Source organism: Pseudomonas sp. GW821-FHT09A09 (genome assembly GCF_059418405.1).
The window spans coordinates 1-55,546 of the sequence record NZ_JBWKPU010000014.1; the positions used below are offsets into that span (position 1 = coordinate 1).

At 61.1% G+C, this 55,546-nt stretch carries 53 protein-coding genes and 1 other RNA gene (1 of these 54 cut by a window edge); 23 read left to right on the forward strand and 31 right to left on the reverse strand.

The features are described 5' to 3' along the window. Nucleotides 1-58: 58 nt before the first annotated feature. On the reverse strand, nt 59-1,357 hold the full coding sequence (gene argA, locus AC07OV_RS14270) for an amino-acid N-acetyltransferase (RefSeq protein ID WP_176996847.1): 1,299 nt from the start codon (nt 1,355-1,357) through the stop codon (nt 59-61). A gap of 135 nt (nt 1,358-1,492) precedes the next feature. Beyond that, nucleotides 1,493-2,641 carry an acetylornithine deacetylase gene (gene argE, locus AC07OV_RS14275; protein ID WP_494996276.1) on the reverse strand — a complete coding sequence of 383 codons (1,149 nt, stop codon included), beginning with the start codon at nt 2,639-2,641 and terminating at the stop codon, nt 1,493-1,495. A 158-nt stretch (nt 2,642-2,799) separates the two neighbouring features. Here argE and AC07OV_RS14280 point away from each other — a divergent pair, with 158 nt between their 5' ends. Beyond that, the gene (locus AC07OV_RS14280) at nt 2,800-4,167 is read left to right on the forward strand and encodes a CYTH domain-containing protein (RefSeq protein WP_176996849.1); all 1,368 of its coding nucleotides are present in this window, start codon (nt 2,800-2,802) and stop codon (nt 4,165-4,167) included. Between the two features lie 84 nt (nt 4,168-4,251). Here AC07OV_RS14280 and AC07OV_RS14285 read toward each other — a convergent pair whose 3' ends face one another. Beyond that, entirely contained in the window at nt 4,252-4,722 is a 471-nt protein-coding gene (locus tag AC07OV_RS14285) for an Lrp/AsnC family transcriptional regulator (RefSeq protein ID WP_007928270.1), read from the reverse strand. Nucleotides 4,723-4,849: 127 nt separating this feature from the next. On the opposite strand from AC07OV_RS14285, the gene AC07OV_RS14290 reads away from it, so the two are divergent. The 6 genes from AC07OV_RS14290 (at nt 4,850) to AC07OV_RS14315 (ending at nt 10,095) form a co-directional block, all read left to right on the forward strand. Next, nucleotides 4,850-5,188, forward strand: a complete 339-nt coding sequence (locus AC07OV_RS14290; protein WP_495092442.1) for an ACT-like domain-containing protein — start codon at nt 4,850-4,852, stop codon at nt 5,186-5,188. An 84-nt stretch (nt 5,189-5,272) separates the two neighbouring features. Then, entirely contained in the window at nt 5,273-6,958 is a 1,686-nt protein-coding gene (locus AC07OV_RS14295) for a GspE/PulE family protein (protein WP_495092443.1), read from the forward strand. 77 nt (nt 6,959-7,035) lie between these two features. After that, on the forward strand, nt 7,036-7,956 hold the full coding sequence (locus tag AC07OV_RS14300; protein ID WP_176996852.1) for an SPFH domain-containing protein: 921 nt from the start codon (nt 7,036-7,038) through the stop codon (nt 7,954-7,956). Nucleotides 7,957-7,960: 4 nt separating this feature from the next. Continuing rightward, complete coding sequence (locus AC07OV_RS14305; protein WP_176996853.1) at nt 7,961-8,407, forward strand: NfeD family protein; 447 nt, start codon at nt 7,961-7,963, stop codon at nt 8,405-8,407. A gap of 69 nt (nt 8,408-8,476) precedes the next feature. Then, the gene (locus AC07OV_RS14310; protein WP_021492636.1) at nt 8,477-8,791 is read left to right on the forward strand and encodes a DUF2388 domain-containing protein; all 315 of its coding nucleotides are present in this window, start codon (nt 8,477-8,479) and stop codon (nt 8,789-8,791) included. Between the two features lie 164 nt (nt 8,792-8,955). Then, the gene (locus tag AC07OV_RS14315) at nt 8,956-10,095 is read left to right on the forward strand and encodes a DegT/DnrJ/EryC1/StrS family aminotransferase (RefSeq protein WP_178919961.1); all 1,140 of its coding nucleotides are present in this window, start codon (nt 8,956-8,958) and stop codon (nt 10,093-10,095) included. A 100-nt stretch (nt 10,096-10,195) separates the two neighbouring features. Here AC07OV_RS14315 and gcvH read toward each other — a convergent pair whose 3' ends face one another. The 9 genes from gcvH to AC07OV_RS14360 form a co-directional block, all read right to left on the reverse strand. Then, on the reverse strand, nt 10,196-10,579 hold the full coding sequence (gene gcvH, locus AC07OV_RS14320; protein WP_176996855.1) for a glycine cleavage system protein GcvH: 384 nt from the start codon (nt 10,577-10,579) through the stop codon (nt 10,196-10,198). Nucleotides 10,580-10,632: 53 nt separating this feature from the next. Continuing rightward, a complete protein-coding gene (gcvT, locus tag AC07OV_RS14325) occupies nt 10,633-11,715 on the reverse strand; it encodes a glycine cleavage system aminomethyltransferase GcvT (protein WP_495092444.1) in 1,083 nt (360 codons plus the stop codon). Between the two features lie 156 nt (nt 11,716-11,871). After that, nucleotides 11,872-13,488: an ABC transporter permease gene (locus AC07OV_RS14330; RefSeq protein WP_176996857.1), complete on the reverse strand. Its 1,617-nt coding sequence runs from the start codon at nt 13,486-13,488 to the stop codon at nt 11,872-11,874. Between the two features lie 194 nt (nt 13,489-13,682). Then, a complete protein-coding gene (locus AC07OV_RS14335) occupies nt 13,683-14,687 on the reverse strand; it encodes an extracellular solute-binding protein (RefSeq protein WP_176996858.1) in 1,005 nt (334 codons plus the stop codon). A gap of 161 nt (nt 14,688-14,848) precedes the next feature. Continuing rightward, the gene (locus tag AC07OV_RS14340) at nt 14,849-16,066 is read right to left on the reverse strand and encodes a 2-octaprenyl-3-methyl-6-methoxy-1,4-benzoquinol hydroxylase (RefSeq protein WP_494996318.1); all 1,218 of its coding nucleotides are present in this window, start codon (nt 16,064-16,066) and stop codon (nt 14,849-14,851) included. A 9-nt stretch (nt 16,067-16,075) separates the two neighbouring features. After that, on the reverse strand, nt 16,076-16,561 hold the full coding sequence (locus tag AC07OV_RS14345; RefSeq protein WP_494996280.1) for a DUF4442 domain-containing protein: 486 nt from the start codon (nt 16,559-16,561) through the stop codon (nt 16,076-16,078). Next, nucleotides 16,554-17,741 carry a 2-octaprenyl-6-methoxyphenyl hydroxylase gene (gene ubiH, locus AC07OV_RS14350; RefSeq protein ID WP_495092445.1) on the reverse strand — a complete coding sequence of 396 codons (1,188 nt, stop codon included), beginning with the start codon at nt 17,739-17,741 and terminating at the stop codon, nt 16,554-16,556. Before ubiH ends, AC07OV_RS14345 begins: the two co-directional genes overlap by 8 nt. Next, nucleotides 17,738-19,060: a Xaa-Pro aminopeptidase gene (gene pepP, locus AC07OV_RS14355; protein ID WP_176996861.1), complete on the reverse strand. Its 1,323-nt coding sequence runs from the start codon at nt 19,058-19,060 to the stop codon at nt 17,738-17,740. The genes ubiH and pepP overlap by 4 nt, the downstream gene beginning before the upstream one ends. A 20-nt stretch (nt 19,061-19,080) precedes the next feature. Further along, nucleotides 19,081-19,638, reverse strand: coding sequence for a YecA/YgfB family protein (locus AC07OV_RS14360; RefSeq protein WP_176996862.1), 558 nt, complete (start codon nt 19,636-19,638; stop codon nt 19,081-19,083). 138 nt (nt 19,639-19,776) lie between these two features. On the opposite strand from AC07OV_RS14360, the gene AC07OV_RS14365 reads away from it, so the two are divergent. The 4 genes from AC07OV_RS14365 (at nt 19,777) to AC07OV_RS14380 (ending at nt 21,197) form a co-directional block, all read left to right on the forward strand. Next, on the forward strand, nt 19,777-19,986 hold the full coding sequence (locus AC07OV_RS14365; protein ID WP_003177365.1) for a TIGR02449 family protein: 210 nt from the start codon (nt 19,777-19,779) through the stop codon (nt 19,984-19,986). Next, on the forward strand, nt 19,983-20,300 hold the full coding sequence (locus AC07OV_RS14370) for a cell division protein ZapA (RefSeq protein WP_003176812.1): 318 nt from the start codon (nt 19,983-19,985) through the stop codon (nt 20,298-20,300). The genes AC07OV_RS14365 and AC07OV_RS14370 overlap by 4 nt, the downstream gene beginning before the upstream one ends. A 30-nt stretch (nt 20,301-20,330) precedes the next feature. Continuing rightward, nucleotides 20,331-20,509: non-coding RNA, 6S RNA (gene ssrS, locus AC07OV_RS14375), on the forward strand. 58 nt (nt 20,510-20,567) lie between these two features. Next, complete coding sequence (locus tag AC07OV_RS14380; RefSeq protein ID WP_495092491.1) at nt 20,568-21,197, forward strand: 5-formyltetrahydrofolate cyclo-ligase; 630 nt, start codon at nt 20,568-20,570, stop codon at nt 21,195-21,197. 7 nt (nt 21,198-21,204) lie between these two features. Here the strand turns inward: AC07OV_RS14380 and AC07OV_RS14385 are convergent, their stop codons facing one another. Then, nucleotides 21,205-21,354 carry a hypothetical protein gene (locus tag AC07OV_RS14385; RefSeq protein WP_176996863.1) on the reverse strand — a complete coding sequence of 50 codons (150 nt, stop codon included), beginning with the start codon at nt 21,352-21,354 and terminating at the stop codon, nt 21,205-21,207. Nucleotides 21,355-21,549: 195 nt separating this feature from the next. Here AC07OV_RS14385 and AC07OV_RS14390 point away from each other — a divergent pair, with 195 nt between their 5' ends. Next, entirely contained in the window at nt 21,550-21,999 is a 450-nt protein-coding gene (locus AC07OV_RS14390) for an EVE domain-containing protein (protein ID WP_495092446.1), read from the forward strand. Nucleotides 22,000-22,003: 4 nt separating this feature from the next. Here the strand turns inward: AC07OV_RS14390 and AC07OV_RS14395 are convergent, their stop codons facing one another. Next, nucleotides 22,004-22,411 carry a flagellar basal body-associated protein FliL gene (locus AC07OV_RS14395; RefSeq protein WP_176996865.1) on the reverse strand — a complete coding sequence of 136 codons (408 nt, stop codon included), beginning with the start codon at nt 22,409-22,411 and terminating at the stop codon, nt 22,004-22,006. Nucleotides 22,412-22,561: 150 nt separating this feature from the next. On the opposite strand from AC07OV_RS14395, the gene AC07OV_RS14400 reads away from it, so the two are divergent. Both AC07OV_RS14400 and glpT read left to right on the forward strand, forming a co-directional pair. After that, nucleotides 22,562-23,539, forward strand: coding sequence for an NADPH:quinone oxidoreductase family protein (locus tag AC07OV_RS14400; RefSeq protein ID WP_259172349.1), 978 nt, complete (start codon nt 22,562-22,564; stop codon nt 23,537-23,539). Nucleotides 23,540-23,831: 292 nt separating this feature from the next. After that, a complete protein-coding gene (glpT, locus tag AC07OV_RS14405; RefSeq protein WP_176996867.1) occupies nt 23,832-25,181 on the forward strand; it encodes a glycerol-3-phosphate transporter in 1,350 nt (449 codons plus the stop codon). Here glpT and AC07OV_RS14410 read toward each other — a convergent pair. Both AC07OV_RS14410 and AC07OV_RS14415 read right to left on the reverse strand, forming a co-directional pair. Next, nucleotides 25,167-25,823 (reverse strand): gamma-glutamylcyclotransferase, encoded by a 657-nt coding sequence (locus AC07OV_RS14410; protein WP_176996868.1) that lies wholly within the window; start codon nt 25,821-25,823, stop codon nt 25,167-25,169. The two genes, glpT and AC07OV_RS14410, sit on opposite strands and share 15 nt — an antisense overlap. Nucleotides 25,824-25,849: 26 nt before the next feature. Beyond that, nucleotides 25,850-28,237, reverse strand: a complete 2,388-nt coding sequence (locus AC07OV_RS14415) for a TonB-dependent receptor plug domain-containing protein (RefSeq protein WP_495092447.1) — start codon at nt 28,235-28,237, stop codon at nt 25,850-25,852. Between the two features lie 328 nt (nt 28,238-28,565). Here AC07OV_RS14415 and AC07OV_RS14420 point away from each other — a divergent pair, with 328 nt between their 5' ends. After that, nucleotides 28,566-29,048, forward strand: a complete 483-nt coding sequence (locus AC07OV_RS14420; protein WP_176996870.1) for a sn-glycerol-3-phosphate transporter — start codon at nt 28,566-28,568, stop codon at nt 29,046-29,048. Between the two features lie 120 nt (nt 29,049-29,168). Here the strand turns inward: AC07OV_RS14420 and AC07OV_RS14425 are convergent, their stop codons facing one another. The 6 genes from AC07OV_RS14425 to AC07OV_RS14450 all read right to left on the reverse strand — a co-directional run bounded on the left by AC07OV_RS14425 (nt 29,169) and on the right by AC07OV_RS14450 (nt 36,441). Continuing rightward, nucleotides 29,169-30,137: a CDP-6-deoxy-delta-3,4-glucoseen reductase gene (locus AC07OV_RS14425; RefSeq protein WP_495092448.1), complete on the reverse strand. Its 969-nt coding sequence runs from the start codon at nt 30,135-30,137 to the stop codon at nt 29,169-29,171. After that, complete coding sequence (ubiD, locus tag AC07OV_RS14430; protein ID WP_016973080.1) at nt 30,137-31,603, reverse strand: 4-hydroxy-3-polyprenylbenzoate decarboxylase; 1,467 nt, start codon at nt 31,601-31,603, stop codon at nt 30,137-30,139. The genes AC07OV_RS14425 and ubiD overlap by 1 nt, the downstream gene beginning before the upstream one ends. Before the next feature lie 59 nt (nt 31,604-31,662). Further along, entirely contained in the window at nt 31,663-33,645 is a 1,983-nt protein-coding gene (locus AC07OV_RS14435) for an acyltransferase family protein (protein ID WP_495092449.1), read from the reverse strand. Nucleotides 33,646-33,800: 155 nt separating this feature from the next. Continuing rightward, nucleotides 33,801-35,060: a transcription termination factor Rho gene (gene rho / locus AC07OV_RS14440; protein ID WP_016973082.1), complete on the reverse strand. Its 1,260-nt coding sequence runs from the start codon at nt 35,058-35,060 to the stop codon at nt 33,801-33,803. 234 nt (nt 35,061-35,294) lie between these two features. Continuing rightward, complete coding sequence (gene trxA, locus AC07OV_RS14445; RefSeq protein WP_429474742.1) at nt 35,295-35,624, reverse strand: thioredoxin TrxA; 330 nt, start codon at nt 35,622-35,624, stop codon at nt 35,295-35,297. Between the two features lie 121 nt (nt 35,625-35,745). Continuing rightward, nucleotides 35,746-36,441, reverse strand: a complete 696-nt coding sequence (locus tag AC07OV_RS14450) for a FadR/GntR family transcriptional regulator (protein WP_494996286.1) — start codon at nt 36,439-36,441, stop codon at nt 35,746-35,748. 254 nt (nt 36,442-36,695) lie between these two features. Between AC07OV_RS14450 and AC07OV_RS14455 the strand changes: the two genes are divergently transcribed. From AC07OV_RS14455 to AC07OV_RS14470, 4 genes are read left to right on the forward strand one after another with little or no spacing between them, the layout of a single operon-like run. Next, nucleotides 36,696-37,481, forward strand: a complete 786-nt coding sequence (locus AC07OV_RS14455; protein WP_495092450.1) for a transporter substrate-binding domain-containing protein — start codon at nt 36,696-36,698, stop codon at nt 37,479-37,481. Between the two features lie 17 nt (nt 37,482-37,498). Then, the gene (locus AC07OV_RS14460) at nt 37,499-38,167 is read left to right on the forward strand and encodes an amino acid ABC transporter permease (RefSeq protein WP_176996876.1); all 669 of its coding nucleotides are present in this window, start codon (nt 37,499-37,501) and stop codon (nt 38,165-38,167) included. After that, nucleotides 38,164-38,814, forward strand: coding sequence for an amino acid ABC transporter permease (locus tag AC07OV_RS14465; RefSeq protein WP_176996877.1), 651 nt, complete (start codon nt 38,164-38,166; stop codon nt 38,812-38,814). Before AC07OV_RS14460 ends, AC07OV_RS14465 begins: the two co-directional genes overlap by 4 nt. Continuing rightward, nucleotides 38,801-39,538, forward strand: a complete 738-nt coding sequence (locus tag AC07OV_RS14470; RefSeq protein ID WP_495092451.1) for an amino acid ABC transporter ATP-binding protein — start codon at nt 38,801-38,803, stop codon at nt 39,536-39,538. Before AC07OV_RS14465 ends, AC07OV_RS14470 begins: the two co-directional genes overlap by 14 nt. Here AC07OV_RS14470 and AC07OV_RS14475 read toward each other — a convergent pair. The 4 genes from AC07OV_RS14475 to AC07OV_RS14490 form a co-directional block, all read right to left on the reverse strand. Beyond that, nucleotides 39,510-40,034 (reverse strand): DUF1120 domain-containing protein, encoded by a 525-nt coding sequence (locus AC07OV_RS14475; protein WP_495092452.1) that lies wholly within the window; start codon nt 40,032-40,034, stop codon nt 39,510-39,512. The genes AC07OV_RS14470 and AC07OV_RS14475 overlap by 29 nt on opposite strands. Then, nucleotides 40,024-42,531: a fimbria/pilus outer membrane usher protein gene (locus tag AC07OV_RS14480; RefSeq protein WP_495092453.1), complete on the reverse strand. Its 2,508-nt coding sequence runs from the start codon at nt 42,529-42,531 to the stop codon at nt 40,024-40,026. Before AC07OV_RS14480 ends, AC07OV_RS14475 begins: the two co-directional genes overlap by 11 nt. A 7-nt stretch (nt 42,532-42,538) precedes the next feature. After that, on the reverse strand, nt 42,539-43,207 hold the full coding sequence (locus AC07OV_RS14485; RefSeq protein WP_495092492.1) for a fimbria/pilus chaperone family protein: 669 nt from the start codon (nt 43,205-43,207) through the stop codon (nt 42,539-42,541). A 149-nt stretch (nt 43,208-43,356) separates the two neighbouring features. Further along, nucleotides 43,357-44,004 carry a DUF1120 domain-containing protein gene (locus tag AC07OV_RS14490; RefSeq protein ID WP_494996290.1) on the reverse strand — a complete coding sequence of 216 codons (648 nt, stop codon included), beginning with the start codon at nt 44,002-44,004 and terminating at the stop codon, nt 43,357-43,359. A gap of 447 nt (nt 44,005-44,451) precedes the next feature. Here AC07OV_RS14490 and ppx point away from each other — a divergent pair, with 447 nt between their 5' ends. Continuing rightward, complete coding sequence (gene ppx, locus AC07OV_RS14495; protein WP_176996882.1) at nt 44,452-45,954, forward strand: exopolyphosphatase; 1,503 nt, start codon at nt 44,452-44,454, stop codon at nt 45,952-45,954. A gap of 167 nt (nt 45,955-46,121) precedes the next feature. Here the strand turns inward: ppx and ppk1 are convergent, their stop codons facing one another. Continuing rightward, complete coding sequence (gene ppk1, locus AC07OV_RS14500; protein WP_176996883.1) at nt 46,122-48,344, reverse strand: polyphosphate kinase 1; 2,223 nt, start codon at nt 48,342-48,344, stop codon at nt 46,122-46,124. Nucleotides 48,345-48,362: 18 nt separating this feature from the next. Next, nucleotides 48,363-49,376 carry a porphobilinogen synthase gene (hemB, locus tag AC07OV_RS14505; RefSeq protein ID WP_494996291.1) on the reverse strand — a complete coding sequence of 338 codons (1,014 nt, stop codon included), beginning with the start codon at nt 49,374-49,376 and terminating at the stop codon, nt 48,363-48,365. Between the two features lie 208 nt (nt 49,377-49,584). Between hemB and AC07OV_RS14510 the strand changes: the two genes are divergently transcribed. Next, entirely contained in the window at nt 49,585-50,220 is a 636-nt protein-coding gene (locus tag AC07OV_RS14510; RefSeq protein ID WP_176996908.1) for a DedA family protein, read from the forward strand. On the opposite strand, the gene AC07OV_RS14515 is transcribed toward AC07OV_RS14510, so the two are convergent. Continuing rightward, on the reverse strand, nt 50,201-51,436 hold the full coding sequence (locus AC07OV_RS14515; protein WP_495092454.1) for a sterol desaturase family protein: 1,236 nt from the start codon (nt 51,434-51,436) through the stop codon (nt 50,201-50,203). The genes AC07OV_RS14510 and AC07OV_RS14515 overlap by 20 nt on opposite strands. 116 nt (nt 51,437-51,552) lie before the next feature. Here AC07OV_RS14515 and elbB point away from each other — a divergent pair, with 116 nt between their 5' ends. Continuing rightward, entirely contained in the window at nt 51,553-52,218 is a 666-nt protein-coding gene (gene elbB / locus AC07OV_RS14520; protein WP_494996293.1) for an isoprenoid biosynthesis glyoxalase ElbB, read from the forward strand. Nucleotides 52,219-52,325: 107 nt separating this feature from the next. Here the strand turns inward: elbB and AC07OV_RS14525 are convergent, their stop codons facing one another. Beyond that, nucleotides 52,326-52,781 carry a YaiI/YqxD family protein gene (locus tag AC07OV_RS14525; RefSeq protein ID WP_494996294.1) on the reverse strand — a complete coding sequence of 152 codons (456 nt, stop codon included), beginning with the start codon at nt 52,779-52,781 and terminating at the stop codon, nt 52,326-52,328. Nucleotides 52,782-52,922: 141 nt separating this feature from the next. After that, entirely contained in the window at nt 52,923-54,818 is a 1,896-nt protein-coding gene (locus AC07OV_RS14530) for an FTR1 family protein (RefSeq protein WP_495092455.1), read from the reverse strand. Between the two features lie 268 nt (nt 54,819-55,086). Here AC07OV_RS14530 and AC07OV_RS14535 point away from each other — a divergent pair, with 268 nt between their 5' ends. Further along, nucleotides 55,087-55,546, forward strand: partial view of a COG3014 family protein gene (locus tag AC07OV_RS14535; protein WP_494996296.1) — the start only. Its footprint extends 938 nt past the window's final position; 460 of the gene's 1,398 nt are visible here — the first part of the coding sequence; its start codon is at nt 55,087-55,089; its stop codon lies off the right edge, out of view.

Here is a 55,546-nt window from a genome sequence, read left to right on the forward strand (position 1 = left end):
GGCGATGGCACTTTCAAGGGCGCCATCGCCGGCAAGCCGGCTCCTACACAATTGTGGGTTACAAAGCCTTTTCGAAAATCTTCGAGTTACGCTGGTAGTTGTACAGCGACGCCCGCGCCGACGGCAGGCGGTCCACGCTGCTCGGCTCAAAACCACGCTCACGGAACCAGTGGGCGGTACGAGTGGTGAGAACGAACAAGGTTTTCAAACCCTGCGCCCGCGCCCGGGTCTCGATGCGCTCCAGCAACACATCACCCCGCGCACCATGACGGTACTCCGGGTTGACCGCCAGGCACGCCAGCTCGCCCGCGTCCGAATCCGCGATCTGATACAGCGCCGCACAGGCGATGATCATGCCTTCGCGCTCCACCACGCTGAATTGTTCGATCTCACGCTCCAGCACTTCCCGCGAGCGACGCACCAGGATGCCCTGCTCTTCCAGCGGGCTGATCAGATCGAGCAAACCACCGACATCTTCAATCGCCGCTTCGCGTACCTGCTCGAATTGTTCCTGGGCCACCAGCGTACCGCCGCCGTCCCGGGTAAACAGCTCGGTGAGCAAAGCACCGTCTTCGGCGTAGCTCACGATGTGGCTGCGCCCTACCCCGCCCCGGCACGCCTCGGCTGCCGCGTCCAACAGTTCGGCTTGATAGTTGCTGCCCAGGCGCTGCAGGTGCGCCGGCACTTGTTGCGGGCGCAACTCGCGCACCAGACGACCATGTTCATCAATCAGGCCTAAATCGGCGCCGAACAGCAGCAGTTTGTCGGCGCCCAGGTCGATGGCGGCGCGCGTGGCGACGTCTTCGCAGGCCAGGTTGAAAATCTCACCGGTAGGCGAATAACCCAGAGGCGACAACAGCACGATGGAGCGTTCATCCAGCAGGCGATTGATGCCCTTGCGGTCGACCCGACGCACTTCGCCGGTGTGGTGGTAGTCCACCCCTTCAAGCACGCCGATCGGCCGCGCCGTCACCAGGTTGCCGCTGGCCACCCGCAGGCGCGAGCCCTGCATCGGCGAGGAGGCCATGTCCATGGACAGGCGCGCTTCAATGGCAATCCGCAAGTGGCCGACCGCGTCGATCACACACTCCAGCGTTGCGGCATCGGTGATGCGCAAGCCTTCGTGGTAAGCCGGGGTCAGGCCGCGTGCTTCAAGACGGGTTTCGATCTGTGGGCGCGAACCATGGACCAGCACCAGCCGCACGCCCAGGCTGTGGAGCAGCACCAGGTCGTGGACGATATTGCCGAAGTTGGGGTGTTCCACACCGTCGCCCGGGAGCATGACCACAAAGGTGCAGTCGCGGTGGGCATTGATGTAGGGCGAAGCGTGACGAAGCCAATTTACGTAGTCGGGCATAACACCTGGGCCTGTAATAAAAAGCAGCCGAAAAGGATGAATCGTGAAAGCGCACAGCGGGCTGATGGTTATCGTCGGAACAGGCTTGGCGACACGCTCACTCTCCTTTCTATGTACGAACAGGTTGGGGTTAATTTATGCGGGTTTCAGGCAGTAGTGTTCGATCAGTTCCCGCAATAGACGCACTGTAGGCGTCAAGCGTGACATTTCGAGGTACTCGCCCGGCTGATGGGCACAGGCGATGTCGCCAGGGCCAAGCACCAGGGTTTCACACCCAAGGCGCTGAAGATAAGGCGCTTCGGTGCCGAACGCTACTGCTTCGGCACGATGACCGGTCAAACGTTCAGCCACACGCACCAGTTCGGCGTCTTCGGGCTGTTCGAACGGGGGCACTTCGGGGAACAACGGCGCGTAGTCGATCTTGACCTGATGACGCTCGGCCAAGGGTTGCAGCTTCTGCCGGATCGCATCGCGTAGCACCTGGGGGTCCATGCCCGGCAGGGGGCGCAGGTCGAATTCCAGGGAGCACTGGCCGCAGATACGGTTGGGGTTGTCGCCACCGTGGATACAACCGAAATTCATGGTCGGCTGGGGTACGCTGAATTGCGGGTTACGGTACTCGCGCTGCCAGGCCAGGCGCAGGCCGCGCAGTTCGCCGATGGCGTCGTGCATGGCTTCAAGTGCGCTGTGGCCCAGGCTCGGATCCGACGAATGGCCACTCTGGCCCAGAATGTCGATGCGTTCCATCATCACGCCCTTGTGCAGGCGGATCGGCTTGAGGCCGGTAGGCTCGCCGATCACCGCCGCACGCCCCAGTGGCCGCCCCGCCTCAGCCAGCGCACGAGCGCCGGACATGGAGCTTTCTTCATCACAGGTAGCGAGGATCAATAGCGGTTGCTTGAACGGTTGATCCAGCAGCGGCAACACCGCTTCGATGGCCAGGGCGAAAAAGCCCTTCATGTCGCAACTGCCCAGTCCTACCCAGCGGCCGTCGACTTCCGTCAGCTTGAGCGGGTCGGTCTTCCACAGCGCGGCGTCGTAAGGAACCGTATCGCTGTGACCTGCCAACACCAGCCCACCCGGGCCACTGCCGAAACTGGCCAGCAGGTTGAACTTGCCAGGGCTGACCTGCTGGATGTCGATGGCAAATCCCAGGTCGCCCAGCCAACTGGCAAGCAAATCGATCACCGGGCGGTTGGTCTGGTCGAGAGACGCCTGGGTGCAACTGACCGACGGCGCAGCAATCAGCGCGGCGAACTGCTCTTTCATGGACGGTAATGGCATGCGCGGTCTCTCAACTTCCCGGATGAGCCCCACTATAGAGCCATCTGCACGACACAATAAACCGTTGCGGCGCGTTGCCGGGCTCAGTCCTGTACACTGCACGACCTTGGCAGCCACTCTTTTCCCCGGCTGCGCTCCCGATCCTGGATGTTCCGGCCATGCAAAAAGAAACCGAAATCAAGCTCCGCGTCAGCCGCGAGACCCTCGCCGCGCTGCGTGAGCACCCGCTACTGAAAAAACGCAACAAAAGTGGCTGGGAACGCCGTGAGTTGATGAACCAGTATTTCGACACCCCCGAGCGCGACCTGGCCCAGGCCAAAGTCGCCCTGCGCCTGCGCAAGGACGGTGACGACATCATCCAGACCCTCAAGACCCGTGGCCAGAGCGTCGCCGGCTTGTCGGAACGCAACGAGTACAACTGGGACCTGCCCAAAGCCAAGCTCGACGTGAAGAAGCTGGACGGCGAATGCTGGCCCGAGCAACTGGCCGAGCTGGACAAAAAGACCCTTAAGCCGATCTTCACCACCGACTTCGTGCGTGAGCGCGCCGAAATCGCCTGGGGCCGTGGCAAGGCCAAGGTGGTTATCGAAGCGGCCTTGGACCTGGGCCACGTGGTGGTCGGCAAGCAGAAAGAAGAAATCTGCGAGCTGGAGCTGGAATTGCGTGAAGGCGAACCGGCTGCCCTACTGGAACTGGCCGCCGAACTGGCCGCCACCCTGGCCCTGATGCCCTGCGACATCAGCAAGGCCGAGCGCGGCTACCGCCTGTACGACGCCAGCAGCTACTCCCTGAGCCTGCCGGCACCTGAGCTGCACGCCGAAATGCCGCTGGACGACGCTTTCGCCGCCATCATGTGGCACCTGCTCGGCAGCAGCCAGCGCCTGGCCGAACAATACCGTTTCAATGGCCACTGGCGCCTGCTGAAGGACTGGGTCGACAACCTGGGCGAACTGCGCGCCCTGGTCGGCAGCCTCGGTCAAGCTGCACCTCGTCAGTCCACCAGTGAACTGCGCAGCGCACTCGATGCCCTGCTGGAAGACTGGCGCCCGCTGGTACAAGCCGGTGACGACGACGAAGACATTCGCAAAGCCGCACCAGAACAATTCATCGAAGAATTGGACGACGTGCGTTGGGGCCTGTTCTCGCTGAACGCCTCCCGCTGGTTGCTGGCCCGTACCTGGACCGCCGACCGCAACGTGCGTGGCAATCGCCAGGGCGCTGCACAAATCACCAACTGGCTGCCGCGCCTGCTGGCAGACGACGCCGTCGCCCTGCAACTGCCGCGCTACCAGCAGCAGCCGGAAGACCTGGCCGAGCAACTGCCACGTATCGAACGCATTCAGGCCTGGCTGCACCATGCGCGCCATGTGGTGGACATTCCGGAGCTGGACCGTTTGTACGGCGAGCTGAACAAGTTGGCGCAACTGGCCAACCAGCTGATCACCGATGAGTCGCTGGATGCGCGGATGCATCAAGCGATTGCGGTGTACCAGAACCGGGCCTGGAAGACTTTGTTGCGCCTGTAAGATCGCTATCGCCGGCAAGCCGGTTCCTACAGGGATTGGGTTTACCGTGTAGGAGCCCGCTTGCGGGCGATAGGGCCCAGCCTGTCAGCGCAACACTGGCAGGCTCGTGGTGGACTTGATCTCCGACAGCGCCACAATCGAATTGACCTCCTGGATCCCCGGCACCATCGACAGTTTCTCAAAGAAAAACCGCTCGTACGCCTCGATATCCGCCGTCACGATGCGCAGCAGAAAATCCACCGCCCCCATCAGCACATAGCACTCCAGCACTTCCGGAAAACCGCGAATCGCCTCGGTGAATTCAGTGAAGTTGGACCGACCGTGGGCGTTGAGTTTGACCTCGGCGAAGATCTGCGTGTTGAGGCCGATCTTCTTGCGATCAAGCAAGGTCACCTGGCCACGGATCACCCCCTCCTCCTTGAGCCGCTGGATACGCCGCCAGCACGGCGATTGAGACAGGCCCACCTGCTCGGCGATCTGCGCACTGGACAGCGAGGCGTCCTCTTGCAGCAGGGCCAGGATGCGACGGTCGTAGGCGTCCAGCTCGCTATGCATAAAAATACCTTTGATTGCCGACATATTGAATTGAGTGATTCATATAGCGGCCAATATGGCCGATCTTAGATAAGAAATCTCCCGTGCCGAATGTAAAAATTTCTCCAGTCGAATCTGGAGAGTCAGCATGCACGCCGTCGAAACCATCCACCCCGCCACCCGCGTCGATGCGTGGGCCGTCAACAGCGCGCATTGCCAGGCGCATTACCGCATCGTCGCCGAAGCTGAGCCGGACGTGCTGTGCCGCGTGCTCAACTATTTTGCACTGCAGTTCCTGACGCCCAGCCAGGTCCAGGTGAACCGCGAGGACGACCTACTGAGCGTGGATATCGTGATGAATGACCTAAGCTGGCACCGGGCCCAGGTGATCGGTGAAAAGATTCGAAATGTGATCAGCGTGTGCAGCCTGGAACTGTGGGCAGCTGATTCCGCGGAGCCTCAAGAGCGGGTAGCCGTCGCGCTGTAAAAGCCTGCAATACAAGCCGGGAGGCGCTGAGTCAGGGGCTGACTAGCCTGGGTTTACGCCCCAAGCCTACCCAGGAAACGTGTAATGCCCGCTGATCAACCTTTGGAACTGCATCGACTATTACCCGCCATGGTCGACAGCGGCGTGATAACACCCGAAACCGCCCGGCAGTTGTCTGCGCTACCCGCCAACAATGCGTTGCACCCCTTGGAGTGCATTGCAGCACAGGGGCCTTGCCTGGAAACCCTGACGCAATGGCTTGCCCGGCACGTTGGGCAGCCTTATCTGCGCATCGACCCGTTGAAGATCGACGCGGCGACCGTGGTGCCATTGATGTCCCACGCTTTCGCTTTACGCCACACCATTCTCGCGGTGGCCGTGGACGCGCACACCGTGACCATCGCCAGCGCCCAGCCCGGCATCACCGCCTGGGAAGCCGGCCTGGCACAGGTGCTCAAGCGTTCGATCAAACGCGTGGTCGCCAACCCACAGGACATACGGCGCTGCATCGGCGAGTTTTACCGCTTGGCCAAGTCGGTCAGCGGTGCCGATCAAAAGTCTGCTGTGCCTGGCACTGCCGAACTGCTCAACCTCGGCGCCCACGACAAGGAGCCCGATGCCAATGACGCGCATATCGTCAATATCGTCGACTGGCTGCTGCAATACGCCTTCGGCCAGCGGGCCAGCGATATCCACATCGAACCCTGCCGCGACCAGGGCCGCGTGCGTTTTCGCATCGATGGGTTATTGCATGATGTCTACCAATTCCCGCCCCAAGTCACCATGGCCGTGGTCAGCCGCCTCAAAAGCCTGGGCCGGATGAATGTGGCAGAAAAGCGCAAACCCCAGGATGGGCGAGTCAAGACCAAGAGCCCCACAGGCACCGAGGTGGAACTGCGCCTGTCCACCTTGCCCACTGCGTTTGGCGAAAAACTGGTGATGCGCATTTTCGACCCACAGGTCCTGCTCAAGGATTTTGACCAGTTGGGTTTGTCTACCGATGACCAACAACGCTGGCACGCCATGACTCGGCAGGCCAATGGCATCATCCTCGTCACCGGGCCAACGGGGTCGGGCAAGACCAGCACCCTCTACACCACGCTCAAGCAACTGGCGACCCGCGAGGTCAACCTGTGCACGGTGGAAGACCCGATCGAAATGGTCGAGCCCGCCTTCAACCAGATGCAGGTACAGCACAACATCGACCTGACCTTCGCCAGCGGCATTCGCGCCCTGCTGCGACAAGACCCGGACATCATCATGATCGGGGAGATTCGTGATCAGGAAACCGCAGAAATGGCGATCCAGGCCGCACTGACCGGGCATTTGGTGCTGTCGACCCTGCACACCAACGATGCCCCCAGCGCCATCAGTCGCTTGCAAGAGCTGGGAATTGCTCATTATTTAATCAAGGCTACGCTGATAGGCGTGATGGCGCAGCGGCTGGTGAGGGTGTTGTGCCCTCACTGCAAACGCGCTGTGAAAGACACTGAAGCCCATGAGGCGGTCGGGTGCGCGGAGTGTCGTGACAGTGGCTACCGGGGCCGGGCCGGCCTCTATGAAATCATGGTGGTGGACGAAGCGCTCAAGGGCTTTATCACGCCCGGTGCCGATATACAGGCGCTGCGCCGCGCGGCGCTTGAACAAGGCATGTGCAGCCTGCGCATGGCCGGTATCGACAAGATGAATGCCGGCCTTACCACCCTGGCTGAAGTCTTGCGCGTAACGCCTGGGGATTCAGAAACAAATCCTTTGATTGCCGGGGCATGAAACCGTTCTTATCCGTGACGAGACCGTTACAATCGGCCGAACGTCGTTTCACTGACACTTTCAGATAGGGAATCGTTATGCAGATCGGAACCGTACTGCTTCTTTTTGTGGGCCTGGCCGTGGCCATCCTGTTCATGGGCTTCAAGGTGGTGCCGCAGGGCTACCAGTGGACCGTCGAACGTTTCGGTCGCTACACCAACACCCTCAAGCCCGGCCTCAACATCATCATCCCGGTCATGGACCGCATCGGCCGCAAGATCAACGTGATGGAGAGCGTGCTGGATATTCCGCCCCAGGAAGTCATCACTGCCGACAACGCCACCGTGCAGATCGATGCCGTGTGTTTCTTCCAGGTGGTCAACACCGCCCAGGCCGCCTACGAGGTCAATAACCTCGAACATGCCATCCGCAACCTGCTGCAAACCAATATCCGTACCGTGCTGGGCTCCATGGAGCTGGACGCCATGCTCAGCCAGCGCGACGGCATCAACGAAAAACTGCTGAAAACCGTGGATGAAGCCACCGCGCCGTGGGGCATCAAGATCACCCGTATCGAGATCAAGGACATCAGCCCGCCTGCCGACCTGATGGCCGCCATGTCCGGCCAGATGAAAGCCGAACGGATCAAGCGTGCGCAGATTCTGGAAGCCGAAGGCCTGCGCGCCTCGGCGATCCTGACCGCCGAAGGCAAGAAGCAGGCACAGATCCTTGAGGCTGAAGGTAGCCGACAGGCGGCTTTCCTTGAATCCGAAGCCCGTGAACGCCAGGCCGAAGCGGAAGCTCGCGCGACGCAGGTCGTGTCGGAAGCCATCGCGTCGGGCAACGTGCAGGCGGTCAACTACTTCGTGGCGCAGAAATACATCGACGCCCTGGGCAAGCTGGCGTCAGCCAACAACAGCAAGGTCATCCTGATGCCGCTGGACGCCAGCCAGGTGATTGGCGCCGTGGGCGGCATCGGCGAGATCGTCAAGGCCACCTTCGACAGCAAGAAAGGCTGAGGCCATGTGGGAATTCCTGCAGCACTTGTCGTTCTGGGACTGGCTGGCACTGGGCACGGTGCTGCTGATCCTGGAGGTATTCGGCGCTGGCGGCTACCTGCTGTGGATGGGTATCGCGGCGGCCGCGGTGGGCGTGATCAAGTTCCTGGTGCCGCCGCTTGGGCTGGAATGGCAACTGCTGTTGTTCGCGGTGCTGTCGATATTGACGGCCGTGTATTGGTGGAAACGCCAACGCAGCAGCGCAAAGGCCAGCGACCAGCCGGGGCTGAACGAACGCGGCTCGGAACTGGTGGGGCGTGTCTTTGTGGTGCACCAGGCGATCGTCGATGGCCGGGGCAAGATAAAAGTCGGTGATGGGGTGTGGATGGCAACCGGTCCGGACAGCCCTGTAGGCGCTCAAGTACGGGTGATTGGTCAGAATGGCGTGGTTTTAACAGTTGAAACTGTTTAGTCAGTGATGGAACTCGGCTGGGCTTACTACAATCATAAAGTACAGATAACCCACCCGGAGTCACCCATCATGCGTCTTAAATATGCTGTCGCAACCCTCGCTGTGCTTTCCCTCCCTGTCGGTTCAGCCATGGCCGACAGCTTCTGGCGCAATGTCATCTCTTCGGGCGCCACCACCGGCTCGACGTACCTGACCTTCAAGGACCACAAGCTGGTGGTCGCCGCCCAAGACGACGCCGGCAGCTTCGTTGCCAGCGACGGCGGCATTCGTGGCCCGTACCTGGAAGCAGCCATGCAGAAGGTTCGCGCTGACAATCCGGGCCTGCAAGCCACGGATATGGAATTGGCCAACGCCATCCTCGCGAAAAATGCTGTGGCCGAGTAACAAACGCCCCATAAAAAATGCCGCTTATTCAAGCGGCATTTTTTTGTCCGCAACATGACGAATCGTTCACGGGCGACAGGCTATATTCAGTCGAGTCATGTAACCATGCCGGTACTGATACGTCCCTCACTCATCGCCAATCTGAAACGGATGCCTTCGTCGTTATGAGCCAACTGCCCTTTCTGCCGTTTTCCAAACCTACCATTGATGAAGCCACCATCTCGGCGGTCGGCGATGTATTGCGCTCAGGCTGGATCACCAGCGGTCCCAAAGTGCAGGCCTTCGAGGCACAGTTGTCGGAATACTTTGGTGGGCGCCCGGTGCGCACGTTCAACTCAGGCACCTGCACCATGGAAATTGCCCTGCGCATTGCGGGCATCGGCCCTGGCGATGAAGTGATCACCACACCGATTTCCTGGGTTGCCACGGCCAACGTGATTCTGGAAGTGGGCGCCACCCCCGTGTTTGCCGATATCGACCCTGTCACCCGCAATATCGACCTGGCTCAGGTAGAGGCGGCAATCACCCCGCGCACCAAGGCAATCATTCCGGTGTACCTGGCGGGCCTACCGCTGGACATGCCAATGCTTTACGCACTGGCCAACAAGTACAACCTGCGCATCGTCGAAGACGCCGCCCAAGCCCTGGGTTCCAGCTGGGATGGCGAGCGCATTGGCGCGACCGGCGACTTCGTGTCGTTCAGCTTCCAGGCCAACAAGAACATCACCTCGTCCGAAGGTGGCTGCCTGGTGTTGAACAACGCCGAAGAAGCCCGTCTGGCCGAAAAATATCGCCTGCAGGGCGTTACCCGCACCGGCTTCGATGGCCTGGACGTGGACGTGCTGGGCGGCAAGTTCAACATGACCGACATCGCCGCCGCCATTGGCCTGGGTCAGTTCGCTCATATCGAAAAGATCACCGCTCACCGCCAGAACCTGGCGCGACACTACTTCAAATGCTTCGGCAGTGACTTCGAAGAGCAATACGGCGCGCAACTGCCGCCCGCAGATTTCGAAAACAGCAACTGGCACCTGTTCCAACTGGTACTGCCGGAACGTCAGGATGGCCTGCCTGCCCGCGCCACCTTCATGGAGCAGATGCAAGCTCACGGCGTGGGTATTGGCTACCACTACCCGCCGATCCACCTGCTGAGCCTTTATCGGGCACAGGGGTTCAAGGAAGGCATGTTCCCGGTCGCGGAGAAGGTGGGGCGTTTGATCGTGTCGTTGCCGATGTTTACGGCGATGACAGAGGCTGATGTGGAGCGGTCGGTGGCGGCCGTAAAAGCGGTATTGAAACGCTGACCCTGTAGGAGCCGGCTTGCCGACGATGAGGCCCTCAAGCATTGCAGCGAACTTGAGGCCGCCATCGCCGGCAAGCCGGCTCCTACAGTAGATTGCGGTGTTACTCGCCGATGGCGGCTTTGTAGCCGGCTGCATCCAGCAGTTTTTCCAGGTCAGCCGGGTTGCTCGGCTTGAGCTTGAAGATCCACGCACCGTAAGGGTCGGAGTTCAACAGCTCAGGGCTACCGCTCAGCTCTTCGTTGACAGCAATTACTTCGCCAGCAATTGGTGCGTAGATATCCGAAGCAGCCTTTACCGACTCAACCACACCCGCCTGGCCTTCAGCCTCAAACTGAGCGCCGACTTCGGCCAATTCAACAAACACCACGTCACCCAACGCTTCCTGGGCATGGTCGGAAATACCGACGGTCACTGTGCCGTCCGCTTCCAGACGGGCCCATTCGTGACTTTCGGCAAAACGCAGGTCGGCAGGGATATCGCTCATAGTCTGTGTCCTCAAGAAGAAATGTCAGCGGCCTTTGGCCTGCCGGAAATAGGTTAGATCAGGGTTTTGCCATGGCGTACGAAGGTCGGTTTGACCACTCGAACCGGGTACCACTTGCCGCGGATTTCCACTTCGGCCCGATCGGCAGTTGCCGTCGGTACGCGCGCCAGGGCAATGGATTTGCTCAGCGTAGGAGAGAAACTACCACTGGTGATCTCCCCTTCGCCAACATTGGCGATGCGAACCACTTGGTGGGCACGTAGAACGCCACGTTCTTCCAGTACCAGCCCTACCAGTTTGAACTGTACCCCGGCCGCTTTTTCCGCTTCCAGCGCGGCACGGCCGATGAAGTCTCGCTCGACGGGTTCCCAGGCGATGCTCCAGGCCATATTCGCCGCCAGCGGTGAAACATCCTGGTGAATGTCCTGGCCGTACAGGTTCATGCCGGCTTCCAGGCGCAGTGTATCGCGCGCCCCAAGACCAATGGGTGAAATGCCAGCACCCACCAGGTCGTTGAAAAAACCAGGGGCCTGATCGGCAGGCAGTACGATTTCCAGGCCGTCTTCGCCGGTGTAGCCCGTACGGGCGATAAACCAGTCGCCGTCGGCCTGGCCCTCGAAAGGCTTGAGCTGGTGGATCAGGGTGCTACGCGATTGGGTGACCAGCTCGGCGATTTTCTGCCGGGCGTGGGGGCCTTGAATGGCGAGCATGGCCAATTCGGGCCGCTCGTGCAGTTGCACCTGGTAGCTGTCCAGTTGCGCCTGCATCCAGGCCATGTCCTGGTCGCGGGTGGCCGCGTTAACCACCAGTCGGTAACCGTCGTCGGTTCGGTAGACGATCATGTCATCCACCACGCCGCCCTGCTCGTTGAGCATGGCGCTGTAGAGCGCACGGCCGCAGCCATGCAAACGATCCACATCATTGGCCAGCAAGTGCTGGAGCCATTCCTTGGCCTGGGGGCCTGTGACATCGATCACGGTCATATGAGATACATCGAACACCCCGCAGTCGCGTCGCACCTGATGGTGTTCTTCAACTTGCGAGCCGTAGTGCAGAGGCATATCCCAACCGCCAAAATCGACCATTTTCGCGCCGAGGGCGAGATGCAGGTCATACAAAGGCGTACGCTGTCCCATGGGTTTCTCCTTCCGGGCTTGGCGAAGGTGCGCAGGGTTGCCGTTTGCGCTGGACACTTCTGATTACAAGGCCTGCAGCCACACACAGCGACCCGATCCGAAAGACGGACCGCACCGAATGCCGCGCATTGTAGCCGCAAGCCGTAGGACTGGCACCTAACCGATTTGCCGTGCAGAGCGACGGATCAGCCCGATCACCGGCAACAGGCCCACCAACACCAGCGTCAGCGCCGGCAGCGAAGCCCTTGCCCATTCACCTTCGCTGGTCATTTCAAAGATGCGAACCGCCAGGGTGTCCCAGCCAAACGGGCGCATCAGCAAGGTAGCGGGCATTTCCTTGAGTACGTCCACGAACACCAGCAACGCGGCGCTCAGGGTCCCCGGCAGCAATAACGGCAGATACACTTTGCAAAACAGTCGTGGCCCACTCACGCCAAGGCTGCGCGCGGCTTCCGGTAATGACGGCCGGATGCGCGCCAGGCTGTTTTCCAGCGGCCCATAGGCCACCGCCAGGAAGCGCACCAGATACGCCAGTACCAGCGCCGACAGGCTGCCCAGCAACAGCGGCTTGCCTGCACCACCGAGCCAACCGGACAGCGGCACCACCAGCTCACGGTCCAGGTAACTGAACGCCAGCATGATCGACACGGCCAGCACCGAGCCCGGCAAGGCATAACCGACGTTGGCCAAGCTGATGCCGGAGCGTATCGCCCGGGTCGGTGCCAGGCGGTTGGCAAAGGCCAGTATCAACGCCACGCTGACCGTGATCAGCGCGGCAATCCCGCCCAGGTACAGGGTGTGAAGGATCAGGCCCGAATAGCGTTCATCCAGGTCGAACCGGCCGCGCTGCCAGAACCAGGCCACCAGTTGTACCATCGGAATGACAAAGGCACAGGCGAATACCAGGCCGCACCAGGTGCTCGCCGCAGCAGCCTTGAACCCGTGCAGGTGATACAACGCCTTGCCCCGTGGCCGCTCATTGCTCGGCCGGCTGGCCCCTCGGGCACGGCGTTCGCCATAGAGCACCAGCATCACCACCAGCAGCAACAGGCTGGCCAACTGTGCCGCACTCGACAGGCTGAAAAAGCCGTACCAGGTCTTGTAGATGGCCGTGGTGAACGTATCGAAGTTGAACACCGAAACCGCGCCGAAATCCGCCAGGGTCTCCATCAAGGCCAAGGCCACGCCGGCTCCGATGGCGGGCCGTGCCATGGGTAGGGCCACGTGCCAGAACGCTCGCCACGGCGATTGCCCAAGCACCCGTGCCGCTTCCATCAAGCCTTTGCCCTGGGCCAGGAACGCCGTGCGCGCCAGCAGGTAGACGTAGGGGTAGAACACCAGCACCAGCACGATGATCACGCCGCTGGTGGATCGCACCCGTGGCAGGCGCAGACCGGTGCCGAACCATTCGCGCAACAGGGTTTGCACAGGGCCGGCAAAGTCCAGCAGGCCGACGAAGACAAACGCCAGCACATAGGCCGGGATGGCGAACGGCAGCATCAATGCCCAATCGAGCCAGCGCCGACCGGGGAATTCGCAGAGGCTGGTAAGCCAGGCCAGGCTGACGCCGAGGAGGGTCACGCCGACGCCGACGCCAAGCACCAACGTCAGGGTGTTGTCCAGCAGGCGCGGCATCTGGGTGTCCCAGAGGTGGGACCAGATCTGTGGGTCGATGCTTTGCCAGGACAGCAACAGCACGCTCAGCGGCAGCAGCACCAGGGCGGCGACGGTGAAGACCGGCAGGTACCAGCGGCGTTGGGCGGGGTGGGCCAAGGAAAAGCTCTCAGAATTATGAAGAATTTAAAGTCGCCGCTAACCAATGTGGGAGCTGGCTTGTGTGGGAGCTGGCTTGCCTGCGATACAAACACCTCAGTACATCAGTCATACCGAGGTGATCCTATCGCAGGCAAGCCAGCTCCCACACAAACTGCTCCCACATATGAACTGCTGTGTTTTCTAAATGTGCATCAGTTCCAGCCGGCGCGATCCATCAAGCGGATAGCCTCAGCCTGGCGCTTGCCCGCCACTTCCACCGGCAGGGTGTCTGCCACGAACTTGCCCCAGGTCGCCACTTCGGCAGACGGCGGCACAGCCGGGTTGGCCGGGAATTCCTGGTTTACATCGGCAAAGATCTTCTGGGCTTCAGCCGTGGTCATCCACTCCACCAGCGCCTTGGCAGCTTCCGGGTGTGGCGCGTGCTTGGTCAGGCCGATGCCCGACAGGTTCACGTGCACGCCACGGTCGCCCTGGTTCGGCCAGAACAGCTTCACCGCCAGGTTCGGGTTCTGCTTGTGCAGGCGGCCGTAGTAGTAGGTGTTGACGATGCCCACGTCGCATTGCCCGGCGTTGATGGCCTCGAGCACCGCGATGTCATCGGAGAACACGTCGGTGGACAGGTTGTTGACCCAGCCCTTGACGATCTCTTCAGTCTTCTCCGCGCCATGGGTTTCGATCAGGGTGGCGGTCAGCGACTGGTTGTAGACTTTTTTCGCCGTGCGCAGGCACAGGCGGCCTTCCCACTGTTTGTCGGCCAGCGCTTCGTAGGTGGTGAGATCACCCGGTTTTACCCGGTCGGTGGAATAGGCAATGGTTCGCGCGCGCAAGCTCAAGCCGGTCCAGGTGTGTTTGGACGAGCGATATTGCAGGGGGATGTTCTTGTCGATCACCTCAGAGGTGAACGGTTGCAGGATGCCCATCTGCTCGGCCTGCCACAGGTTGCCGGCGTCCACGGTGAGCAGCAGGTCGGCGGTGGCGTTTTCACCCTCGGCCTTGATGCGCTGCATCAGCGGGGCTTCCTTGTCGGTGATGAACTTCACCTGTACGCCGGTCTTCTTGGTGTAGGCGTCGAACACCGGTTTGATCAGTTCGTCGATGCGCGAGGAGTAGACCACCACTTCGTCGGCGGCCTGCACGGTGGTGCTGCCGATCAGGGTGAGTGCCAGGGCAGTCAGGAGGCGCTTGGGTGCCAACATGGGTGCGGTCTCTCATTTGCAAAAAGAGGGCAAATGATAAGGACTCACATTTGGTGGCGCTTGGTGGAGGCGTTACCAGATGTTGCGTGGCCGGCTTTTTGCGGTGGGGCTGAGGGCCTCATCGCCGGCAAGCCGGCTCCTACAGGGGTTGTGTTTCGAGGTCAGGGTTGGGCGAGGTCGGGGAGGTCGCCGGTCAGGCCGAGGGCTTGGCGTACGAAGACGGCCTTGGCTTCGGGCATCTGGTCGACCATCTTCAAGCCGGCGTTGCGCAACCAGCGCAATGGCAGTTGGTCGGCCTGGAACAGTCGCTCGAAACCTTCCATCGCCGCCATTAACGCCAGGTTGTGCGGCATGCGCCGGCGTTCGTAGCGGCTCAGCACTTTCACATCCGCCAGGCGCTCGCCGCGTTCAGTCGCCGAGAGCAGCACCTCAGCCAAGGTCGCCGCATCGAGAAAGCCCAGGTTCACACCCTGCCCGGCCAATGGATGGATCACGTGGGCCGCGTCGCCGATCAACGCCAGGCCTTCGGCCACATAGCGTTTGGCGTGACGTTGACGCAGGGGCACACAAACGCGCGGGTCTGCACTGATCACAGTCCCCAGCCGCCCTTCAAAGGCGCGCTCCAGTTCGCGGCAAAAGCCCTCATCATCCAGCGCCATCAAGCGCTCGGACTCAGCCGGCGTGGTGGACCAGACGATCGAGCACCAATCTTCCTGCCCATCGCGCACCAACGGCAAAAACGCCAGTGGGCCGGTGTCGGTAAAGCGTTGCCAGGCCGTGCGCTGGTGCGGCTGGCTGCTGCGCACGCTGGTGACGATGGCGTTGTGCAGGTAATCCCACTCGCGGGTCGCGGTGCCGGTCAGGCGGCGCACGGCGGAGTTGGCGCCATCGGCGGCCACCACCAGGGGTGCACGCAAGGTGCGGCCGTCGGCCAGGGTCAGCAGCCAGTCATCGCCGGAGCGGCGCATCTGCTCCAGACGTGCGTTGGCCAGCAGGCCCAGATCACAGTCGTGCAGGCGGTCGAGCAAGGCGTCTTGCACCACACGGTTCTCGACGATATGCCCGAGCACCTCGGCATGCACGCTGGCGGCCGAAAAGTGGATCTGCCCGGTGCCGCTGCCGTCCCACACCTGCATCTCGCCGTAAGGGCTGGCGCGGCGCGAGACGATGCCGTCCCACACGCCCAGGCGCTCCAGAATACGCTGGCTGGCGGCCGACAATGCGCTCACACGGGGTTCGAAGGCGGCCTCGCGGTCGAATGGCTTGACGCTCAGCGGGCTGCCGTCGAGCAGCAGCACCTGCAGGCCACTGCCCTGCAACGCCAGCGCCAGGGCGCTCCCGACCATTCCGGCCCCGACAATCAGCACATCTGCGCGCATGTCCATGCTTTAAGCCTGTCTCGCTGGCGGCTTGCGCCGCACGTAAAGGGTTTTGTCGACCCGCGCCACCAGGGTGCCGGAGCCGTCATGAATCTGAACCTTGAGGTGAGGCAAGTACTTCTCGCCACCTTCGGTCTGCCGGCGAATGTCATCGAGCAACGCGTCGTCGATGGAAAACTCGGCGTACACCGGGCCTTTGCCCGGCGAAATGAAATCGATGCTCGCGGCCTTGTCCCAGACGATGTAGTCGCGGCCCAGGTTCTCCATCAGCATCAGCATGTAGAACGGGTCGACCATCGAATACAGGCTGCCGCCGAACTGCGTGCCGACGTAGTTGCGGTTGTACCAGCCCAGGCCCATGCGCACCTTGGCATGGCGAAAATCCGCGCTCAGCGCCTGCACCCGAACGCCCGCGCCAAGGTACGGCGGGTACAGGGTCAGGAACAGACGCAACAGCCGCGCCTTGCCCAGGCGCTCGGTCAGCCACTTACGCATCGGGACGCGTGCCCAGGCCCATGGCCTGACGGGCGAACCAGCGTTTGGCCGGTGGCAGCAAGTCCAACCCCAGCAGGCCGAGGTTACGGCCCAACGCCACCAGCGGTTGCGCGCTGCCGAACAGACGCGTGACCTGGTCGGAAAAACCCACGGTCATTTTCTGGTCCAGGCGCTGGCGCTCAAGGTAGCCCTGCAAGGTCGCCAGGTCGCCCGGTACCGCAGGCCCGGCCAACAAGGCCTCGGCCAGGGCATTCGCGTCGCGCAGAGACAGGTTGAAGCCCTGCCCGGCAATCGGGTGCAGGCTGTGGGCAGCGTTGCCGAGGATGGCCAGGTGCGAGCGTACTTGCTCCTCGGCCTCGACCAGGGTCAACGGGTACAGGTGGCGGGCACCGACTTGCTTCAAGGTGCCCAGGCGGTAGCCGAATACGCCCTGCAGTTCGCTGAGGAAGGCTCGTTCGTCGAGGTTGGCCAGGCGCTGGGCGTCCATGCCGATGCGCGTCCAGACCAGCGCGCAACGGTTGTCCGGCAGCGGCAGCAGGGCAATCGGGCCTTCATCGGTGAAGCGCTCGAAGGCTTCGCCGTTATGGGGTTCGCTTGGGGTGATGTTGGCGATCAGTGCGCTCTGGTTGTACGGGCGGGTCTTCACGCCAATGCCCAGTTGCTCGCGCAGGCCGGAACGGCCGCCATCGGCGAGTACCGCCAGGTCGCATTCCAGCACGGTTTCATCGTTGAGGGTCAGGCGGTAGCCATCAGGCAATGGCTCCATGCGGGTGACTTCGGCCGGGCAACGCCAGCTGACCACGTCCTTGTCCAGGCCTTGCCACAGGCATTGGCCCAGCCAGGCGTTTTCCACGACGTAACCCAGGGCCGGCACGCCCTCCTCTTGCGCGGTCAACCGTGCGGTGGAGAAGCGCCCACGGTCCGACACGTGAATCTGCTTGATCGGCTCGGCACGCCGGGAAATTTCCTGCCACAGGCCCAGGCGCTGGTAAATCTGGCGGGCGCCAAATGACAGTGCCGAGGACCGTGCGTCGTAGCTCGGCTGATAACTGTCACCGGGTGCGAAGGGTTCGATCAGTACGATCTTCCAGCCTCGCGCCTTGGCCCCGGCCTGCAGCGCCAGCGCCAGGCTGGCACCCACCAGGCCGCCGCCGATGATGGCGAGGTTGACCCTGCTCATCGGGCGGCTGCCATCAGCGCTTCGATCTCGGCAACGGCCTTGGGCACGCCACCGGTCAGAATTTCACAGCCTTGCTTGGTCACTACCACGTCGTCCTCGATGCGTACGCCAATGCCACGCCATTTCTTTGCCACGTTCTGGTTGTCCGGCGAAATGTAGATCCCCGGCTCCACGGTCAACGCCATGCCCACTTCCAGCACACGCCACTCACCGCCCACCTTGTACTCGCCCACATCATGCACATCCATGCCCAGCCAATGGCCGGCGCGGTGCATATAGAAAGCCTTGTAGGCTTCGCTGGCGATCAACTCGTCAACGTCACCCTGCAACAAGCCCAGCTTTACCAGCCCGGCCGTGATCACCTGGACGGTCGCCTCATGCGCCTGGTTCCAATGCTTGTCCGGGGCGATCTCGGCAAACGCGGCTTCCTGGGAGGCCAGCACAATCTCGTAGATTGCCTTCTGTTCGGGCGAGAACTTGCCATTGACCGGCCAGGTGCGGGTGATGTCACTGGCGTAGCAGTCGATCTCGCAACCGGCATCGATCAGCACCAGGTCGCCATCCTTGAGCACTGCATCATTCTGCTGGTAATGCAGGATGCAGCTGTTGCGCCCGGCGGCAACGATGGAGCCATAGGCCGGCATTTTCGCGCCGCCCTTGCGGAACTCGTAATCCAGCTCGGCTTCCAGGCTGAACTCATGCAAACCGGCGCGGCTGGCCTGCATGGCCCGCACATGCGCCGCGCACGAGATTCGCGCCGCTTCGCGCATCACCTTCACTTCTGCCGCCGATTTATACAGGCGCATGTCGTGCAGCAGATGATCCAGGGCAACAAACTCGTTCGGCGGCTGGGCGCCCAGGTGCGCTTTAGAGCGGATCACGTTGATCCACTCCATCAGGTGGCGATCGAACTCGGCGTTGCTGCCCATGGCCGAATACACCCGATCGCGGCCTTCGATCAGGCCGGGCAGGATGTCGTCGATGTCGGTAATGGGGAATGCGTCGTCGGCGCCAAAGTCACGGATCGCGCCTTCGGTCCCGGCACGCAGGCCGTCCCACAGTTCGCGTTCGGCATTGCGTTCGCGGCAGAACAGCACGTACTCGCCATGCTGGCGACCGGGCATCAGCACGATCACCGCTTCCGGCTCAGGGAAACCACTGAGGTACTGGAAGTCGCTGTCCTGGCGGTACACGTGCTCGACATCACGGTTACGGATCGCCACGGCGGCGGCGGGCAGGATCGCGATGCTGTTGGGTTCCATCTGCGCCATGAGCGCCTTGCGGCGCCGGGTGTATTCCGCTCTGGGGATATGAATCATGGGCAGATGGGCTTCCTTTCTTAGTGAAGCGACGGCTTGGGCGCAGCCGGCTCAGCGGACTTTTTGGTCTCGGTGAACAGCAACAGCGGCGCGACGCGCAGGTATTCCATCACTTCCATATAGTCGCTTTCGCCGTCTTCGGACTCTTCCAGTGCATCTTGCACCTGGGAGATGGCTGCCAAATCCTGCAACACTTCCTGTGCGTCGGTGCTCAACTCCAGGCCGCCGGCGTTCACGCCGAAGCCATGAAGGAAACCTTGGCACCATTGGCCCAGGGCGGCGGCACGTTCGGTGAGCGGCGCGTCGTCGGTCGGCAGCAGCAGAACCACGGTGACGTCGTCACCGGTCAGCTCGCCCTTGACCATTTCCTGCAGGCCGATCAGCGCGTTGCGCACGTTGTCTTCGGGTTCTTTCTCCAGCAGCTCGGCCACATCGGCCAGCCAGTTGTCGGCATCGAAACCGACACCAGTGCAGCTGCGACCCAGCAACACGCCGTGCAGTTCGGCAGGCGAGCATGGGTGGCCGCTGGTGCTCAGCAGTTTGGAAAAAGCGTCGTACGGGGAGTTCTGAATGGGCATGGTGAGCTAGGCGCCAGACGGCGCAATGTCTAGAATGGAGCGCTGTATCCTAGCACCGGCAGACGTACCAAGACTATCGAGGGCGTCAGATCGTTTATCCTGAAGTTGCCATTCATCAGACAAATCCAGTGGAACCCAATGGAAGACACCGACCTGCAAGCGCTGATGGCCAGACTCGAACTGCTAATTGATCGGGTCGAGCAACTTAAGAGTCAAAACGGACTCCTATTAGCTCAGGAAAAGACCTGGCGCGAGGAACGCGCTCACCTCATTGAAAAAAACGAAATCGCCCGGCGTAAGGTCGAATCGATGATTTCGCGCCTGAAGGCCCTGGAGCAAGACTCATGAGTTCAAGCAATAGCGTAACCGTGCAGATCCTCGACAAAGAATATTCGATCATCTGCCCCCAGGAAGAGCGCAACAACCTGGTGAGCGCCGCCCGTTACCTGGATGGCAAGATGCGTGAAATCCGCAGCAGCGGCAAAGTGATCGGCGCCGACCGCATCGCCGTGATGGCCGCGTTGAATATCACCCATGATCTGCTGCACAAGCAGGAACGGCCTGACGTGCAGGCCAGCGGCTCGACGCGCGAGCAGGTGCGTGACCTGCTGGAGCGTGTCGATCTGGTGCTTTCCAGCGATTCAGACGCACCCAAGGGCTGATTGCCGAAGCTGTTTAAGGTATACTCGCCCCACTCCCTGGCGTGTTTGCCAGTCGGCGATGTCCCTGAGCCGATTCGCACTACCCTGGAAGTTGCACGTTGGGCTGGTGTGCATGTCCGCTAGACGGAAAGCCTTAAAGCCTACTGCATCTTCCACCTTGAACTTTCGGGTTCAAGGGCTAAGTCGACAGCGGCTCTGTCGGGGAGCCTGAATTCCCAAACTCAATGCCAGTCTTCGGACTGGCATTGTTTTATGAGCCGGAAAACCATGACCGAACCTGCGCCGCTTTCCCGTCCGCAACTTCGACGCATGTTGCGCAAAGCCCGCCGCGCCCTTACGCCGAGCGAGCAGCGCAAGGCCGCCCACGGCCTCTATCGGCAACTGGCACAGCAGCCGCTGTTTCGCCGGGCCAAACACATTTCCTTGTACCTGCCGACGGACGGTGAAATCGATCCGCGCCTGCTGCTGCGCGCCGCCCAACGTCGGGGCAAAGCCACCTACCTGCCGGTGCTCAGCGCCTGGCCACGGACCAAGATGGTGTTTCAGCGCGTGCGGCCTGGGGATAAGTTATCGCCCAACCGCTTCCGTATTTTTGAGCCACGGGTGAATGCCAAACGCCAACGCCAGGTCTGGGCACTGGACCTGGTGTTGCTGCCGCTGGTGGGGTTCGATGATGCCGGTGGGCGCCTGGGCATGGGCGGCGGCTTCTATGACCGCAGCCTGGCTTACCTCGCTCGCCGCCAACACTGGCGCAAGCCAACGCTGCTGGGCCTGGCCCATGAGTGCCAGAAGGTCGATCGCCTGGCACAGGCAAGCTGGGACGTGCCGTTGGCAGGCACTGTCACCGATAAGCAATGGTATGTCGCGGGAACGCCGCTGGAACCAGCGACGCCTTGAAGCCGTGTTAACGCTTGAACGGTTGCGGCTTCTGTTGAGCCAGTTCAACGGGTGCATCGGTCTTGTTCGACCACAAGCTCTGCGCATATCCGGTGGTCACGACGCCCAGACCAAACAAAATAACCAAAATCCATAGTAAATCCGGTTTACGTTGCATCGATTGCCCCCCTTCAGGCACCTCGTACACGATGACAACAACGTTCCAAAGTAGTCCGTTGCAGCTGCGTCAAGCTTAAAATCCCGGCATTCTGCGGTAACGTGAACCAACACGCAAACCTTGGCGCCAACCGACTGTCGGTTTGTCATAAAATTGCCAGACAACTTGCCCAACGCCTTTTTCAGGAGCCCTAAAATGGCCTACTGGCTGATGAAATCCGAGCCCGATGAACTCTCGATCAAGGGCCTGGAAAAGCTAGGCGAAGCCCGCTGGGACGGAGTGCGCAACTACCAGGCGCGCAACTTCCTGCGCGCCATGGCGGTGGGCGACGAGTTTTTCTTCTATCACTCCAGCTGCCCCGAACCTGGCATTGCCGGCATCGGCAAAATCGTCGAGGCGGCCTACCCGGACCCCACCGCGCTTGAACCGGAAAGCCACTACTTCGACGCCAAGGCCACTCCAGAGAAAAACCCGTGGAGCGCGATCAACGTGACGCACGTCAAAACCTTCCCCAACGTGCTCGGCCTGGGCTACCTGAAACAGCAAGCCGCTCTCGCCGAACTGCCGCTGGTACAAAAAGGCAGCCGCCTTTCGGTAATGCCCGTGACCGCCGAACAATGGGCGGCGGTGATCGATTTGCTGTGAAGCGTTACTGGATGATCAGGTTGTTGAACAACAGGTCTTCCACCACCGGCTTGCCGGTCTCGTCGTTCATCACTTGTTGAGTCTGCTTCAGGGCTTCCTGGCGCAGCTTTTCTTTGCCTTCGACACTGCTCATGGTGTCGTTGGTTTGCTGGGTGAACAGCGCCACCAACTGGTTACGAATCAGCGCATCGTTGGCTTTGACGGCGGCGGCGGCTTCTGGCCCGGTCACACGCAGGGCGATGTCGGCCTTGTAGACTTTGAGTTTGGCCGTACCGTCCAGCCCGTAGTTGCCTACGAAGGGCGGGGTCAGGCTGATATAGCTGACCTTCGGCGCCTCCCCTTCTTTCGCTTCTTCGGCCTGGGCTGCCATCGGCAAGGTCAGGGCCAGCATCAACAGGATCCACGCTTTCACAGTTCACTCCTCGAATTCGGTTGCCGGGTAGCATAACGCTAGCAAGGCTGAGCACAAGCTTATGGCGGCTTATCAGGCCCGGGCATGCTCGTTGACCCACGGGCGTACCCTCCTACACTTATCGGCCACGATGCCAAAAGGAATAGTCCGATGAAAGCTGTGCTCTGCAAAGCCTTCGGCCCCGCCGAAACCCTGGTGCTGGAAGAGGTCGCCAGCCCGGCGATCAAGAAGAACGAAATCCTGTTGGACGTGCACGCTGCCGGGGTCAACTTCCCGGACACGTTGATCATCGAGGGCAAGTACCAGTTCAAGCCGCCCTTCCCCTTTTCGCCGGGTGGCGAGGCAGCCGGCGTGGTCAGTGAAGTGGGTGAGAAGGTCAGCCACCTCAAGGCCGGCGACCGGGTCATGGCCCTGACTGGCTGGGGCAGCTTCGCCGAGCAGGTCGCGGTACCAGGCTATAACGTGCTGCCGATTCCGCCGAGCATGGATTTCAACACTGCCGCCGCGTTCAGCATGACCTACGGCACCTCGATGCATGCCTTGAAACAACGCGCCAACCTGCAGCCCGGCGAAACCCTGTTGGTGCTCGGCGCCTCGGGCGGCGTGGGCCTGGCCGCCGTGGAAATCGGCAAGGCCATGGGCGCCCGCGTGATCGCCGCTGCCAGCAGCGCCGACAAACTGGCCGTGGCCAAGGCGGCCGGCGCCGATGAGCTGATCAACTACAGCGAAACCAGCCTCAAGGACGAGATCAAGCGCCTGACCGATGGCAATGGCGTCGATGTGATCTACGACCCGGTGGGCGGCGACCTGTTCGACCAGGCCGTGCGCGCTATCGCCTGGAACGGCCGTCTGCTGGTGGTGGGGTTTGCCAGCGGGCGCATTCCCGAGCTGCCGGTGAACTTGGCCCTGCTTAAAGGCGCATCCGTGGTCGGCGTGTTCTGGGGCTCGTTCGCCCAGCGCCAGCCGCAGGACAATGCGGCGAACTTCCAGCAACTGTTCACGTGGTACGCCGAGGGCAAGCTCAAGCCGTTGGTGTCGCAGGTTTATCCACTGGAACAGGCCGCGCAGGCGATCAATGACCTGGGGCAGCGCCGGGCGGTGGGCAAAGTGGTCGTCCAGACCCGCTAACGGACCTGAAATGCAATCCCTGTGGGAGCTGGCTTGCCTGCGATAGCGTCGGGGCAGCCAACACATTTTCTGCTGATAGATCGCTATCGCAGGCAAGCCAGCTCCCACATTTGATCTCCAACACGCTCAAGAACCTCATCCCGACCCACACTTATCCATTTGCGACATGTTCGTAAGAGAACATGCGATTGCTCTCATTTCCTGTGTTTGCAGATAAGAGGCGATGCTATTTTCGGTAACGAAACTGTAACATTCGCATCCGCAGTCAAAACAAGAAATTTGGAGCTCTTGAATGTTTGCTTTCTTTCGACCTGCCGCACACCAGGCGCCCCTGCCTGAAGAAAAAATAGACAGCACCTACCGACGGCTGCGCTGGCAGATCTTCGCCGGTATCTTCTTCGGTTACGCCGGCTACTACCTGCTGCGCAAGAACTTCTCCCTGGCCATGCCCTACCTGATCGACGAGGGTTACACCCGCGGCGAGCTGGGCCTGGCCATGTCGGCCATCGCGATTGCCTACGGCTTATCCAAGTTTCTGATGGGCCTGGTGTCCGACCGCTCCAACCCACGCTACTTCCTGACCTTCGGCCTGCTGGTGTCGGCGGGGGTGATGTTCATTTTCGGTTTCGCACCTTGGGCAACGTCCAGCGTGACCATGATGTTCATTTTGCTGTTCATCAACGGCTGGGCCCAAGGCATGGGCTGGCCGCCAAGCGGGCGCACCATGGTGCACTGGTGGTCGCAGAAAGAACGCGGCGGCGTGGTGTCGGTATGGAACGTGGCGCACAACGTCGGCGGTGGCCTGATCGGCCCGCTGTTCCTGCTGGGCATGGCCTGGTTCAACGACTGGCACGCAGCATTCTATGTACCGGCCACTGTGGCGTTGCTGGTAGCGGCGTTTGCCTTCATCACCATGCGCGACACCCCGCAATCGGTAGGCCTGCCGCCGATCGAGCAGTACAAGAACGACTACCCGGAAGGCTACAACGCCAGCCACGAAGAAGAATTCAGCGCCAAGGAAATCTTCGTCAAGTACGTGCTGCGTAACAAAATGCTGTGGTACATCGCCTTCGCCAACGTCTTCGTCTACCTGCTGCGCTATGGCGTGCTGGACTGGGCGCCGACCTACCTCAAGGAAGCCAAGCACTTCGACGTGGATAAAACCTCGTGGGCGTATTTCTTCTACGAGTGGGCGGGTATTCCAGGCACGCTGCTGTGCGGCTGGATGTCGGACAAAATCTTCCGTGGCAACCGTGGCTTGACCGGTGTGGTGTTCATGGCCCTGGTGACCGTGGCGACCCTGGTTTATTGGCTCAACCCACCGGGCAACCCGACCATCGACATGATCGCATTGTTCTCCATTGGCTTCTTGATCTACGGTCCGGTGATGTTGATCGGCCTGCAGGCCCTGGAATTGGCACCGAAGAAAGCGGCCGGTACGGCGGCAGGCTTCACGGGCCTGTTCGGATACTTGGGCGGCTCGGTGGCGGCGAGTGCGGCCATGGGCTACACCGTGGACCACTTCGGCTGGAACGGCGGGTTTGTGTTGCTGGTGGGCGCGTGCCTGTTGGCCATCGCGTTCCTCATCCCGACGCTGTGGCACACCAACAGTGTCAGCGAGGCGCGCTCAGCTACCGCCTGAGCAATCCTTGGCACAACGCTTGAGCCGCGCCTCCAGGTTCTTATCTGGCATGGCGTGGCTACGCAGGGCGTTAACGGTCTGCTCGACATAATCGCGAGTCGTGCCGTAACGCCCGCAAGCGCTCTGTAGCACGTGGTTGAGCACGATATCGGGCAAGTTGCCGGCGTAGCTCGGCAGATGCCGCTCCAGGACAAACCCCAATGCCTGCACCTGGCTGCCATCTTCAAGACGGCAACTGAGCCAGTGTGGCCGGTAGGAGGGATAAGGCATCTCGCGGCACCACAGCGCGTAAAGCGACGCTTCCAGCTGATCTTCCGGCAAGCGGTAGGCAAACCCGCTGCACGAGCCGCCGCGATCCAGGCCAAAGACCAGCCCCGGCAACTCCGGCGTACCCCGATGCTCCTGGGACCACAAGTACAGCCCCCGGTGATAGCCATGGACCCGGGCCCGCACCCGCTCGGTGGACGAGCATTCCGGGCGCCAGATCAGAGAACCGTAAGCGAATAGCCAGACCGGCCCACCCTTGTGCCGGGCCATGGTGGCCTGCATCGAGCTCATCAACTGTTCGTGAGTGAGTTGCGGCCCAAGGTCGAGCCGCGGAGGGTAAGCCAAATGCGAGAGATCGGTTTCAATAACGGTCATGGCGAATCGCTTAGGTCTCCTGCGTACTACCAGTTATAGGCAACTTTACCGTAATAGAACGCGCCGCTGTAACCGTACGGCGAAAAAGTGCTATAGGCGAGGTTGCCGCCGCTGCTGGCGAAAGCATTGACCTTTTCCGGGTATTTGTCGGTGACGTTGTCGCCGCCCAGGGTGAAGGTCCAGTTCTTGAGCTTGTAGTCCGCCGACAGGTCCAGCACCCACGCGGCCTTGAAGGTCTGGTCGTTGACCTTGTCCGCCTGGTAACTGGTGAATTCACCATAGCGCACCAGGTTGCTGTGCAGCGCCCAATGGCCGTAGGTGAAGTCGTTGCCCAGGCTCAGCTTGTGCTGGGGCGTCGTGTCGCCGAGCAAACCAATGCGCTCGCGACGGTCGACCCGCACCAGGTTGGCGCCCAGGCTGTCGAGGATGGCCGGGTTGGCCTTCACGTCCGTGACCTTGGTGTGGTTGTAGTTGTAGCCCACGGTGCTGTTCCAGCGGATGCCGTTGTCGAACTGGTAGCGATAGTTGGCAACCAGGTCGACACCGTCGGTGCTGGTGTCGGTGGCGTTGGTGAAGTAACGGGCGCTGGTGTAATTGATGTTGCCGACCCCATTGGCTTGCAGGTAGGCAATGGTCGCCGGGTTGAGGTTAAGGTTGGAGGACAGGCTGATGCGGTCGCGGATGTCGATGCGGTACACGTCCATCGTCACGGTCAGGTCATCCGCCGGTTCCAGTACCAGGCCGAGGCTGTAGTTGCGCGATTTCTCGGCCTTCAAGTCTTCGGCGCCGAGCAAACGGGCCACTCTGCTGTTGGCTGGGAACGTGCCGGCTTCCTGGATGGTGCTGCCGATCAACTGCGACGAGGTGTAGGCAAAGTTCTGCTGGGCCAGGGACGGCGCGCGGAAGCCGTTGGAAATACTGCCGCGCAAGGCCACCTGCGGGGTGAAGTCGTAGCGGGCCGACAGCGAACCGCTGACGTTGGAGCCAAAATCGCTGTAATCCTCATGCCGCACGGCGGCCGACGCGCTGAGTTTTTCAGTGAAGTTGGTTTCCAGGTCCAGGTATTGGGCCCAGTTGTGTCGCGAACTGCTGCCGGCGTCGGCATCCCGGAAACCACCCAGGCCCGAACTGCCGGTCTGGTAGTAGGACGCCGGTTCGCCCGCTACGATTTCATAGCCCTGGTGCAGGTACTCGCCACCAAACGCCACGGAAACCGGGTACGGCAAAAAGCCCACATCGAATTCACGGGACAGGTCCAGGCTGACCTGTTTCTGGTCATTGCTCAGGGTGCCGTTGTCGAACTTGCGCGGCGTGGCCAGGCCCAGGGAGGTGTTGATGGTTTCAGTGCTCAGCGCATATTGGTTCTTGCCGTAGTTGGCCGACAGGTCGTAATGCCAGTCGTAGGCCAACAGGCCGCGCAAGCCCACTACCAGCGAGGTGTCCTCCAGGTTGCCCTTGATCAGCGGCAGGTAGCCATTGGGGTTGAGCGCCACAATGTTGTTGGAGGCATTGCTGGCGCGATAGAACGCGGCGGTCTCGCCACGCCGCTTGCTGTAGCCGCCGAAGGTGTAGAACTCCAGCCCGTCGTTGAAGGCGTAGGCGGAGTTGAACTGCAGTTTGCCTTCATTGGTGGCCGGCTCGCCTTGGCGGAAGACCCGCTGACCATAGGTGGTCGAACCGACGCTCGCCGGCCGCAAGTCATTGCCGGCGCGGTTGGTGTAGTCGTTGTCGGCACCTTCGCCGGAGAGGTTGAAAAAGCCATTGTCGCCCAACGCAAAGCCGGTATTGCCGCTGAGATTGCGCTGGATACCATCGCCCTTCTTGTACTCGCCAAACTTGGTGGAAACCGAACCGCCGTGGTCGTCGTGCTTGAGGATCACGTTGATCACACCGGCAATCGCGTCGGAGCCGTAGCGCGCAGACGCGCCGTCGCGCAGCACTTCGATATGATCGACCGCCGACAGCGGAATCGCATTCAAATCGGCAGGCGCCGAACCGCGGCCCACCGCACCACCCAGGTTGACGAACGCGCTGGTGTGGCGGCGCTTGCCGTTGACCAGCACCAGCACCTGATCCGGCGACAGGCCGCGCAACTGCGCAGGGCGCACCAATTCAGCACCGTCCACCAGGCTTGGGCGCGGGAAATTGATTGAAGGAATCAACCGCGCCAACACGGCACCCAGTTCGTCGGAGCCGGTGCTGCGCAAGGTGTCGCCGGAAATCACATCGATGGGCGACAGCGACGCACTGGCCGTGCGCTCCTGGGCGCGGGTGCCGGTGACAATAACCGTGTCGAGTTTGGGTGCATCGGCGGCGGCGGCTTCTGCCGCCTGTGCTGGATTGAATCCCACGGCGGTCAGCAAATTGGCCGACAAAATCGCCGTGTACAGCGCGTGTTTCTTGTAACTCCCCATACCGCTCCCCTTGGAATCAAAGTCAGAACGTCAATGCTCTGAATGCATACGATCGATCCGGCTGGCGGGCGGTGGCGGTCAGTTATTGGTTAGTGGCAGATAATCGGTAGTCCGTTGCGATATAGCCTAAAGATATCTATTGAATAAATTAAATACCCAAAAAGAATAAGCGAAAGCATAAGCACCCGCGCCCGTTCATCAGGATTGGCCCAGGCAATCCCGGTACTTTCAGCCCCGGTTCAGCCTGGGCCGGCGTCAAGCCGTCAAAATAGCGCCCATGTCACGACCCAACTAGCCGCCTTTCAAATCGACTATCGAGGTCGCACCCATGAAAAAATCCACACTGCCTGGCCTGCTGTTCCTCGCCCAGGCCTCTGCCGCCCTGGCCGGCGAAATGCCTGCGGCCAATGACGACAAGGGTTTCTGGTACGCGCAGACCAGCCTCTACACCCGCCACTTTTCGCCCGACCCCGACCACAACAACCACCAGGACCTGATCGGCCTGGAGCGCAATCAAGCGTCGGGACTGGTGATTGGCGGCGCGACCTTTCGCAACTCGTTCAGCCAGCGCTCGTATTACGCCTATGCAGGCAAGCGCTACGACATGGCTGACTACCCGGTGTATTTAAAGCTCACAGCGGGGGTGATCCAGGGCTATCGCGGCGAATACCGCGACAAGATCCCGTTGAACCGTTTTGGCGTTGCGCCGGTGATCATCCCGTCGGTCGGCACGCATTACGGGCCGGTGGCGGCGGAAGTGGTGTTGCTGGGGTTCAACGCGGCGATGGTGACAACTGGTGTGCGTTTCTGACAGCAACGCAAATCATTGTGGGAGCTGGCTTGCCTGCGATAGCGGTGTATCAGTGGCAAATATTTGGCTGACACACCGCCATCGCAGGCAAGCCAGCTCCCACATCAAATCCGCGTGAAGTCAGGGACGGGGGGCGTAGGCGAAGACGTCGGCACGCATCTGGTGTGCATCCATGCCGGCTTCCACCAGCGCGTCCAGCGTGCCGTAGATCATCGCCGGCGAACCGCTGGCGTAGACATGCACGGCCTTGAGGTCGCTGATGTCTTCGCACACCGCTTCATGCAACAACCCGCAACGCCCTTCCCAACCGCACAGGTCGCTGACGACTTTGTGCAGGAACAGATTGGGCAGTTGCTGCCACTGGTCCCAGTGTTCGATCTCATAGAAATCTTCTGGACGACGCACGCCCCAGTACAGGTGCACCGGGTGCTTGAAGCCGGAGGCGCGGCAATGCTCGATCAGGCTGTGCATCTGCGCCATGCCGGTGCCCGCAGCGATCAGTACCAGGGGCCCGTCCGGCAGCTCAGCCAGGTGAGTGTCGCCGAACGGCAGCTCTATGCGCGCCATCTGGTTGCGCTGCAGTTGCTCGAGCAGGCTGCGGGCGCTGTCCTCGCGGGCCAGCACATGCAGTTCCAGCTCGCGCCCGGCGTGGGGCGCGGACGCCAGGGAGAAGGCGGACTTCTCGCCATTGTCCCGCTCGATCATCAGGTACTGCCCGGCGTGATAGCGCACCGCCTTGCCGGCCGGCGCCCGCAGGCGCACGCGCCACACGTCGCCACCGACTTCCACGCATTCGCTCAATTGGCACGACAACTTGCGCAACGGCAACTCTCCCGGCGCCAGCACGCCATCCCACAACACAATGCAATCTTCCAGCGGCTCGGCGATGCAGGTGTAGAACTCGCCATGATCACGCACCTCACCGGCCTGCTGCACCCGGCCTTCCACCAACAGCGCCGCACATACGTGGCACACACCATTGCGGCAGGCCTGGGGGCATTCATAACCCAGGCGACGCGCGCCTTCGAGGATTCGCTCGCCAGGGACCAGCTCTAGCACAGCGCCGGACGGTTGCAGGGTTACACGCATCAATCTATTCCCAATTCTTTCCAGATCGCATCGACACGGGCTGTCACGGCTTCATCCTTGACGATCACCCGGCCCCACTCGCGGGTGGTTTCACCTGGCCATTTGTGGGTGGCGTCCAGGCCCATCTTCGACCCAAGGCCCGACACCGGTGAGGCGAAGTCCAGGTAGTCGATCGGCGTGTTGTCGATCATCACCGTATCGCGCTTGGGGTCCATGCGCGTGGTGATGGCCCAGATCACGTCGTTCCAGTCGCGGGCGTTGATGTCGTCGTCGGTGACGATAACGAACTTGGTGTACATGAACTGTCGCAAAAACGACCACACACCCAGCATTACCCGCTTGGCGTGGCCCGGGTACGACTTCTTCATGGTCACGACGGCCATGCGGTACGAACAGCCCTCGGGCGGCAGGTAGAAGTCGGTGATTTCCGGGAATTGCTTTTGCAGGATCGGCACGAACACTTCGTTGAGCGCCACGCCGAGAATGGCCGGCTCATCCGGTGGACGGCCAGTGTAGGTGCTGTGGTAGATCGGTTTGATCCGATGGGTGATGCGCTCGACGGTGAACACCGGGAAGCTGTCGACTTCGTTGTAGTAGCCGGTGTGGTCGCCGTACGGGCCTTCGTCGGCCATTTCGCCCGGGTGAATCACGCCTTCAAGGATGATCTCGGCAGTGGCGGGCACTTGCAGGTCGTTGCCACGGCACTTCACCAGCTCGGTGCGGTTACCGCGCAGCAGGCCAGCGAAGGCGTACTCGGACAGGCTGTCCGGCACCGGGGTCACAGCGCCAAGGATGGTCGCCGGGTCGGCGCCCAGGGCCACGGAAACCGGGAACGGTTTGCCGGGGTGCTTTTCGCACCACTCGCGGAAGTCCAGCGCGCCACCACGGTGGCTGAGCCAGCGCATGATCACCTTGTTGCGGCCGATCACTTGCTGGCGGTAGATGCCGAGGTTCTGGCGGTCCTTGTTCGGGCCCTTGGTGACGGTCAGGCCCCAGGTGATCAGCGGGCCGACGTCGCCGGGCCAGCAGGTCTGCACCGGGAGCATGGCCAGGTCAACGTCGTCGCCTTCGATGACCACTTCCTGGCACACCGCGTCCTTGACCACCTTGGGCGCCATGGCAATGATCTTGCGGAAGATCGGCAGCTTCGACCAAGCGTCCTTCAAGCCCTTGGGGGGCTCGGGCTCCTTGAGGAAAGCCAGCAGCTTGCCGATCTCGCGCAGCTCGCTGACCGACTCGGCGCCCATGCCAAAGGCCACGCGCTCGGGGGTGCCGAACAGGTTGCCAAGCACCGGGATGTCAAAGCCGGTCGGGTTTTCGAACAGCAGCGCCGGGCCCTTGTTGCGCAGGGTACGGTCGCAAATCTCAGTCATTTCCAGTACCGGTGAAATCGGCATCTGGATACGTTTCAACTCTCCGCGCTGCTCAAGTTGCTGCACGAAATCCCGAAGATCCTTGAATTTCATTAACCATGCCACCCGTAAAATAGGCGTACATCCTACCTGCTCCGAGGGCGGCTGGCAGCTTAATTGGCCGTCAGCCCTCGTGATTGCAGCGAACGGAACAACGGTTCCAGGAAGGCCTCGACGTGCCGTGCGCCGACATCAGAGAGGTGATTGTCGTCGGTGTACAGCGCTCGGCCGTTGAGCTCGACCCGGCACAAGCCATCGGCGCCGCACAGCAAGGGCGCGGGGTCGAGCACCGTGATACCGCTGTCGGCCGCTGCCAACTCGGCAAACAGCTGGGAGATAAAAACCTGGCGCTTGAGGTGCTCGGCCACGGGCAGGCCTTCTCGGTCCACCGGCCGGTGCATCATGGCCAGGCGACTGAGCCGGTAAGGCACGATGATTTCCTGCAGCGGCACCTCCTTGACCAGCCAGACCCTGTGACCTGCGGCACGCAACCCTTTGATGCGCTCGCGCAGCCCCTGGGCGAAGCGCTGCTCGGCGATGGCGCGCACGTATTGGCCGGTGGCGGGGTCCTTCAGCGCGTGCTCTTTGTCACCGGACATCTGCCCGTAGAGGTACAAGCTCCAGCGCGCCGCCAACACCACATCGCTGAAGGATTGCTCGGCCATCGCCTTTTCCACGCGATGATTGAAATGAGCGCAGCGGGCAATGTTCTCCAGGCCATCCAACGGCACACAACCGGCAAAACTGGCCTCGACCAAGCTGATGTCATGCCGCTTGGCCGCTATCTCAAGTGCTGGAATCAAGGCAGTGGCGTGACTGTCACCCCACACCAGCGCGGACACCGAGCTGCCTTTAGGACCAAAATGGCAAAACAGCCGTTCGTCGGGGGTGTCTTTGTCTGCCATGCACGCCATCAACTCAGGGCTCCACTTTTTTGCCTGGGCATAACGCAGGGCCTGCTCGGACAAACGCGACGGCACACCATCGGCCTTGCGCAACGCCACGCCCGTAAAGCCGAGGCACAGGATCCCGACACACGCCGCCGCCAGAATCGCCTTGCGCCCGGGCAGCAGGCGTTTCTCCCGAAACGGGGTTTCCACACATCGCCAGGACAGGTAGCCCAGCACCAGGCTCAGCAGCATCAGACCGCCCAGCTCCATCGGGCTCAGGCCATCAACCGCGGCATAGCTAGCATAAACGAACACCGGCCAGTGCCACAGGTACCAGGAATAGGAAATCAGCCCCACGCCCACCATCACCCGTGAACTCAGCACGCGCCCGACCCAGGTGGGTTGCTGGCCGTTGGCCCAGATCAGGCCGACCACACCCAGCACCGGCAACAACGCGGCAGCGCCGGGAAACGGTGTGGCTGAATCGAAGGCGAATACGGCGATCAGTATCAGCGCCATCGACAACAGGCTGACCCCTTGGGCCAGGGCGGGCGACGCACGCCAGTCGCGCACGGGCATCACCGCCAGCATGGCGCCGGCCAGCAACTCCCAGGCGCGCAGGTGCAACAGGTAGAACGCCTTTTGCGGCGTATGGGCCACCGCCCACAGGCTCATGCCGAACGACACCAGCAAAATCCCGAACAACGCCAGGCGCCAATGCTTCAGGCGGCTGGCTAGCAAGGTCAGCAGCAGCGGGAAGATGATGTAGAACTGCTCTTCGACCGCCAGCGACCAGGTGTGCAACAGCGGCTTGATGTCGGAGGCAGCTTCGAAGTAGCCGTGCTGGCGGGAAAACAGCAGGTTGGAGGTGAAGATCACCTGGTAGTGCACTGACCGCCCAAGCTCCTCGTAATCCTTGGGCGCCAGCAGGAACCAGCCCACGGCCAGGGTGGCCGCCATCATCACAAACAGTGCCGGCAGGATGCGCCGGGCACGCCGCGCCCAGAAATCCACAAAACTGAAGCGCCCCGCCTGGCGCTCCCGCCAGATGATCGAGGTGATCAGGAAGCCTGAAATCACAAAAAACACGTCAACGCCGACGAAGCCGCCCGTGACACCGGGCACCCCAAAATGGAACAGCACCACAGCCAGAACCGCAACGGCGCGCAGGCCATCGATGTCTCTTCGGTAAGCAAGAGCAGTCATAAAACGTAGTCAGCCTGATACGAATGGAAGTGAGCGTAGCCTCACTCACCTTTTTTGTTTCTTTACTGACACTTATGCCGCACAAACCTCCCTTTTCTGACGCAAAAAAAATGGCGCCCCTTGGGACGCCATTTTTTCGGACCTGAAACGTCGTTTTACTTACGCTTCATCGACAGGAAGAACTCGTCGTTGGTCTTGGTGGTTTTCAGCTTGTCGACCAGGAACTCGATGGCGGCTACTTCGTCCATCGGGTGCAGCAGCTTGCGCAGGATCCACATGCGCTGCAGTTCGTCGTCGGCCGTCAGCAACTCTTCGCGGCGGGTGCCGGAACGGTTGATGTTGATCGCCGGGAACACGCGTTTCTCCGCGATACGACGGTCCAGGGGCAGTTCCATGTTGCCGGTACCCTTGAACTCTTCGTAGATCACTTCGTCCATCTTCGAGCCGGTTTCAACCAGTGCGGTGGCGATAATGGTCAGCGAGCCGCCTTCTTCGATGTTCCGCGCAGCGCCGAAGAAACGTTTCGGTTTCTCCAGGGCGTGGGCGTCGACACCACCGGTCAATACCTTGCCGGAGCTCGGGATCACGGTGTTGTAGGCACGGGCCAGACGGGTGATGGAGTCCAGCAGGATCACTACGTCCTTTTTGTGTTCGACCAGGCGCTTGGCCTTCTCGATCACCATTTCGGCAACCTGCACGTGGCGGGTTGGCGGCTCATCGAACGTGGAGGCAACCACTTCGCCGCGCACGGTGCGCTGCATTTCGGTCACTTCTTCCGGACGCTCATCGATCAGCAGCACGATCAGGTGAACTTCAGGATTGTTACGCGCGATGTTCGCTGCAATGTTCTGCAGCATGATGGTCTTGCCGGCTTTCGGCGGCGCGACGATCAGGCCACGCTGGCCCTTGCCGATCGGAGCGCACAGGTCGATCACACGACCGGTCAAGTCTTCGGTGGAACCGTTACCGGCTTCCATCTTCATGCGCACGGTCGGGAACAGCGGGGTCAGGTTCTCGAAGAGAATCTTGTTCTTCGCGTTCTCGGGACGATCAAAGTTGATCGTGTCGACCTTGAGCAGCGCGAAATAACGCTCGCCTTCCTTTGGAGGGCGGATCTTGCCAACGATGGTGTCACCGGTGCGCAAGTTGAAGCGACGGATCTGGCTCGGCGAGACGTAGATATCGTCTGGGCCGGCGAGATAGGAGGCGTCTGCAGAGCGGAGGAAGCCGAAGCCGTCCTGGAGAATCTCCAGCACGCCATCACCGGAGATTTCCTCACCGCTTTTCGCGTGCTTTTTCAGCAGGGAGAAAATCACGTCCTGCTTGCGCGAACGGGCCATATTTTCTATGCCCATTTCTTCGGCCAGCTGGAGCAGGTCGGTAATCGGCTTTTGCTTGAGTTCAGTCAGATTCATATAGGAATGACGTAATCATTTATGGAGGGGGGAAATTAAGCTTTTGGCTTAATGAGGCCGCGCCGCGGAGAAGGCGACAGGATCGCGTACTAATCGAAAAGGAGTGCGTCGGCGACGGCATGCAGGGGGCAGTGGAGAAACCAGTGCGGGGCCGAATGTAACACCTGAGTTTGGGAGCGTCTAGCCCTGTTTCACGAAAAAGCCCCGCTATTTGCGGGGCTTTTTTGACAACGCTTAGATGTTCGCGTCGAGGAAAGCTTGCAGCTGGGACTTCGACAGCGCGCCGACCTTAGTCGCCTGAACTTCGCCGTTCTTGAACAGCATCAACGTAGGAATACCACGCACGCCGTGCTTGGCGGGGGTTTCCTGGTTGTCGTCGATGTTCAGCTTGGCAATGGTCAGCTTGCCGTCGTAAGTGGTCGCAATGTCGTCCAGAACAGGCGCGATCATTTTGCAAGGGCCACACCATTCAGCCCAGTAGTCAACCAGCACCGGGCCCTGAGCCTTGAGTACTTCGGCCTCAAAGGTCGCGTCGGTGACGTGCTTGATAAGATCGTTGCTCATGGATGTCTCCGGATTGTAAGCAAAAAAAACGTGGCCCATCATAGCCGCCCTTCCCCCGTTCAGGAAGCCGCCTCTGATTGAGTCTTGCTATGGTGGTGCATGAGTTTGGGTATAGCTCAACTCACGGCGCCACGGGAGTCACGAAGGCGATGCCGGTGCGCAATGCCGCGTTGCGTACGTGTTCCTGCATGGCTTTCTGCGCGGCAGCACTGGCGCGCCGGGCCAGGGCACGCAAGATCTTGCGGTGCTCCTGCCAGGTCTCCATGGCCCGCTCCGGCCGGATGAACGGTAGTTTCTGGCTCTCCAGGAATACCTCGGCACTGGCACTCAGGATGCTCACCATCGCCTGGTTGCCGCTGGCCAGCAGAATGCGCTGGTGGAACTCGAAGTCCAGCCGCGCCGCCGCTTCAAAGTCACCCGCCTTGAGCACCATGCGCATCGCTTCGACATTGTCTTGCAGGCTATCAAGCTCATCGAGTGTCAACGTGACCGCCGCCAGCCCCGCCGCAAAGCCTTCGAGGGCATAGCGCAACTGAAAGATATCCAGCGGCGTGGCCTGCGCCGCAAAAGGCCAGGCAAACCCCGGCGACTCTTCCACCGCCTGCACGAACACCCCCTTGCCCGGTTGCACACTGACCACCCCCAAGGCACTCAGGGACGACAGCGCCTCGCGCAAAGACGCCCGGCTGACCCCCAACTGCACCGCCAGGTCGCGCTGGGACGGCAGGGCATCACCCGGCCCGAAGCCTTGCTCATTGATCAGTTTGCGGATGGCCTGCAGGGCCGCTTCCGGTACGGCTTGGGCGATGGAATTCATGGAAAACTCAAGGTTGCAGTCAACGGTGCGGCTAGTTGTAAAGCTATTCGCAGCCCACGGCAAGCCACGCCCCAAAGGGGCTCGCAGGGTTTTGTCGACGCTCGAAAAGGGTGCGAAAAATCTGCGCACTGTTCAGACCAGTAAGACCACCGCACCTCAACAAACACCAGCGTTGCAAGCCAACTTGAAGGGGCTGGCATGGGCTGTGCACTGGACCAAGGCAGATTTCCTTTCGCCCTTCCCGGAGAGTTGCCATGACCAAGCGCTACAGCGCCCTGCTCACAGCCCTGTTTGCCAGCCTGATGCTGAGCCAGGCCACCGCCCAGGCCAACGGCCTGGACGATATCGTCGCCCGTGGCACCCTCAAAGTCGCCGTGCCTCAGGACTTCCCGCCGTTCGGTTCAGTCGGCCCGGACATGAAACCCCGTGGCCTGGACATCGACACCGCCAAGCTGCTGGCCGACCAACTCAAGGTCAAGCTGGAACTGACGCCCGTCAACAGCACCAACCGTATCCCGTTCCTCACCACCGGCAAGGTCGACCTGGTGATTTCCAGCCTGGGCAAGAACGCCGAGCGTGAAAAAGTCATCGACTTCTCCAGGGCCTATGCGCCGTTCTACCTGGCTGTGTTTGGCCCACCTGACGCGCCTGTCAGCACCACCGACGACCTCAAGGGCAAGACCATCAGCGTGACACGCGGTGCGATCGAAGACATCGAGCTGACCGCCGTAGCCCCCAAGGAAGCCACCATCAAGCGCTTCGAAGACAACAACTCGACCATCGCCGCCTACCTCGCCGGCCAGGTCGACCTGATTGCCAGCGGCAACGTAGTGATGGTGGCGATCAGCGAACGCAACCCCAAACGCGTACCTGCGCTGAAGGTAAAACTCAAGGACTCGCCGGTGTACGTGGGCGTGAACAAGAACGAGCCGGCGCTGCTGGAAAAGGTCAACCAGATCCTGGTCGCCGCCAAGGCCGACGGCAGCCTGGAAAAGAACGCGATGCAATGGCTTAAAGAGCCGTTGCCCGCCGACCTTTGACGCAACGGAGCTGATTGATGGCGTATCAATTTGACTTTGTGCCGGTGCTGGCCAATACCGACCTGCTGTTGCGCGGCGCGCTGTTCACCCTGGAACTGACGGCCATCGGCGCGATCCTGGGGGTGGCCCTGGGCACCGTCGGCGCCGTGGTGCGGGCGTGGAAGATCCAGCCGTTCGCCTGGTTCTTCGGGGTGTATGTCGAGTTGATCCGCAACACGCCGTTCCTGGTACAGCTGTTCTTCATCTTTTTTGGCCTGCCGTCCCTGGGGCTGAAAATCACCGAGTGGCAAGCCGCTGTGTTGGCGATGGTGATCAACCTCGGCGCCTACTCCACCGAGATCATTCGCGCAGGCATCCAGGCCGTTCCACGTGGCCAACTGGAAGCGGCGGCAGCGTTGGCAATGACCCGTTTCGAGGCGTTCCGCCACGTGGTGCTGCTGCCGGCGCTGGGCAAGGTATGGCCGGCCCTGAGCAGCCAGATCATCATCGTGATGCTCGGTTCGGCGGTGTGTTCGCAGATCGCCACTGAAGAACTGAGCTTTGCCGCCAACTTTATCCAGTCGCGCAACTTCCGCGCCTTTGAAACCTATGCACTGACCACCCTGGTGTACCTGTGCATGGCGCTGATGATTCGCCAGTTGCTCAACTGGATCGGCCGCCGTTACGTGATGAGGAACAGCCGATGAGTGATTTCTCTTTCTGGGACATCGTGCGCAACCTCGCTACCGGCCTGCAATGGACCTTGCTGCTGTCGCTGGTGGCGTTTGTCGGCGGCGGGGTGATCGGCCTGCTGGTGATGACGATGCGCATCAGCACCAAGGCCTTCCCGCGCAATGTGGCCCGTACCTATATCGAACTGTTCCAGGGCACGCCGTTGTTGATGCAGCTGTTCCTGGTGTTTTTCGGCATCGCGCTGCTCGGTGTGGATATCTCGCCCTGGCTGGCAGCTGCCATTGCGCTGACCTTGTTTACCAGCGCCTACCTCGCCGAAATCTGGCGAGGCTGCGTCGACTCCATCGCCCACGGGCAGTGGGAAGCCTCGGCCAGCCTGGCGCTTAACCCGCTGGAGCAACTGCGCTACGTGATCCTGCCCCAGGCCCTGCGAATTGCCGTGGCGCCCACCGTGGGTTTCTCGGTGCAGGTGATCAAAGGCACCGCGGTGACCTCGATCATCGGCTTCACCGAACTGACCAAGACCGGCGGCATGCTCGCCAACGCCACCTTCGAACCCTTCATGGTCTACGGACTGGTGGCCCTTGGTTACTTCTTGCTCTGCTACCCCTTGTCCCTCAGTGCGCGCTACCTGGAAAGGAGACTGCATGCCTCTGCTTAGAATTTCCGCCCTGCATAAGTATTACGGCGATCACCATGTGCTCAAGGGCATCGACCTGACCGTTGAAGAAGGCCAGGTGGTGGCGATCATCGGCCGCAGCGGCTCGGGTAAATCCACCTTGCTGCGTACCCTCAACGGCCTGGAATCGATCAACGACGGCGTGATCGAAGTCGACGGCGAATACCTCGACGCCGCCCGCGCCGACCTGCGCACCCTGCGGCAGAAAGTCGGCATGGTGTTCCAGCAGTTCAACCTGTTCCCGCACCTGACGGTGGGCGAAAACGTCATGCTCGCGCCACAAGTGGTGCAGAAGGTACCCAAGGCCAAGGCGACCCAGTTGGCCAAGCAGATGCTGGAGCGCGTCGGGCTGGGCGAGAAGTTCGACGCCTTTCCTGATCGACTGTCCGGGGGCCAACAGCAACGCGTGGCGATCGCCCGCGCCCTGGCCATGTCACCCAAGGTGCTGCTGTGCGATGAAATCACCTCCGCCCTCGATCCGGAACTGGTCAACGAAGTGCTCAGCGTGGTGCGTCAACTGGCCAAGGACGGCATGACCTTGATCATGGTGACCCACGAAATGCGCTTTGCCCGCGAAGTCGGCGACAAGCTGGTGTTCATGCACCAGGGCAAGGTGCATGAAGTGGGGGACCCCAAGGTGTTGTTCGCCCACCCGCAAACGCCCGAGTTCGCCAACTTCATCGGCTCGGTGGAACAGGCAGACTGACCAGCTCGAAACTGCCCTGCCCCTCCAGCACCGTGTAGCTGCGTACGCGCAGGGCGTCGGCAGGCAGGTCGGTATCGATCTCAACCTGGGCCGTCAATCGACGACCAACCCAGGGCGCCGACAGTATCCGGCCCGGCAGTAGCTGGTCGCCGGACTGCTCCCCCATCATTGCCCACTCCACCGCACGTCCATCCAATTGGGCATGCTTGAGGCTTATTCGAAAGCGCCCCTCGCGCCCAAAGCGAAAACTCTCCCCATCGGCCGCTGTACCGTTGAAACGCAACGCCATTGTCGAGGGCTCCACGCACAGAATGTTCAGATGCACCGTGCGCGTGCCCATCGCCACCGAAGCACGTTCAACCAGGCGCTCACTGCGGATAGCACCATAATCGACACGAGGCTGGCTGATGGACAATCGACAGTCATTTGCCCGTGCACTCAAGGCAATTACCGCCCCACACAAGAGCAGGCCCAAATGCATTGCTTTAACGGCCATGGCACACCGCCGACGTGGTTTCATACAGTTTGTCATTGTTGAGTTCTGCTTCGGGGGCCAGGCGCAGTTGGCAGGAGGATGAGTCAGACAGTGAAACCCGCAGGCTCTGCGGCTCTCTGACGTCACTCAGGAAAATCATGCCATCACCCACCACGCTGGTCAGGAAGCGGTTATCCGCGCCGAACACCGACGCGCCCTGGGGCAGTGGACGACCTTGCTCATCGCTGGCCTTGAGCAACACGCGGCGCACCTTCACCACCTCGAAGTCCACGGTATTGAACGACCCTCGGCCGGCGGCAATCACCTGAGTGCCATTCTTCAAATCGACCCGCTTGGGCAGGGATCGGGTTTGCACCTCGATACGGCTGTTGGTGTAGGCCGGCAGGCCGGCGATGACCGCCTTCCCACGTGGGTCGGTCCAGACCGGGCCTTGAGGGGTGTCGATTCTTGCCGAGCCGATGTCGCCCACCGAGACGATGCCGAATGTGTCCTGGACCGTGTAGGGCGAGAAGGTCACTCCACGCTCGTGCGCCACGACACCCCCTCGCAACTGCCCCGAATAACTGGTGCTCTGCGAGTCACGGCTGGCGCCCAGGCCGACCTGGGTATAACGCGGTATCAGGTTGAGTTGGCCACGCACCGATTGCTCCCGAGCCTTGAAGTCCCGCTCGCTTCCCACTTCGTAACTCACCGCGTCGTTGACCCGCTCACTGAGCGCCGTCCCGGCGTTGAACTGCTGGCCCCGACGACTGGCATAACTGCTGACGCGACGATCACCGCCCAATAGCACACTGACCTGCAGACGCAAGGAAAGCCCCTCATCCAGCGCTGTCTCCCGCCTGCGGTTTCCCCGTGTTGCATCGTGCCTCGCCCCTCGACCGCCAACCTGTGAATCGGCAATCAACGCGACGTCCGTGCCACTGAACGACTTGTTCCATGATGCAAAAACATGCTCCACCGATCGTCCATCAAATTGGGCGCTGCGTGTATAGCCCAGGGAGAGCCCACCCATCACAGGGTCAACCCAGCTGAGGCCCGCCGTGTATTGGTTCTTGAAACGGGAATTGAGATCGCCCGCCCTGAGCGGTCGACCGGTTTCAACTACTTCGCGATAGCCAGGGGTCTGATGGGTGGCACTCAGGTTAAGGTCAAGGTCGGCGTACACCGGGCTGCTTACCGACAGGGTACTGCGGGCCCCGGAGACTGATTGGCGGTTGTCCCGGGATACGTTCTGACGTGCGGCCACATTTACCCGCTGAAAAAAAACGCTGCCCAGGGTACCGCCCGCCGCCCAGTAATCTTCGGCACTCAACAGGCCCAGGCCCAAGCTTGAATCACGCCCCAGGCCCCAGGTGCCACTGCCCATCGAAAACATTGGGGTATGACTGTCACCGTCCGAAAGCCCCCGCACCTTGCCCACCGAAAAGTAATAGCCGGGTGCAGCAGGCGCTACGCCCCTGAACGACGCCGCCGACACCACAAAACTACGCTTTGCGCCTCGCACATCGATCACGGTTACGTCCAGGTCGCTGGTGCCATTGAGCAGCGGCAGTCCGGTCAGCCGAAAAGGCCCTTCAGGCACCAGCGTGCTGTGAATCAGCACCCCGGACTGGCGGACTTCAATACGCGACTGGCTCTGGGCAAGGCCCTCGACCACTACGTTGTTTGCGCCTGCCTGGGTTCGGGACAGTCCATCGGGGGATAACTGGAAACCCGAAAACTGCGTACCCCCGAATACCGGATTACTACTGGACAACTGCCCCACCTGGAAGGTTGATTGCAGCGCAGCCAGATCCCGCTGGGCATAGGCATAAAGGTGTTCGGTACGCGACTCACCGTTGTCGGAAACATAAAATTGGCGGCTTCGCACAATCCAGTCCCCCAGGTTGAAACCGGCCTCCGTGTAGGCCGACACAAACCGGCTGGGTTCGCCCCGTGTACGGCTGTCAAAACCCAGCACGTCGTAATTGAACACGGCGGCCGTGCCCCCCGACGAAAAGCGCCCAGCCTCCCATTCGGGCTCGCGCAACGATTGGGTCGGCACGACTAATACCACCTCGTCATTGCCCGGACGCAACCGCACCATGGTCGTAGGGAACGCGCCAAGAAAATCATGGCAAGCCTGATCCGCTGTCGCCCCTTCATGGGCAACCTCGGCGGGCGTCACCAAACCGGCCTTTTCCAGGAACCCCGGGGTAAAACACAATTGGCCGCGCTGATCGAACCGCGCATCGACCAACCCCAGTGGGTTGCCATTGACCCGCAGCCCCACCACTTGGACACCCTCACGAAAACGCGCGGCACTGCAAAAGTAATCAGAGACCTTAGGATCAATACCATGGGTAGTCAGGGCCGCGAGGTCGAACCCTTCGCCCAGCTCCAAGGCAGACACCAAGCCAGGCAGCCCACACAGCGTCGCCAGCCCCACGAACAATGAGGGGCGACCAAGCCAGAGCGTGGCGAAACTGTTGCTGGCTCGCGTTGTTAGGTTGGACATGGCCCCCTCAACCCTCGCTGGCGTTGATAGGAGCCTGATAGCTGTCGGCTGCAAACCCATAGACCGTAGCCGGCTGGATCTCAACGGTCGTCCCCTCAAGCCGGCCTTCCAGCCGTGCCGTCAGGGTTTCCCCCGGCAAGATGTAAGTGCGCGGCAACGTGGCCAGCCCATTGTGTGGCAGCAACTTCACATCAGGTGCCAGCCGTACGACGTACGCACTGCTGTTGTGAACAACCAGGCGTTCGCCATCACGGGCCCACCTCAGCAGCTCCCAAGGGGTGGCGTGTCGGGGCAGGCCCTCTGGGTGCAGGATCAGCGGCAGGTTCTGTCGCAGGGTGATACCAATGGTCGCAGCGCCCGCAGCCCGAGCCTGAGGAATGCCTTCAAAGGACACACGCTTCAAACGCTGGGTCTTCAAGGGCTCCTTGAGTGTGCTGATGAAGCGCACCAATTGCGTCTCGCCCGCCTCTACACGGGTGATGGGCGGGGTGACGACAAGCAAGGGCTCCTGGTCTTCCGGGAGGTTCTCCACCACTGAATGAAGCAGTGCAGGGCCATCATCCGTGTTCTTCACATTAAGGGTGGCCTCCCCCTCCTCCTCATAAAGAACAATTAACGTGGTTTCAGGCCGCATGCCGTCCGCTACAGCAATACCCGGCAAACAGCCGTTAACCATTGCACTTAAAGCAAAAGCCTTACTTATTATGGAAAGAACGCGCACTTAGTTTCCCCGGAGCTGGCCACGCCAACTTCTAATAATCAAACACCCACACAAAAACAGCCGAAAAGAAACAAATAGATTCTTTATCGGCTGTTGCTAACTATTTAGAGGTAGCTCAATACCAGTGTGGCGCGCCCATCAATGGAAACGTCGCGGCTCAGGTCCAGATCCTGCGCTTTGTTGATAACAGCCTTCACGGCGATGGTGCCAGTCAACTGGGCAATCGATGCCGGTGTTGCTGCGGTGCCGCTGCGCCACGAGTACTGAGCAGGCGCTTGGGCAACTTTGCCATCGCTGTTCTGCCAGGCTCCCGTGCCGGTGCGCATGATTGGGTTGAGCACCAGGCCCGGAGCCCTCAGGTCCTTGAGCGTGATCGAGTAGCCTCCGGTTCGCCGGGCGCCTGTGGAGCCAAGGCCGTAGTTCTGCGCTTCGCTAAAGCCCGTACCCAGGATACCGGGCACCTTGCTGCCGGCCTGCAGATCGGTGAAGGTCAGGCCAAACATCGCAGGCGTGGCCCCACAGCTGACCACCAGGGAAGTGCTGCGCTCCTCACGCGGGTTGAACGCCGTCTGGGACAACTCACCAGAGCGTATGACGCCATAATCGATGACTCCGCTGCCGGCGAGGCTGAGGTTGCAGGACGCCGGGGTAATCGTCCCTCTTACCACCAATTGCGCACTGGTGGTGGCCTGTGCACTGACTGCCACAGACAAGCACGCCATGCTGATTGCAAATCCAACTATTTTTTTCATATTCGACCTGTCACTGAAGTTTTCCGGTGTATTTATTTTTGCCCTGCCAATACAAATTCATAAATAAATAACACCACGACAAAATTGCCGAGTGACAGTCTGTCGCTTTGGCACTTCACTTAAGAATAAGACGGAACCTTGTTTATTGTGGGAACGATTAAAACAATAGGTCACCCGCGCCTGATCAAACAGTAGTCCCAAACATAACAATGGTGTTGCCAGCAGCTTTTAACTTGTAGGCAAAATCGAAATCTTAAGAACAACCACTGAAAGTTAAAGACTCCTACAGAGGAGTCAAACATCTCGACTCAAGCCTGGAATGACAGCCTACATTTCCTACATTTACTTCCCACAAGCCCCCTCAGAGAAATTCCCGGCGCACTACGCGTTGGCGTCAGCGGTCGATCGTGGCACGATGGCAAGGTTATCGACCGAGACCCCCAAACCATGCCGCAATCCCAAGCCAAGAATCTGTCCCTGATCGCCGCCATCGACCTGGGCTCCAACAGCTTTCACATGGTCGTGGCCAAGGCCCAGAACGGCGAAATCCGCATCCTTGAGCGGCTCGGCGAGAAAGTGCAGCTGGCTGCCGGGATCGACGACGAGCGCCAGCTCAACGAAGAATCCATGCAGCGCGGCCTCGATTGCCTCAAGCGTTTTGCCCAACTGATCAACGGCATGCCCCAGGGCGCTGTGCGGATCGTCGGCACCAACGCCCTGCGTGAAGCGCGCAACCGCGGCGAATTCATCCGCCGCGCCGAAGAGATCCTGGGGCACCCGGTAGAGGTCATCTCCGGCCGTGAGGAGGCCCGCCTGATCTACCTCGGCGTATCCCACACCTTGGCTGATACCCCTGGCAAACGCCTGGTCGCCGACATCGGTGGCGGCAGTACTGAATTCATCATTGGCCAGCGGTTTGAACCGTTGCTGCGCGAAAGCCTGCAGATGGGCTGCGTCAGCTACACCCAACGCTATTTCAAGGACGGCAAGATCACTCCGGCGCGCTACGCCCAGGCCTACACGGCCGCCCGCCTGGAGATCATGAGTATCGAGCACGCCCTGCACCGCCTGACCTGGGATGAAGCCATCGGCTCGTCCGGCACCATCCGTGCCATCGGCCTGGCCCTCAAGGCCGGCGGCCATGGCACCGGCGAGGTCAACGCCGAAGGCCTGGCATGGCTCAAGCGCAAGCTGTTCAAGCTGGGCGACGCCGAAAAGATCGACTTCGATGGCATCAAGCCCGACCGCCGTACCATTTTCCCAGCCGGCCTGGCGATTCTCGAAGCCATCTTCGACGCCCTCGAACTGCAACGCATGGACCACTGTGACGGTGCCCTGCGCGAAGGCGTGCTCTACGACCTGCTGGGTCGCCATCATCATGAAGACGTGCGTGAGCGCACCCTCACGTCGCTGATGGAGCGTTATCACGTCGACCTGGAACAGGCCGCCCGCGTAGAGCGCAAGGCCCTGCACGCCTTCGACCAGGTGGCCGAGGACTGGGACCTCGAAGACGGTGTCTGGCGCGAGCTGCTGGGCTGGGCCGCCAAGGTGCATGAAGTGGGCCTGGACATCGCTCACTATCATTACCACAAGCACGGTGCCTACCTGATCGAGCATTCCGACCTCGCCGGCTTCTCCCGCGAAGACCAACAGATGCTCGCCCTGCTGGTACGCGGCCATCGTCGCAACATTCCCCGGGACAAGTTCGCCGAGTTCGGCGACGAAGGCATCAAGCTGATTCGCCTGTGCGTGCTGCTGCGCTTTGCGATCCTGTTCCACCACATCCGTGGCACCCAGGAAATGCCCCAGGTGACCCTGCGCGCCGACGGCGACAGCCTGGACGTGGTATTCCCCAAAGGCTGGCTGGATGAAAACCAACTGACCCAGGCGGACTTCGCCCAGGAAGCCGAGTGGCTGACGCGGGTGGGTTTCAGCCTGAACCTGCGCTAACCCAAACGACGCCCCCCTGTAGGAGCCGGCTTGCCGGCGATGGCAGCCTCAAGCCCAGCGACGACTGCACTGACGTCATCGCCGGCAAGCCGGCTCCTACAGGGGTAAAGCGCCAGCATAAAAAACGGCCCTCGATGGGGCCGTTTTTTATGCTGCTGGGTAACGCCTCAATTCACCGACAAAATCGGGCTACCCAACTTCTCCAGCAACGTCGCCTGCGCACTGCGCGGGTTCTGGTTGCCGGTTGGCGTGTTGCGCACGTAACGGCCGTCCGACTGCAGGCTCCAGCTGTGGGTGTTGTCGGTGAGGTAGCTTTCCAGCTCCTTCTTGACCCGCATAATCAGCTTCTTGCCTTCCACCGGGAAGCAGGTCTCTACCCGCTTATCGAGGTTGCGCTCCATCCAGTCAGCGCTGGAGAGGAACATCTGCTCTTCGCCGCCGTTGAGGAAGTAGAACACCCGCGTGTGCTCCAGGAAGCGCCCGATGATCGAGCGCACATGGATGTTGTGCGACACGCCGACAATGCCCGGGCGCAGGCAGCACATGCCACGCACTACCAAATCGATGCGCACACCGGACTGGCTTGCCTTGTACAACGCGCGGATGATCTTCGGATCGGTCAGCGAGTTGAACTTGGCGATGATGTGCGCCGGTTTGCCGTCGAGGGCGAACTGGGTCTCGCGGGCAATCATGTCGAGCATGCCCTTCTTGAGGGTGAACGGCGCGTGCAGCAGCTTCTTCATGCGCAAGGTCTTGCCCATGCCAATCAGTTGGCTGAACAACTTGCCGACGTCTTCGCACAAGGCGTCGTCGGAAGTCAGCAAGCTGTAGTCGGTGTAGAGCTTGGCGTTGCCGGCGTGGTAGTTGCCGGTGCCCAAGTGGGCGTAACGCACGATCTCGCCAGCTTCGCGACGCAGAATCAGCATCATCTTGGCGTGGGTCTTGAAGCCGACCACGCCGTAGATCACCACCGCACCCGCCGCTTGCAGGCGGCTGGCCAGTTGCAGGTTGGACTCTTCGTCAAACCGCGCTCGCAGCTCGATCACCGCGGTAACTTCCTTGCCGTTACGCGCGGCGTCGACCAGGGCGTCGACGATTTCCGAGTTGGCGCCGGAACGGTACAGGGTCTGGCGTACGGCCAACACGTGCGGGTCCTTGGCAGCCTGGCGCAGCAAGTCGACCACCGGGGTGAAGGACTCGAATGGGTGCAGCAGCAGGATGTCCTGCTTGCTCACCACGCTGAAGATGTTCTCGCTGTTTTGCAGCAGTTTCGGGATCTGCGGGGTGAACGGGGTGTATTGCAGCTCTGGGTGACTGTCCAGGCCGGTGATGCTGAACAGGCGCGTCAGGTTCACCGGGCCATTGACCTGGTACAGCTCGGTCTCGCCCAGGTTGAACTGCTTGAGCAGGTAGTCCGAGAGGTGTTTCGGGCAGGTGTCCGCCACTTCCAGGCGCACCGCATCGCCGTAACGGCGCGAGAACAGCTCGCCGCGCAGGGCACGGGCCAAGTCTTCGACGTCTTCGGAGTCCAGCGCCAGGTCGGCGTTACGGGTCAGGCGGAACTGGTAGCAGCCCTTGACCTTCATGCCCTGGAACAGGTCATCGGCGTGCGCGTGAATCATCGACGACAGGAATACATAGTTGTCGCCAGGGCCACCCACTTCCTCGGGTACCTTGATGATCCGTGGCAGCAAGCGTGGCGCCGGGATGATCGCCAGGCCGGAATCGCGACCGAACGCGTCGATACCTTCCAGCTCGACGATGAAGTTGAGGCTCTTGTTCACCAGCAGCGGGAACGGGTGCGTCGGGTCGAGGCCGATCGGGGTGATGATCGGCGCGATCTCGTCGCGGAAGTAGCGGCGCACCCAGGTCTTGATCTTGGTGGTCCAGTGGCGGCGACGGATGAAGCGGACCTGATGTTTTTCCAGTTCCGGCAGCAGGATGTCGTTGAGGATCGCGTACTGGCGGTCGACATGGCCGTGCACCAGCTCGCTGATGCGCGCCAGCGCCTGGTGGGGTTGCAGGCCGTCTGCGCCGGCCTGTTCACGGGCAAAGGTGATCTGCTTCTTGAGGCCGGCCACGCGGATCTCGAAGAACTCGTCCAGGTTGCTGGAGAAGATCAGCAGGAACTTGAGCCGTTCCAGCAACGGATAGGACTCATCCAGCGCCTGTTCCAGCACGCGGATGTTGAATTGCAGTTGTGACAGCTCGCGGTGGATGTACAGGCTGCTGTCATCCAGGTTGGTGACGGCCGCCACCGGGGCCGGCACAGGCGGCTCGGCCACCACGGCGGGCGGTGCAGGCTCCAGCTCCGGCGGGGTCTCGGTGACTTGTTCAACCACCGGGTGAGCGTCTTTTACAGCAACTTCGGAGAGTCCTTCGGTATTCATCGAGTGTTCCTGTGAGGGCTATTGTTGCTCTCTAAGCAATTGGGCAGCGCGGGCGGCGAAGTAGGTCAGAATGCCATCAGCGCCAGCACGTTTAAAGGCAGTCAGGGATTCGAGGATCACCCCTTCACTCAACCAACCATTCTGGATCGCGGCCATGTGCATGGCGTATTCACCGCTGACCTGATAGACAAAGGTCGGCACTTTGAATTCCTCTTTGACCCGGTAAAGGATGTCCAGGTAGGGCATCCCGGGCTTGACCATCACCATGTCGGCGCCTTCGGCGAGGTCGGCCGCCACTTCGTGCAGGGCTTCCTGGCTGTTGGCCGGGTCCATCTGGTACGAGGCCTTGTTGGCCTTGCCCAGGTTCAGCGCCGAGCCCACCGCATCGCGGAACGGACCGTAATAGGCACTGGCGTACTTGGCCGAATAGGCCATGATCCGCACGTTGACGTGGCCAGCCAGCTCCAGGGCTTCACGAATCGCCTGGATGCGGCCGTCCATCATGTCCGACGGTGCAACCACCTGGGCGCCTGCAGCGGCATGAGACAAGGCTTGCTTGACCAGCGCATCGACGGTGATGTCGTTCTGAACATAGCCGTCTTCGTCGAGAATGCCATCCTGACCGTGGGTGGTGAACGGGTCCAGCGCCACGTCGGTGATCACCCCCAGCTCCGGGAAACGCTCGCGCAAGGCGCGGGTGGCGCGCTGGGCGATACCCTCAGGGTTCCAGGCTTCAGCGGCATCGAGGGATTTGAGTTCAGAAGGCGTCACCGGGAACAGCGCCAGCGCTGGAATCCCCAGTTCGACCCAACCCGCCGCTTCGATCAGCAATTGATCAATGGTCAAGCGCTCCACACCCGGCATCGAGGCCACCGCTTCGCGCCGGTTTTCACCGTCGAGCACAAATACCGGCAGGATCAGATCATTCGTCGTCAGTACGTTTTCACGGACCAGGCGGCGAGAAAAATCATCACGACGATTGCGGCGCAGACGGGTGGCGGGGAACAGGCGATTGGCAGGGGTAAAGCTCACGACAGACTCCTGAGCCCGCGTTTACGGGCGAGCGTTGCAGTTATAAGCGGCCATTATGACGAAGGAATGACAGTTGTGCTTATCGATGCGACCTGTAGTCGCATTCGTCGTTTATGTAGGAATTGTTCACTTCGTGACACATCTCGATACTTTCATGAATGTTCGCGAAGGCGTAGGCTGCGCGTTCATTTCGCCAGCACCCCAGACCATGCTTCAACAATTTCTGCATGACTTCGGCTACTTTGCGCTCTTCCTGGGCACCTTCTTTGAAGGCGAGACCATCCTGGTTCTCGCAGGCTTCCTGGCATTCCGTGGCTACATGGATATCAAGCTGGTGATGATCGTTGCCTTTTTCGGCAGCTACGCCGGCGATCAGCTCTGGTATTACATGGGCCGCAAACACGGCCGCAAGCTGTTGGCGCGCAAGCCGCGCTGGCAATTGATGGGTGACAAGGCCCTGGAGCATATTCGCAAGCACCCGGATATCTGGGTGTTGAGCTTCCGCTTCGTCTACGGGTTGCGCACTGTCATGCCTGTGGCGATTGGCCTTTCCGGCTATCCGCCGCTGCGCTACCTGATCCTCAACGGCATTGGTGCCGCGATCTGGGCCGTGGCCCTGGGCGCTGCGGCGTATCACTTCGGCGCCGTGCTGGAAGGGATGCTGGGCAGCATCAAGAAATACGAGCTGTGGGTGCTCGGCGCGTTGCTGGTATTGGGCTTCGGCCTGTGGCTGCGCCGTCGCTTCAAGAACGCGCGCATCGCCCGTGAGGCCTGCGCCGACGCCAAGGCCCGGCTCGCTGCCGGGCAGGCTCCGGTAGAAGCACCTAAGACGCCAGTCGAATAAGCCGGCTTCTACAGCAGTAGAGGCCGATCACGCTGAGCAGGCTGTAACTCACCAGGCCCAGCCAACCCAGGTTGCTGGCCGGCCATAGCCCCACCAACGGCGCCAGCCATACCAGCGGCACATTCAACACCAGGCGTACCAGCTCGGCCTTGAAGGCCCAGGGGCGGTTCTCCAGGGCCACCCCCAGGGTAAACAACCCCAGCGCCATCGCACTCCAGCCCAGGATCAGCGCCGCAGTGGGCAACCCCTCGCCAAAATTCATCAGATAGCTGCCAAACCCCACATACGCCGCAAACTGCAGGGCGATGTACACCTGTTGGCGCACATCCAGCGGCACTTCAAATTTGCGGAACTGGCTCAGGTCCGGCTTGGCCATCGGGTACTTGGCCTTCACATCGGCCGGGCGCCAGCCAGTGCGCATGAACCAGATGCGCAGTTTGTCCCACCAACTCTCGGTGCGCCGCGCATCACTCCACAGCTGTGCATAAAACTGCAGGTTGGCCCACAGCGGGTTCCAGCTGGCCAAAGGCGTGGTCACGCCGAAAATTACCGGTTCGTTGTCGTCTTCTTCCTGGAACGACCCAAACAGCCGGTCCCAAACAATGAACACCCCGCCGTAGTTGCGATCCATGTAGAGAGCGTTCTGTGCATGGTGGGCCCGATGATTGGACGGCGTAACGAAGAACCACTCGTACCAGCCAAGCTTGGGCACGTGGCGGGTATGCACCCAGAATTGGTACAGCAGGTTGAGGGACGCCACGCTGATAAACACCACCAGCGGCACACCGACAACGGCCAGCGGCAGGTAGAAGATCCAGCTCAGCAGAAAGCCGGTGCTGGTCTGGCGCAGGGCGGTGCTGAGGTTGTAGTCCTCGCTCTGGTGATGCACCGAGTGCGCGGCCCACAGGATATTGCGCTCATGGCCCATGCGGTGCAGCCAGTAGTAGCAGAAGTCGTAGAACACAAAGGCGAACACCCAGGTCCACACGCTTTGGGCCGGCAATTCGAAGAGCGCCAGGTGCTTGAGGGCGAAGGCGTAGGTCAGGATCCCCACCCCCTTGGTCAACAACCCTGTGGTGGTGGACAGCACGCCGGTGCTGAGGCTGTTGATGGCATCCGCCACCCGATAGTTGCGCTCGCCGCGCCAGTGGTCGGCAAGCAGCTCCACCACGATCAAGGCGATGAAAAACGGTACCGCGTAAGGCACGAAGTCCATGGTCTGGTCCGGTTTGTTTTTGTTACATATAGATTAGGTGCAGCCGCGCAAGAGCCCATTGGCAACAGGTGACAAATTAGTAGACATTTAACGCCATGACCCCAGGAGAAATGCCCATGAGCAAAAAGATTGCAGTGATCCTTTCCGGCTGCGGCGTGTACGACGGCGCAGAGATCCACGAAAGCGTGATCACCTTGCTGCGCCTGGACCAGCGCGGTGCTCAGGTCCAATGTTTTGCCCCCGATATTGCGCAACTGCACGTGATCAACCACCTCACCGGTGAAGAGATGCCCGAATCGCGCAACGTGCTGGTGGAGTCGGCGCGGATCGCCCGCGGCGACGTGAAGGATATTCGCGAAGCCAATGCTGAAGAATTTGATGCGCTGATCGTGCCGGGTGGCTTTGGCGCAGCCAAGAACCTGTCCAACTTTGCCGTGCAAGGCGCCGGTTGCAGCGTCAACCCGCAGGTGCTGGAACTGGCTGAAGCGTTTGCCGAAGCGGGCAAGCCGGTGGGGCTGATCTGCATCTCGCCGGCGCTGGCCGCGAAGATCTACGGCCCGGGCGTGACCTGCACCATCGGTAACTGCCCCGATACGGCGGCCGCCTTGGACAAGATGGGCGCCACCCACCAGGAATGCGCCGTCGAAGACATCGTGGAAGACAAGGCGCGCAAGCTGGTAAGCACACCGGCCTACATGCTGGGCAAGAACATCAGTGAAGTGGCGTCAGGCATCAACAAGCTGGTGGACCGGGTGCTCGAACTCACCCACGAAAACGACTAAGCAACCCATTGAATGGAGTGAGCGGGCTTGCCCCGCGCCACGGTATACCAGGCGCCACACGCTTACCTGACACACCGCGGCGCGGGGCAAGCCCGCTCACTACAAGGTCAAGCCAGACGCATCAACTGGGTGAGAAGGCGGTCCAGGGCATTGGCGAAGGCTTGCTTGTCCTTTTCACTATGGGGCGGTGGCCCACCGCCCATCTGGCCCTGTTCACGCAGGTCGGTAAACAGGTTGCGCACCGCCAGACGCTCGCTCATGTTCGCCGGGCTGAACTCCTTGCCACGGGGGTCGAGCGCCGTCACGCCCTTCTTTACCAGCCGATCAGCCAGGGGCACATCGCTGCAGATCACCAGCTCACCAGGAACGGCGTGCTCCACCAGGTAATCGTCCGCCGCATCCGGGCCACTGGGCACTACGATCAACTTCACGCACGCAAAACTCGGCTTGATCTGGCTCTGCCCCGCCACCAATACCACCTCGAACTGGCGCTTGAGGGCGAACTTGACCACCTGATCCTTGGCCGCCCGAGGGCAGGCATCGGCATCGATCCATACGCGCATCCATCCACCTTCTCATTAACAACATAGATCCAGTGTGGGAGCGGGCTTGCCCGCGATAGCGCCGGATCAGCCAACACCTACATCGGCTGACACACCGCAATCGCGGGCAAGCCCGCTCCCACATTGTTTGACCGCGTTCGTTCAAGCGGCAATGCGGCGCTTTTCGACCAACCGACTGCGACCATACAACACCACAATTGCCAGGATCGCCACGGCTTGCGCACTCAGCGAGTAAGCGTCGGCGTGAATGCCCAGCCAGTCGAAGTCAAAGAACGGCACCGGCCGCGTGCCGAAGATGCCGGCCTCTTGCAACGCCTTAACACCATGGCCGGCAAACACCACCGACAACGCACACAGCAGCGCCGCGTTGATCCCGAAGAACAGCGCCAACGGCAGCTTCGCCGAACCGCGCAAGATCACCCAGGCCAGGCCCACCAACAGCACCAGCGCCGTGGCACCACCCGCCAGCACAGCGTTATGCCCGGCAGGCCCGGCTTGCAGCCATAGGGTTTCGTAGAACAGGATCACTTCGAACAGCTCGCGGTACACCGAGAAGAACGCCAGCATCGCAAAACCGAAACGACCGCCGCCGCCCACCAGGCTGCTCTTGATGTAATCCTGCCAAGCTGCGGCATGACGCCGGTCGTGCATCCACACCCCCAGCCACAACACCATCACACTGGCGAACAGCGCCGTGCAGCCTTCGAGCAATTCGCGCTGCGCACCGCTCACGTCAATCACATACGCCGCCAGCGCCCAGGTGGCCAAGCCAGCCAGCAATGCCAGGCCCCAGCCCGCGTTGACGCTGCGCACCGCCGATTGCTGGCCAGTGTTACGCAGGAACGCGAGGATCGCCGCCAGCACCAGGATCGCTTCCAGGCCTTCGCGCAGCAGGATCAGCAAGCCGGAGATGTAGCTCAGCGACCAACTCAGGCCATCACTGCCCAGCAAGCCTGCGGATTCGGTGAGCTTGTCCTTGGCCACGTCCAGGCGCTGTTGCACCTGATCGACCGGCAGCCCGTCCTGCAACGACTGCCGGTAAGCCATCAGGGCCTTCTCGGTGTCTTTGCGTACGTTGGCGTCGACGTTGTCCAGGGAGCTTTCCACCAGCTCGAAGCCTTCCAGGTAGGCCGCGACAGACAGGTCATACGCCTGCTCATGGTCACCGTTGCGGAACGCGGCGAGGCTCTTGTCCAAGGTGGTCGCGGTGTAGTCCAGCAATTGCGCCGGGCCACGCTTGACCTGCGGCGGCTGGGCCCGCTGGGCGCGGAACGTGGCGGCAGCGTCGGGGCCGTTGGCGGCAAGCACTTCATTGGGGGTCTGGCGCGCCAGGTCAGCGAGGTTGAACGGCTGTTCGCTCTTGGCCGCCGTCGGGTCGGCCGTGAAACCGGCGATGTAAGTGGCCAGGTCCCAGCGCTGGCGGTCGTCCAGTTGGTCGGAGAACGACGGCATGTCAGTGCCTTCGACACCCAGTCCAAGGGTGTTGTAGATCGCATAGAGGCTCAGGCGGTCCAGGCGCGTGGCGTCACGCAGGTTGGCGGGTGGCGGGGTCATGCCCATGCCCGCCGGGCCATCACCTGCACCGGCCGTGCCGTGGCACACCGAACAATGTTGGGCGTAGAGCGGCGCCCCTCGGGTGGGGTCCGGCGTGATCGCCGGGGCTTGGCTGACTTCATACGCCACGGCCAGCTTGGCGCCCAACTGGCGGGCTTGGCGGGCGACGGCAGCGCCGTCTTCGTGGGCAGTTACAGCGGCAAACAATTCGTCGACACCTTTGATCAACGCCGCACGCTCTGGCCTCTGTGGCAGTTCGGCCACCAGGCCCTGCAACACCCCGAGAAACTCGACCTGTTCACGGTATTCGGATTCGTCGATAACCTTGCCCGCCTCCACCGTTGGAGGGTAGTCAGCACCGATGTAGTCCAACAAATGCAGGGCTTGTGGAGCACCTTCAGCGGTCGCGGCCAATAAGTTGAAGCTGCACGACATCAGCGCCGGCAACAGCAGCCAGGCGAGAAAACGAAAGGGGGCAGTCATGAATGAATCTCAAAGGGAAATACGAAGTAACACATTGTCAAACCTTAAAGGGTTTGACTCAAGGCGTTAGTGAGTTGGCGTTTGGAAGGCCGGGGCATTTTTAGAAATTCGATGCTGGCATTTTGTGGATTGAATCACATCAATAAGCCATTGTTTTGCCAGCAATGGCGCTTATAATGCCGCGCCCTGTTAGTGCGAAAGGGAATTTCGTTCCTCGTTTTTATGAGGAATTACCACACCGGTTGAATACTTTCAGGGAAGAAGCTGCATGGCATTTCGCGCCTTACCTTCGCTCGCGCTCGTCGCGGTCACGTTGCTCTCCGGCTGTTCGATGTTCCGCAGCTATGACACTGAGCTGCAAGCCACCAACCAGCAATTGGCCACCGGCAATGTCGACGGCGCCCTGACCCTCCTGGAAAAGAACAACACCGGCGAAGACAAAGACCTGCTCTATTTCTTCGAAAAAGGTGAGTTGTTGCGGGCCAAGGGCGACCTGACCGGCAGCCAGACCGCGTGGCGCAGCGCCGATCTGCAAGTCTACAAGTGGGAAGAGTCCGTCAAGTTCGACAGCGAGAAGTACCTCGCCCAGTTCGGCAGTTTCCTGGTCAATGACAAGGTGCGCCGCTACGAAGGCTATGACTACGAAAAAGTCATGCTGACCACCCAGATGGCCCTGAACCTGCTGGCCCTGAATGATTTCGACGGTGCCCGCACCGAAATCAAGAAGA

What these genes read in the sequence shown, in the direction of transcription:
- argA (WP_176996847.1), bottom strand. Translation starts at nt 1,357, where the DNA reads ATGCCCGACTACGTAAATTGGCTTCGTCACGCTTCGCCCTACATCAAT.
- argE (WP_494996276.1), bottom strand. Translation starts at nt 2,641, where the DNA reads ATGCCATTACCGTCCATGAAAGAGCAGTTCGCCGCGCTGATTGCTGCG.
- AC07OV_RS14280 (WP_176996849.1), top strand. Translation starts at nt 2,800, where the DNA reads ATGCAAAAAGAAACCGAAATCAAGCTCCGCGTCAGCCGCGAGACCCTC.
- AC07OV_RS14285 (WP_007928270.1), bottom strand. Translation starts at nt 4,722, where the DNA reads ATGCATAGCGAGCTGGACGCCTACGACCGTCGCATCCTGGCCCTGCTG.
- AC07OV_RS14290 (WP_495092442.1), top strand. Translation starts at nt 4,850, where the DNA reads ATGCACGCCGTCGAAACCATCCACCCCGCCACCCGCGTCGATGCGTGG.
- AC07OV_RS14295 (WP_495092443.1), top strand. Translation starts at nt 5,273, where the DNA reads ATGCCCGCTGATCAACCTTTGGAACTGCATCGACTATTACCCGCCATG.
- AC07OV_RS14300 (WP_176996852.1), top strand. Translation starts at nt 7,036, where the DNA reads ATGCAGATCGGAACCGTACTGCTTCTTTTTGTGGGCCTGGCCGTGGCC.
- AC07OV_RS14305 (WP_176996853.1), top strand. Translation starts at nt 7,961, where the DNA reads ATGTGGGAATTCCTGCAGCACTTGTCGTTCTGGGACTGGCTGGCACTG.
- AC07OV_RS14310 (WP_021492636.1), top strand. Translation starts at nt 8,477, where the DNA reads ATGCGTCTTAAATATGCTGTCGCAACCCTCGCTGTGCTTTCCCTCCCT.
- AC07OV_RS14315 (WP_178919961.1), top strand. Translation starts at nt 8,956, where the DNA reads ATGAGCCAACTGCCCTTTCTGCCGTTTTCCAAACCTACCATTGATGAA.
- gcvH (WP_176996855.1), bottom strand. Translation starts at nt 10,579, where the DNA reads ATGAGCGATATCCCTGCCGACCTGCGTTTTGCCGAAAGTCACGAATGG.
- gcvT (WP_495092444.1), bottom strand. Translation starts at nt 11,715, where the DNA reads ATGGGACAGCGTACGCCTTTGTATGACCTGCATCTCGCCCTCGGCGCG.
- AC07OV_RS14335 (WP_176996858.1), bottom strand. Translation starts at nt 14,687, where the DNA reads ATGTTGGCACCCAAGCGCCTCCTGACTGCCCTGGCACTCACCCTGATC.
- AC07OV_RS14340 (WP_494996318.1), bottom strand. Translation starts at nt 16,066, where the DNA reads ATGCGCGCAGATGTGCTGATTGTCGGGGCCGGAATGGTCGGGAGCGCC.
- AC07OV_RS14345 (WP_494996280.1), bottom strand. Translation starts at nt 16,561, where the DNA reads ATGCGTAAGTGGCTGACCGAGCGCCTGGGCAAGGCGCGGCTGTTGCGT.
- ubiH (WP_495092445.1), bottom strand. Translation starts at nt 17,741, where the DNA reads ATGAGCAGGGTCAACCTCGCCATCATCGGCGGCGGCCTGGTGGGTGCC.
- pepP (WP_176996861.1), bottom strand. Translation starts at nt 19,060, where the DNA reads ATGATTCATATCCCCAGAGCGGAATACACCCGGCGCCGCAAGGCGCTC.
- AC07OV_RS14360 (WP_176996862.1), bottom strand. Translation starts at nt 19,638, where the DNA reads ATGCCCATTCAGAACTCCCCGTACGACGCTTTTTCCAAACTGCTGAGC.
- AC07OV_RS14365 (WP_003177365.1), top strand. Translation starts at nt 19,777, where the DNA reads ATGGAAGACACCGACCTGCAAGCGCTGATGGCCAGACTCGAACTGCTA.
- AC07OV_RS14370 (WP_003176812.1), top strand. Translation starts at nt 19,983, where the DNA reads ATGAGTTCAAGCAATAGCGTAACCGTGCAGATCCTCGACAAAGAATAT.
- AC07OV_RS14380 (WP_495092491.1), top strand. Translation starts at nt 20,568, where the DNA reads ATGACCGAACCTGCGCCGCTTTCCCGTCCGCAACTTCGACGCATGTTG.
- AC07OV_RS14385 (WP_176996863.1), bottom strand. Translation starts at nt 21,354, where the DNA reads ATGCAACGTAAACCGGATTTACTATGGATTTTGGTTATTTTGTTTGGT.
- AC07OV_RS14390 (WP_495092446.1), top strand. Translation starts at nt 21,550, where the DNA reads ATGGCCTACTGGCTGATGAAATCCGAGCCCGATGAACTCTCGATCAAG.
- AC07OV_RS14400 (WP_259172349.1), top strand. Translation starts at nt 22,562, where the DNA reads ATGAAAGCTGTGCTCTGCAAAGCCTTCGGCCCCGCCGAAACCCTGGTG.
- glpT (WP_176996867.1), top strand. Translation starts at nt 23,832, where the DNA reads ATGTTTGCTTTCTTTCGACCTGCCGCACACCAGGCGCCCCTGCCTGAA.
- AC07OV_RS14410 (WP_176996868.1), bottom strand. Translation starts at nt 25,823, where the DNA reads ATGACCGTTATTGAAACCGATCTCTCGCATTTGGCTTACCCTCCGCGG.
- AC07OV_RS14415 (WP_495092447.1), bottom strand. Translation starts at nt 28,237, where the DNA reads ATGGGGAGTTACAAGAAACACGCGCTGTACACGGCGATTTTGTCGGCC.
- AC07OV_RS14420 (WP_176996870.1), top strand. Translation starts at nt 28,566, where the DNA reads ATGAAAAAATCCACACTGCCTGGCCTGCTGTTCCTCGCCCAGGCCTCT.
- AC07OV_RS14425 (WP_495092448.1), bottom strand. Translation starts at nt 30,137, where the DNA reads ATGCGTGTAACCCTGCAACCGTCCGGCGCTGTGCTAGAGCTGGTCCCT.
- ubiD (WP_016973080.1), bottom strand. Translation starts at nt 31,603, where the DNA reads ATGAAATTCAAGGATCTTCGGGATTTCGTGCAGCAACTTGAGCAGCGC.
- AC07OV_RS14435 (WP_495092449.1), bottom strand. Translation starts at nt 33,645, where the DNA reads ATGACTGCTCTTGCTTACCGAAGAGACATCGATGGCCTGCGCGCCGTT.
- rho (WP_016973082.1), bottom strand. Translation starts at nt 35,060, where the DNA reads ATGAATCTGACTGAACTCAAGCAAAAGCCGATTACCGACCTGCTCCAG.
- trxA (WP_429474742.1), bottom strand. Translation starts at nt 35,624, where the DNA reads ATGAGCAACGATCTTATCAAGCACGTCACCGACGCGACCTTTGAGGCC.
- AC07OV_RS14450 (WP_494996286.1), bottom strand. Translation starts at nt 36,441, where the DNA reads ATGAATTCCATCGCCCAAGCCGTACCGGAAGCGGCCCTGCAGGCCATC.
- AC07OV_RS14455 (WP_495092450.1), top strand. Translation starts at nt 36,696, where the DNA reads ATGACCAAGCGCTACAGCGCCCTGCTCACAGCCCTGTTTGCCAGCCTG.
- AC07OV_RS14460 (WP_176996876.1), top strand. Translation starts at nt 37,499, where the DNA reads ATGGCGTATCAATTTGACTTTGTGCCGGTGCTGGCCAATACCGACCTG.
- AC07OV_RS14465 (WP_176996877.1), top strand. Translation starts at nt 38,164, where the DNA reads ATGAGTGATTTCTCTTTCTGGGACATCGTGCGCAACCTCGCTACCGGC.
- AC07OV_RS14470 (WP_495092451.1), top strand. Translation starts at nt 38,801, where the DNA reads ATGCCTCTGCTTAGAATTTCCGCCCTGCATAAGTATTACGGCGATCAC.
- AC07OV_RS14475 (WP_495092452.1), bottom strand. Translation starts at nt 40,034, where the DNA reads ATGGCCGTTAAAGCAATGCATTTGGGCCTGCTCTTGTGTGGGGCGGTA.
- AC07OV_RS14480 (WP_495092453.1), bottom strand. Translation starts at nt 42,531, where the DNA reads ATGTCCAACCTAACAACGCGAGCCAGCAACAGTTTCGCCACGCTCTGG.
- AC07OV_RS14485 (WP_495092492.1), bottom strand. Translation starts at nt 43,207, where the DNA reads ATGGTTAACGGCTGTTTGCCGGGTATTGCTGTAGCGGACGGCATGCGG.
- AC07OV_RS14490 (WP_494996290.1), bottom strand. Translation starts at nt 44,004, where the DNA reads ATGAAAAAAATAGTTGGATTTGCAATCAGCATGGCGTGCTTGTCTGTG.
- ppx (WP_176996882.1), top strand. Translation starts at nt 44,452, where the DNA reads ATGCCGCAATCCCAAGCCAAGAATCTGTCCCTGATCGCCGCCATCGAC.
- ppk1 (WP_176996883.1), bottom strand. Translation starts at nt 48,344, where the DNA reads ATGAATACCGAAGGACTCTCCGAAGTTGCTGTAAAAGACGCTCACCCG.
- AC07OV_RS14510 (WP_176996908.1), top strand. Translation starts at nt 49,585, where the DNA reads ATGCTTCAACAATTTCTGCATGACTTCGGCTACTTTGCGCTCTTCCTG.
- AC07OV_RS14515 (WP_495092454.1), bottom strand. Translation starts at nt 51,436, where the DNA reads ATGGACTTCGTGCCTTACGCGGTACCGTTTTTCATCGCCTTGATCGTG.
- elbB (WP_494996293.1), top strand. Translation starts at nt 51,553, where the DNA reads ATGAGCAAAAAGATTGCAGTGATCCTTTCCGGCTGCGGCGTGTACGAC.
- AC07OV_RS14525 (WP_494996294.1), bottom strand. Translation starts at nt 52,781, where the DNA reads ATGCGCGTATGGATCGATGCCGATGCCTGCCCTCGGGCGGCCAAGGAT.
- AC07OV_RS14530 (WP_495092455.1), bottom strand. Translation starts at nt 54,818, where the DNA reads ATGACTGCCCCCTTTCGTTTTCTCGCCTGGCTGCTGTTGCCGGCGCTG.